Raw genomic sequence first — 56,865 nt, forward strand, 5'->3', positions numbered from 1 at the left:
GGGCCGGCCGCGGCCGGTCGGCGGTCCGGACGTCCGGCGAGGTCGGCCGGGCGGGCGGAACAGCCGGTCGGCGGGTTCAGCGGGTCAGCAGGTCTGGCGCACGTATCCGCTGGTGCCCAGCGGTACGACGTCCACGTCGCGGCGGACGACACTGAGCTTCGTGCCGTAACCCGAGCACGCCTTCTGGAGGCCCTTGGCGGTGTACTCGATGACGATCACGTTGTTGCCGAAGCCGGAGGTGTAGTCGCCGCACTCGTTGTACGTGGCGCATTCCTCGGCGACGGCGAAGTCCAGGCCGTTGGCGACCCGGTCACCGGACAGTTGCGGGGTGTTCTTCTGCGCGATCGCCATGTTCTTGGAGTGCGCGTGGGCGGAGAGCAGCTTGATGTACGACTCGGCCTCGGCCTTGGTCAGGTAGCCGGAGAAGCGGTCGTAGGTGTCGAAGTTGTCGGGTTCGACACCCTGGAAGCCCTTGGCCGCGCACTGGTCGACCCAGCCGTTGACCTTGTTCGCGATCCGCTGCCGCTTGTCGGCGGTGCGGATGTCGAGGATCGCCTCGTTCCAGTCCTTGTCCTTGACGACGGCGCCCTTGGAGTCCCGCAGCAGCAGGTCGGCGTCCCACTGGCCCTCGGCGCCCTCCTGCGCCTGGAAGGCGTTGACGTAACAGATGTTGTAGACCCCGGCGGCGGCCGGAGCGGTGTAGTCGCGGCTGACCACGGAGACACCGGCGGGCGGGGTGTAGGGGCCCCCGATCTGGTAGTCGAATCCGGCGTGTGCCGGAGGCGGGGAGACGGACTGGGGCGCGGCCCCTGCGGAATCGGGAGCGAGTGAGGGGACAGCCACGACTGCGGCGACGGCCGCGAGGACGGCCAGACTCCGACGGGACCGGACACGATTCATGCGCATCATCGAGCTCCTGATGATGGGGGGTACGTCCCCGCCTCGGACGCTGACAGCGATCCTGGCGACTTTGTCCGGGCTTGCGGCGCACGGCCGCCCACCGGCTAGGCGTACCTCTGACGTCGGTGCTCAACTCCGACGTTCGCCAGGAGTTAACCGCGCAGAATTCGTCATGTCAACCGCCCTCTTCTGCGCAAATCATGCTCACTTACACATCGGAGTGCGCATTATGCTGCACGCATGCTGAGAACTGAGCGTCATGCGCGCATACTTGAGCATGTCTCCGCCAGGGGCGGCATCGACGTCCACGAGCTGTCCCGGCTGCTCGACGTCTCCACGGCCACCGTCCGGCGCGACCTCCAGCACCTGAGCGAACTCCACCTGCTGCGCCGCACCCACGGCGGGGCGGCGGTCGGCCCGGTCGACCTGGAGGTCCCGCTCCAGCACCGCGCGGGGCGCAGCAGGCCGGAGAAGCAGGCCATCGCGAGGGCGGCGGCGGCCCTGGTGCCGGACGGCGCGGTGGTCGGCATGAACGGCGGCAGTACGGTGACGGAGGTGGCCCGGCTGCTGGCCGCCCGCGGACCGCTCACCGTCGTCACCAACGCCGTGAACATCGCGGCCGAGTTGGTCCTGCACAAGCACGTGACGCTCGTCGTGATCGGCGGCAACGCCAGGAACGCCAGCTATGAACTGGTGGGCCCGATCGCCGAGAAGACACTGGCCAGCTACCACACCGACATCGCCTTCCTCGGCGTCGACGGCATCAGCGCGGCCCACGGCTGCACCACGCACGACCAGTTGGAGGGCGGCACCGACCGCGCCTTCGCCGACAACAGCGACCGTACGGTCGTGGTCGCCGACCACACGAAGATCGGCCGGGCCACGCTCGCCAAGATCTGCCCGCTCGCCGAGATCCACGACCTGGTGACCGACGGCGCGGCGCCGGACGCCGAGCTGGCCCGTATCGCGGGCGCGGGCGTACGGGTGACGGTCGGCTGAGCGGCGGCTTGCCTTCACGGCGCCGGGGCACGCCTGACGCGCAGGGTCAGCACCTGCGACTCCTCACGCCAGTAGGCGATGTTGTGCCGGGTGATGACCGTGTCGCCGTGCTCAGGACCGAGCACCCGCTCCATGTCGGCCAGCAGCTCCTCGAAGGCGCGCGCCGCGCCTGCCGCGTCCCCCGCCCGCCCCCGCAGCCGCGCGACATTGTGCCGGGTGGTGAGCGTGTGCGGATGGTCGGGGCCCAGCACCCGCAGCCGGTCCGCCAGCAGTTCCTCGAAGGCGCGCGCCGCGCCGCTGACGTCCCCGGCCCGGCCGTGCAGCCGCGCGATGTTGTGCCGCGTGGTCAGGGTGTCCGGATGGTCGGGGCCCAGCACCCGAGCCGCGTCGGCCAGCAGTTCCTCGAAGGCTCGCGCCGCGCCCTCGGCGTCCCCCGCCCGTCCCTGCCAGTAGGCCAGGTCGTGCCGGGTGGTCAGAGTGTCGGGGTGGTCGGGCCCCAGCACGCGCACCATGTCGACCAGCAGCTCCCGTAGACCCTCGGCCGCTTCGGCCGTCTCCCCCGCGCGACCGCGCAGCCGGGCCATGTTGTGCCGCGTGCTGAGTGTGTCCGGATGGTCGGGGCCCAGCACCCGCAGCCGGTCCGCGAGCAGCTCCTCCAGCGCGGTGGCGGCACCCTCCGCACCGTCCGCGTACTCCGCCTCGCCGCTCCAGTAGGCGATGTTGCCGCGGGTGGTGAGCGTGTGCGGGTGGTCGGGGCCGAGCACCCGCAGCCGGTCCGCGAACAGTTCACGGAAGGCGCTGATCGCGCCCTGCGCGTCGCCCGCCGCGCCCCGCCAGTACGCCAGGTCGTGGCGGGCGGCGAGGGTGTCGGGGTGGTCGGCGCCCAGGTGCTGGTGGGTGCTCCTGGCCAGCAGCCTGAAGTGTCCGGCCGCGGCGGCCACTTGGCCCGCGACGCCCAGACTCTCGCCGACCCGGTAGAGCAGCGCGTGCGCGTGCGGGCGGTGCAGGGCGCTCTCCGCCTTGCCGGTCAGCGCGGTGGTGTTGGCGCGCAGCGCCTGCGCGAGGTCGGTGTCGCGCTCGACCTCGGGCCAGACCGCGGTCAGGGCGTCGGCCGCGGTACGGGCCAGCGCGTCGTGGTCCGCCTCGCCGAGCGTGTCCCGGACGGCCCGCTGGACGAGCTGGTGGACACGGACCGCCCGGTGCCCGGTCTTCGGGGTGTGGTCGATCAGATTGAGCCCGTGCAGATCGCGCAGGGCCCGTACGGTCTGCTGCTCGGTGATCCCGTGCGCCGGGCACTGCTCGGGGGCGGCCCCGCGCACGACGCGGGTGAGGTGGTCGCGGACCGGCCCGCTGGTGAGCACCGGTTGCGGGATGCCGTTCGGGTCGAGCAGCGCGGCCAGTTCCAGCAGGGACCTGGCCAGGCCCCGGGGACCGCGGGCGTCGGCGCGGTCCACCGACAGCGACCAGACGGCGGCCACGCCCGCGGTCTGGTCGTCGGGCAGGGTCGGCGGCCTGAGGTCGGCGAGCCGGGCCCGGTTCGCCAGCAGCGCGCGGTAGTCGTGGCAGCCGATGTCGGCGTCGATGAGATACGCGGCGGCCTGGGACAGGGCCAGCGGCAGTCTGCCCAGGTCCTCGGCGAGCAGCGCGACCTCCTCGGGCGCCTCCACCCGGCCGCGCGCGGCCAGCGCCGCCGTCAGGTAGCCGGTCGCCTCCGGCGGGGTGAACAGGCCGACGGTCACCATGCGGCGGCCCGCGCCGGTCAGGGCGGCGTCCCGGCTGCGGGTGGTGACGACCGTACGGCCGAGGGGGTGGTCGGGCGGCCACAGGCCGGTGAGATCGGCCGGGTCCGTCACATTGTCGAGGACCAGCAGCCAGCGGCAGTGTCCGGCCGCCGCGCCGGGACCGGGCTCCAGCCAGGCCAGGAACTCCTGCGCGGCGCGCGCCGGTTCGTCCCGCTCGATGTGCAGCACCTTCGCGGCGGCGTCCGCGTACGCGTCGATGACGGCCTGCCGGGTCGAGGCCGTGACCCACATCAGCAGGTCGACCTCGCCCGCCTGCCAGGCGTGGTGGGCGCGCCGGGCGGCGAGCTGCGTCTTGCCGACGCCGCCCATGCCGGTGAGCACCTGGCAGACCACGGCGGTGCCGGGGCCGGTCAGCGCGGTGTCCAGGGCGTGGATCACGTCCCGGTACTGGAACCAGTCGGCCGACCGGGGTACCACGCCGACCCTGACCGGCCAGTCGACCGGCGAGCGCGGCGCGACATGCCAGTGGTGGTGCTGGTGGATGTCGCCCGCGACGCCCGCCGCGACACCGCTGCCCGCGGCGGTGACGGTCGACGTAGCGGGAGGGGCCGGAGGCCGGGCCTGGGCCCGCGCGTGGGTTTGGGACTGGGACTGGGCTCGGGCCGGGCCGTACGTCTCGGAGCGGGCCTGGGCCGGGGTCGGTGCGGGCAGCGCCGGAAGCGTCGGTGCGGGCAGCGTAGGAAGTGTCGGCGCGGTCTCCCATGGCTCGGGAGCGCGCGGCGGCACCACCGGCGCGGCGGGGTACGGCGAGGGTTCCGGTGCGTACGGCGAAGGCGCGCCGGGCGCGGGCGCCGCGGACAAAGGGGCGGCCGGTGGAGGGGTCGCGGCTGTTGGACCCCCTGGTGAGGGGGCCTCGGGTGGTGCGGCCACGGGTAATGGGGTCGCGGGTGGAGGGGCGGGGACGGCTCCGGGTGCGCTCAGCCCTGGGGCGGACCCGGCGGAGGAGGGTTTTCCATCCGTACGTCCCCCATCCGCAACGACGCCACGGACCTGTCCTCGGCTCGTACGGTGACGTCGCCGCCGACCGCGATGCCGTCACCGGTGGCCGCCGTCCCGGCGGGCGGGCCGCCCGGGGGTCCGCTGCCGTAGGGGCGGTCCCGCAGCCGGTCCACCGCCCGCCGGAGCGCCGTGGCCAGCTCCGCGTCCCGCTCGACGGCCTCGTCCAGCGCGTCGGTCAGGCGGCGCCTGGTCCGCTCGGTGACCGCGCCGTCAGGCGCGGCGCACTCCTCGGTGGCCCGCAGGAGCGCGGGGTCCTCGCCGAGGAGCACGCGGACCAGCGAGTACAGCCGGTCGAGTTCGCCGAGTTGGACCTCGTCCAGGTCGCGCCGCCGCTGCCCGGCACCGTTCGCTCGCCACGTGAGCCACACGCAGACATGGCCGACCGCGGCCTCGACACCCGTCACCCCGTACCCCCATGCGCTCATTCGTCTCCACCGACGCGCGACCGCGCGGCCCGGCACCCGATTCTGGCAAGCCGACGCGATTTACGCACCGCGGGCACACGATTCCACAGATGACCCACGGTGCACACGCGTTAACTCCGGCCCCCGGCTGGGGTATCTCGGCTCCTCAGGCGCCCCCGTGGTGCAGCGCGTCCAGGGCTGCCAGTTCGTCGGCGGTGAACCGCAGCGCGCCCGCGGCCACGTTCTCCACCAGGTGGTCGGGGTTGCCGGTGCCGGGGATGGCCAGGACGTGCGGGCCGCGCTGGAGGGTCCAGGCGGTCCGGATCTGGGCGGCGGTCACGCCGTGGGCGCGGGCCGCGGCCAGCACCTGCCCGCTCTCCGCCGCGCCCGCCCCCGACTCGCGGCCCGCGCCCGCGATGGCGAAGAACGGCACGAAGGCGACGCCCTGTTCACCGCAGAGGTCCAGGAAGTCGTCGTCCTCGCCGGGCAGCCCGAGCGCGTACTTGTTCTGTACGCACACCACCGGTGCGATGGCACGGGCCTCCGCGAGGTGGCGAGGCCCGACGTTGGAGATCCCGAGGTGACGGATCAGCCCCCGCTCGCGCAGTTCGGCGAGCGCGCCGAAGTGCTCGGCGATCGAGTCCGCGCCTTGATTGCGGTAGTTGACCACGTCGAGGTGGTCGCGGCCGAGCTGCCGCAGATTCTCCTCGACCTGTCCGCGCAACCGCGCGGGCGTCGCGGCGGGCAGCCAGCCGCCCGAAGGGTCGCGCCCCGGGCCGACCTTGGTGGTGATGACGAGGTCGTCGGGGTACGGCGCCAGCGCCCGGTTGATCAGTTCGTTGGCCGAGCGCAGGGCGGAGAAGTAGAACGCGGCGGTGTCGATGTGGTTCACACCGAGTTCGACCGCGCGCCGCAGCACGCCGATCGCCCGCTCGCGGTCGCTTGAGCCGCTGTCGGCCGCGAACGCCCTGCCGTCCTGCGGCAGCCGCATCGCCCCGAAACCCATCCGGTTGACGGTCAGATCGCCGAGCGTCCAGGTGCCCGCGGCGTCCGCGGTGATCGTCGTCTCAGAAGTCATCGGAGGATTCTCCCACGGCGGCCCACAGCCGTCCCCGAGCGGCATCGGGGTGGCATTCAGGCCACATGCGGAGTCCGGCGGGAGTGTCGCGCATCACCGTCGCGACCGGGACCGCACGGGCCGTCCGGCCTTGTGCCCGCAGGTCATGCCGGGTCATAGTCGTCCTTGGCACCGTACCGAAACATTTCGGGACCGCCCGGTGGGGACCGGATCCGGCCGAAGCGGAATCGGCGCGGCGCCGCTGCGTGCCCGCCGTGTCCCCCTCCCCGGCCGCCGGGCTACAGGAGTGCAACAGTCGTTACGGGGAGGCTGACCCCAAAGCGGGCCAAACGTTAACCTTGCCGCATCTTGCGGCCGTTGGGCGCCGCTGGGGGAACAGCACAGAGCTCAGGGGGGCTCATGCGAAGAGCTGGGGCAATAACCGCTGCCTTCTCACTGGCGGCGGCTTCGATGATCGGATTCACCGCCGCGCAGTCCGCGTCCGCGCTCACCGCGCCGGTCGCGATGACCGCGGACGACCTGCCGACCTGGCAGACCAACGGCGTCGTGTGGGCGCTGGCCCAGGCGCACGGTGTGGTCTTCGCGGGCGGCACCTTCTCCACCGTCCGGCCGCCGGGCGCCGCCGCGGGCACCGGCGAGCAGCAGGCGCTCAACTTCCAGGCGTTCGACGCCGCCACGGGCGCGCCGACGTCCTGCAAGCTGTCCTTCACGGTCGGCTCGGGCACCGCGACGATCCGGGCGCTGGCCGTCTCACCGGACGAGTCGACGCTGTACGCGGGCGGCACCTTCGGTTCGGTGAACGGCGTTCCGTCGAGCAGCCTGGCGGCGATCGACATCGCCACCTGCACCGTGAAGACCACGTTCAAGGTGTCGGTCTCGGCGCAGGTCCGCAGCATCGTGGCGACGAACGACACGGTGTACGTCGGGGGCAATTTCCTCACCGTCGCCGGGCAGCCCCGGCAGCGCTTCGCCGCGCTGACGACCACGGGCGCGCTCAAGCCGTTCACGGCCAACGCCGACAAGGCGGGCAAGGCCATGGTGCTCAGCCCGGACGGCACCAGGCTCGTCATCGGCGGCGACTTCAACACCGTCAACGGGGTCAGCTCGCACGCGCTGGCCGTGGTGAACGCCACGACCGGCGCCAATGTGAAGACCTATCCGGGCTTCATCTCCGCGACCTCCACCGTGCAGGACCTCACGAGGGACGCCACCGGCTTCTTCACCGCCAACGAGGGCACGGGCGGCGGTGTCTTCGACGGCCGCATCGCGCTCAACTTCAGCGACCTCAACCAGCGCTGGCGCGACACCTGCCTGGGCGCGACCCAGGCCGTCACCGTCTACAAGGGCGTGCTGTACAGCGGCTCGCACGCCCACGACTGCTCCAGCATGCAGCAGTTCCCGCAGCTCAACAACGACCGGCAGCACCTGCTCGCGGAGTCCGTCGACAACCCGAGGCCGCTGCTGAGCTGGTTCCCCGACACCGACGACGGCCCGAAGGGTACCGAGCAGATCGGCCCGCGCGCCATGACCACCGCCTCCGGCGGCGGCACCGACTACCTGTGGGTGGGCGGCGAATTCACCCGGATCGCCAGCAACGGCAACCGGCTCCAGCAGGGCCTGGTCCGCTTCCCGAGCGGCCCCGACACGCGCGCGCCGTCCGTACCGCTCCAGGTGACCGCGGCGAACGTGTCCGGCGGGGTGCGGGTGAGCTGGCAGGCCAGCCTCGACCTGGACGACTCGACACTGACGTACAGGATCTACCGCGACGGCACGCAGGTCGGCACCGTCACCGGTGACTCCAAGTTCTGGATCCGCCCGACGCTGACCTTCACCGACACCGCCGCCTCACCCGGCACCACGTACGCGTACCAGGTCACGGCGGGTGACGCGCCCGGCAACACCAGTGCCAGGTCGGCCGCGGCGGCCGTCACGACGCCGGGCACGCCGACGTCCTCGACGGTGACGCTCAACGCGACGGCGGACACGTACGTCAACGCGGGCGCGCCCTCGGCGAACTACGGCCCGGACCAGCAGCTCGCGGTGCGCGGCACGTCCGCGTACCACACGTATCTGCGGTTCAACCTGCCCGCCGCGCCCAGCGGCATGGTGCTCAAGAGCGCGCAGTTGACCCTGCGCACCAGCTCCGACGCCATCGCCAGCTCGGTCGACACGCTCAATGTGCAGCATGTCACGGGGAGTTGGACGGAGACCGGGGTGACCTGGAACACCCGTCCCACGCTCGACCCGACGGTGCTCGGCACGGTGCCCGCGCCGGCCGCGCTCCAGACCGACTACACCGCGACGCTCACCGCGGCGGCGCTGACGCCGGGGCTCGGCGGTTCGTACGACCTCGCGGTGACGTCCACCGGCACGGACTCGGCCTGGTTCTGGTCGAAGGACGCGCCCGGCACGTCGGGACACCCGCAGCTCGTCCTGACCTTCGCGAAGCCGTGACCGCGACCAGGGCCCGGTTCGCCGCGGCCGTCGTCATCGTGACGACGGCCGCGGCCGTCCTGGCCGGATGCGGCGGCGGCGGACACCCGGACGCGGCGCGGGACCGCGCCACCCCCGCCGGCGAGCGGCCGGCCTCCTCCGCGCCCGCGATCGGCCCCGACGGCACGGCGGAGCCGTCCGCCTCGGCCTCGGCCGGTTCGGGCGGCAGCGGCGGTGCGAACGGCGCCACCGCCAAGGAGTCGACCCTGCCCAGATCCCAGCTCACCCCGGCCACCGGCACGTTCACCGACCAGCAGAAGAGCTATCTGGTCGGCAAGGTGCCCAAGGGCATGGACCCGGCCGCGGTTCTCCAGACAGGACAGGAGTCCTGCGACCGGATCGCCAACACCGCGGACGCGAGTCCGAAGCTGGCGAAGGAGGCCATCGCGGACGGCGAGATCGCGGACGCGAAGGACGCGATCACGTATCTCTGCCCGAAGTACAAGAGCCTGCTCCCGTAGCGGATCGACCGGCCCGCCGCGCGGCGGGCCGGTCGGCGCCGGGGACGGTCCGGGTATCGTCATCCGCGCGCTCCTTCGGGGCCGCGGATGACGATACCCGGACCGTCCCTTTCGCCGTTGTCACCTGCTACGGCGCGCGGGCCCGGTGGTCAGGCAAACGCCGAGCCTGGGGAAGCGCGACGTGATGGTTCGTCGAGCACACCGCCGACGCGGCGGAACTGCCGATCGGCCGGCCGCCCACGCGCGCCGACCGGCCCCGGAGGAGACCTGATGCCCGTCCGTACCACCGCCCCGGGGCCCGTTCGGGAGATACCCGGCGGTGACACCGCGCGCTCCGACCTCCTCCGGGCCTCGGCGGCGGGCCTGATCGCCGCCTTCGTCGGCTTCTCCAGCTCCTTCGCGGTGGTGCTCGACGGGCTCACCAAGGTCGGCGCGTCGCACGCCGAGGCCGCGTCGGGACTGATGGCGCTGTGCGTGGCGATGGGCCTGTGCGCGATCTGGCTGAGCCTGCGCTCCCGGCTGCCGATCAGCATCGCCTGGTCGACACCGGGCGCGGCGCTGCTGGCGGGCTCCGCCGGTACGCACGGCGGATTCGCGGCGGCCGTGGGCGCGTTCCTGCTCACGGCGGTGCTCATCGTGATCTCCGGGCTGTGGAAACCGCTCGGCCGGTGGGTCTCGGCGATCCCGAAGCCGCTGGCGAACGCGATGCTCGCGGGCATCCTGCTGCCGCTGTGCCTGGCTCCGGCGCACGCGGTCAGGTCCGACCCGGTGGTCGGCCTCGGTGTGATCCTCGCCTGGGCGGTCGTCGGCAGCATACGGAAGCTGTACGCGATGCCCGCCGCGGTGGTCATGGCCGTCGTCCTGATCGCCACCACCACGCACATCGACACGGCCGCGCTCGGCCCGCTGTGGCCGCACCCGGTGCTGGTCACCCCGCACTTCACCGCCTCCGCGGTGATCGGCGTCGCGCTGCCGCTGTACGTGGTGACGATGGCGTCGCAGAACATCCCCGGCATCGCGGTGCTCAACGTCAACGGCTACCACCCGCAGCCGGGCCCGCTGTTCGGCTGGACCGGCGTCTTCAGCCTGCTGTCGGCGCCCTTCGGCGGGCACGCGGTCAACCTGGCGGCGATCACCGCCGCGCTGTGCGCGGGCGAGGAGGCGGGGCCCGACCCGCGCAAGCGGTACCGGGCCGCGGTCGTCGCCGGCGGCGCGTACATCCTGCTGGGCCTGGGCGCGGCGGCGGCGGTCGCCTTCGTCAACGCCTCACCGCCCAACGTCATCGAGGCCGTCGCGGGACTCGCGCTGCTCGGCGCCCTCGGCAATTCCCTGACCGGCGCGATGGCCGACGCCGACAACCGCGAGTCGGCGGTCGTCACGCTGGTCGTCACCGTCTCGGGCGTCACCTTCTTCGGCGTCAGCGGCGCTTTCTGGGGCCTGGGCGCGGGCGGCGCGCTGTACGCGCTGCGGCGGTGGCAGGCGCGCCGGACGGAGCGGGCGGCAGCGGCGGACGCCGGGCCGGAAGCGGTGGCGGGTCCCGTACCGGAGGCGGACGCGTGATCGGAAGGGGCAGCCGGACCTCCAGGAGGTCCGGCTGCCCCCGGGGCGACGCGTCGGGTCTGAGCGCCTCGGCTCAGCGGTAGAGCCGGAGGTCGGCCAGGCTCCACCAGTTGGCCGCCGTGCCCGTCGATGTGACGCGCACGTAGCGTGCCGTGGTCGTACGGGGCAGGTCGGCGACGGTGAGCTGCCCGGTTCCCTTACCGGCGGCGGCCGTACGCCAGTTGACGCCGTCGTCGCTGGTCGAGATCTGCCAGCCGCGGGCGTAGTCGCCGAGGTTGTCGCCGCTGTCGACGGCGACGCGGGAGAACGCGGTGCGCTTCTTGAGGTCGATCTGCACGTACTGGCCGGGGGTCTGGGCCGCGCCGCTGGACCAGCGGGTCGAGCCGTCGGCGTCGATCGCGAGGTCGGCGGCGCCCTGCCCGGCGGGCTGGGAGGTGGCGCTCGCGCCGTTCAGCGGCACCGCGTGGTAGCGGCTGGTCAGGTCAGCCGACGCGGGCCAGGTGAACGTCGCCAGCGCACCGCCGGGCAGGGAGTATGCGAAGGTCCGGTCGCCGACGGCGACGGCGAAGGAGCGCGGGTCGTCGTTCTCGTTGTGCACGACGAGCGCGGTGGAGCCGTCGGGGTTGCGGAAGGCGACATCGGTGAGCTGGCCGTTCCAGCCGGTCGTGCCGTAGTTGGTGCTGCCGATCCGTACCGCGCCCGGCCGGACGAACTTCGACAGGTGGCCGATGGTGAAGAACTCGGCGCTGGTGGTGACCGTGCCGTCCGGCTGGACGGTCAGCAGGGCGGTGCAGGTGTCGCAGCCGCCGTTGTGCGGGCCGCCGTCGGCGTCCAGCGCGATGTTCCAGTCGGCGACGGACTTCGCCCAGTTGCGGGTGGTGCCGACGGTGATCGTGCGCGCGTGCCAGGTAAGGGTGGAGCGGAAGATCTGCGCGGGCGTGTCGGTCGCGCCGTGCGAGCCGGAGCACTCCGTGAACCAGATGCCCTTGTCGGGGTGCGCGTCGTGCAGCGCGCTCTGCGCGCTGGGGTCGCCCGAGTAGCAGTGGTAGGCGGTGCCCGCGATCCACCGGGCGGCGGGGCTGTCCAGCACCTCGTACGGGTAGTCGGTCTGCGGGTCCTCGCCCAACTGCTCGGCGGTCTTGACGTCGTCGGGGTGCGTGGTCCAGTTGTGGTCGTACGCGAGGATCTTGGTGCGCGGGCTGGCCCGGTGCAGCAGCGGTCCCAGCGCCTGGATGACCTTGACCTGCGCCTGCACGGGCAGATCGGTGCCGGGGTACGCGGAGGGCTTACGGTTCTGCGGCTCGTTCTGCACCGTCAGGTAGTCGACGGGCACGCCCGCCGCCGCGTACGCCTGGACGAACTTCACCAGGTAGCGGGCGTAGGCGTCGTAGACCTTCGGGTCGTCCTTGAGGTGGCCGCCGATCAGCGAGTCGCCGTCCTTCATCCACGCGGGCGGGCTCCAGGGCGTGGCCATGACGGTGAGCCGGGGGTTGAGCCGCTTCGCCTGGCGCAGCAGCGGCAGGATCTGCCGCTGGTCGTGCGCGATGCTGAAGTGGCGCAGCGCGAAGTCGGTCCGCCCCGCGGGCATGTCGTCGTAGGTGTAGTGGGCGGCGGAGGCCGTGAAGTCGGAGGAGCCGATGGGCTGGCGCAGGAAGCTGACGCCGATGCCGCGGGCCGGGTCGAAGAGCTGCCGCATCGCGGAGTCCCGCGTCGTGCGGGGCAGTTGGCTCAGGACGGCGGCCGAGGAGTCGGTGAGCGCACCGCCGAAGCCGTCCATGCGCTGGTAGCTCTGGTTCGGATCGACGGTGATGGTGGTGAGGTCGGACGGTCCCCGGCCGAAGTCGACCGGCGCCTGCTGCCGTAGTTCCTGGGCTCCGTCGGCCGTGGTCAGCCACACCTGGGCGCGGGGTGGCGGCGCCGGGCGGGAGTGGGAGGCCGCGGTGGCGGCCGTCGGGGTGACGGCGGCCGTCTGGGCGGCCGGTACGCAGGCCAGGCAGAGTGCGGCGGCTGTGGCAGCGGCGGCACCTACGGCGCGTCTCCTCATCGTTCTCCTCGGGCAGCACTCACTCTGAAACGGAATGAAACGTTTTCTGGAACCGTGGCGAAAATCAGGTAAGCGGTCGGTGGCGTGCGCTGTCAATGCCTTGTACCGATCCTGCCGTGACCCTGATGGGTCGGGGCGCTAAGCTGCGCATATGAAACGACCGGGTGTAACAGTTGGCTAGGTCACCGGGCACCCGCGTGACGGTCCGCGCCATCGCCGCGGAGGCGGGCGTCTCCATCGCCACCGTGTCGCGCGTCATGACAGGACAGGCCAACGTGGCCCCCGACACCCAGGCGCTGGTCCGCCGGGCGGTCGAACGGCTGGGGGCGCCGGCCCCGGTCCGGCGCGGCGCGGCGGACGGCGCCATCTATGTGCGCTGCCCGTATGTCCTCACCGACTACTTCGGTGTGATCGTCTCCTCGATCGCCGAGACGCTGGACCTGCACGGCCGGCGGGTGGTGCTCAGCGCGGGCGACGCGGCGCGCGAGGTCCAGGTGCTGCCGGGGCTGCCGGGCGATCCGGGCATCGCGGGCGCGATCCTCATCGTCCCGCCCGAGCCGGAAAGGGAGCTGGAGATCCTGCGGGCCCAGGACTTCCCCTTCGTGGTCGTCGACCCGCGCACTCCGCTCCCCCGCGACATCGCCTCGGTCTCGGCCGCCAACCTCGCCGCGGCCCGCAGTGTCACCGCCCACCTGGTGGAGTTCGGCCACCGGCGGATCGGCGTCATCGGCGGACCCGGTGACTGGCTCGCCAGCAAGTCCCGTCTCGCGGGCCACACGTCGGCCCTCGCCGACGCCGGGGTGCTGCCCTCCCCCGAGCTCCTGCGCAGCATCGAGCCGACCGCCGACTGGGGCTACGGGGCCGCCTGCGAACTCCTCGATCTCCCCCAACCCCCCACCGCGCTCGTCGCGTTCAACGACAAGGCCGCCGTGGGCGCGCTGCGCGCCGCCTACGAACGCGGCCTGCGCGTCCCCGAGGACCTCTCCATCACCGGTTTCGACGACATCGACCTCAGCCGCAGCACCGTGCCCCGCCTCACCACCGTCCGCCAACCGCTCGAAGAGATGGGCCGGATGGCGGTCTCCCTGCTGATGCGGCTCCTGGACCGCCACATGGTCGACACCCTCCACGTCGAACTGGCCACCCACTTGGTGGTCCGCGGCTCGACGGGCCCGGCCCCGGCGCTTCCCCGCTGACGCGGGGAGCGGGCGTCCGGGGCCGTCGGTCGCGCCCGGATCGGTGACCGGTGCGTCAGCGCTTGGGGCCGGCCGCGAAGACGCCCTCGGGGAAGGCGCCCGCGGCCAGCGCGCGCATGGTGAGGCCCTGGGCGATCTCGGTGAGACGGGCGGTGGCGGCCTCGCCGAGGTGCTCGTAGGGGGCGCGGCCGAGACGGTCGGTCTCGGCCTCGACGTGGCGGCGCAGTTCGACGCCCTGGTCGGTGAGGGAGCCGTCCGCGTCCAGGAGGCCGCGGTCGCGCAGCCGGGCGACGGCCGCGTCCCACTCCTGCTCGCTCCAGCCTCGGTGGGTCCTGGCGAAGCCCGGGAGGAAGCCCTTGCCGGTCGCGGTGTGGGTGACGAGGGCTTCCAGGCCGTCGAGTTCGGCGGAGAGCAGGGCGGCGAGGTGTCCGTCGCCGCGGTACTCGCGCAGCAGCGTGGTGGCGTGCCAGAAGGCCAGGTGCGGCTCCTTCGGCGACGGAAGGGCCGCGTGGGCGGCGTACAGGACACGGTCGCCGCCGGTGCACGCCTCGGCGGCGCGCTGGGCGAGTTCGGCGGCCTCGGCCGTCTCCGGGGAGTCGACGGCGTCGCCGAGCAGGCGGCGCTGCACGGCGTCGACCGCGCGCAGCCGCGCCGCGGTGATGTCCTCGGGGGCGGCCAGGGTCCAGGCGAGCGGGATGTGCCGGGCCACCAGGGACGGGCTGAAGTTGTAGAAGGTGCTCGTCACCACGGCGGGGCCGACCGGGCCGAGGGCGGCGGCGCGGCCCGCGAAGTAGCACATGCGGTTGTTCTCCAGCCCGGCCGCGACCAGCGCCGCCTGCGTCTCGGGCGCGAAGTACACCATCGAGTGCAGCGGTTCGAGCACCCGGAAACATTTCCTACCGGCCAGTAGCGTCATATCCGCCACTTTACTGAGATCACGGCGCACGTCCACCCCCGGCGCACCACCGGCCCGCGCGCGGTCCCGGTGGCCCCCGGCCCGGCGCGCGCTCGTCGTCCCCGCCCGTGGTCCGTCCCCGTCCGTGGTCCGTCCCCGTCCGTCCGCGTCCGTCCTCTTTGGCACGGTCCCTCACCGGCCGCTGACCGGCCGACTTCAGGTTTTGACACTACCTTCACTACGATCCGGCGATGATCATAAGAAGGTTACTGACGGCCGGAGTTGGCTGCGGCCTGCTGGTCGTCCTGGCTTGCGGTCTGCTGCCCGCGAGCGCGGTCGCCGACGAACCCACGACACCGGCGACGCCGACGGCGCAAGCCGCCCCGAAGGTGGAACTGCTGCTCGACGTCAGCGGTTCCATGCGGGCGAAGGACATCGACGGGCAGTCGCGGATGGCCGCCGCGAAACAGGCGTTCGACGACGTGCTGGACTCGGTGCCGGAGAACGTGGAGCTGGGCATCAGGACGCTCGGCGCCGACTATCCGGGCAACGACCGCAAGACCGGGTGCAAGGACACCCGGCAGCTCTACCCGGTCGGCCCGCTGAACCGCACCGAGGCCAAGGCCGCGGTGGCGACGCTGGCGCCCACCGGCTGGACGCCGATCGGCCCCGCGCTGCTCAAGGCGGCCGACGATCTCCAGGGCGGCGACGGCACCCGCCGCCTGGTGCTGATCACCGACGGCCAGGACACCTGCGCGCCGCTCAACCCGTGCGATGTCGCGCGGGACATCGCCGCCAAGGGCATCCATCTGGTCATCGACACGCTCGGGCTGATCCCGGACTCCTCGACCCGCAACCAGTTGACGTGCATCGCGGAGGCGACCGGCGGTACGTACACCGCCGTCCAGCACCGGCAGCAGCTCACCACCAAGGTGAAGCAGTTGGTGGGCCGCAGCACCGACGCCGTGGTGGCCCCGGTGGCCGCCCAGGGCGCCGCGCGGTGCGCGGACGCGCCGCAGCTCAAGGCGGGGATCTACACCGACCGCGAGCTGTTCTCGGAGAACCGCTGGTACCGGGTGGACGTGCCGCCGGGGCAGGAGCTGCGCGCCTCGGTGAGCGTCTCCGCCGACCGCGCGGTGAACGCGGACTACGGCGTCCTGCTGCGTGGCGTGACCACGCACGGCCGGGAGATCGTCAGGGACGACGAGGGCGGCACCGGCCGTACCGACGTCGTGTCCGCCGGTATCCGCTACCCCAAGCCGCACGCGGACTCCGACACCCCGCCGGAGACGGTCTGCCTCCAGGTCGGCAACTCCTTCTCGGCGGCGCCGTCGGTGAAGACCACCCCCGGTCTGCCGGTGGAGCTCTCCATCGACCTGGTGGACTCCCCCGACCAGCCGTCCGACGTGGCCTTCTTCGGCCTCGGGCGCGGCTGGTGGCTGCTGGGCACGCTGGCCGTGGCCGGCGCGGTCCTCGGCCTGCTGTCGGGCTGGGTGTCCTGCTGGCGTCTGAACACGGGGAGGACCGTCTGATGCGTACGTCACCACGTAAGGCCGTACGGCTGCTGACGGTCACCGCGGCGGGGCTGCTGGCCGCCGCCGCGCTGGTCCTGAGCGCGGGCGGCGCGGTCGCCGACGACCCGTCGGCCGACCCGAGCGCGAGCACGGGTACGGGTACGGCCACTCCCGGCGACGGCGACGCCGCGCCGACGGAGGCGGGGACGAGTTTCCGTACCGCCACCGTCGTCCGGCAGGGGCAGGAGGCGACCGCGGACGCGTCGGCGGGCGACTACCTGTACTGGACGTTCCCCGCCGACAGCGGGCAGAACGTGACGGTGAAGGCCACCGTCACCTTCCCCGAGACGGCGACCCGGCACGGCGCCGCCACCTGGCAGCTCGATGTGTACGACGGGCTGCGGCGCCGCCAGCCGTGCAGATTCGGCGCGCAGAGCAGGTCCGTGGCGGCCGACGCGGGCTCGGTCGAGCTGGTCTGCCACCTGCGGGCGATCCGCTCGTGGGCCGACACCTGGTCCAACGATCCGCTGCGCGGCGGCTACTTCCTGCGGCTGACCGTGCTCGACCTGCCCGCGGCCGACCTCGGCCAGCCGGTCAGGGCGGCGGTGAAGGCCACCTCGGAGGGCACGGCCGGGCAGCAGGCGGTCGACGGCTCGGTGACGCCCGTGGTGTCGGCGTACGCGCCGCATGTGGCGCCGTCCGACGGCTGGGCGGGCACCTGGTGGTCGCCGCGCTGGCTGTGGACCGGCGGCGGCGGTCTGCTGGCCGCTCTGGCCGGTCTGGGCGCGCACCGACTCGCCCGGGGTCCGATCCGGTCCCGGCGGGACCCGCGCGTCCCTGAGCGGCCCCGCGAGCCCGTGGGATACCGGGACTGAGGCAGCGGCACGCGAGAGAGGGCCCGTCCGACCGGACGGGCCCTCTATCTTTTCGCGCGCGAGCGCTACCGCGCGGCGACCTCGACGTGTTGCGGGTAGAAGGCGACGTGCCCGGCGATCGTGCCGACCGCGTCGTACGGCTTCTCGTACGTCCACACCGCGTCGGTGACCTCGCCGTCCGCGGTCACGAGGGAGTAGTAGGAGGCGTCGCCCTTGTAGGGGCAGTACGTCTGGGACTCGGTCGGGCGCAGGGCGCCGGCCTCGACGTCGGCGAGCGGGATGTACTGCACCGGCGGGTAGTCGGCCTCGCGCAGGGTCAGGGCGTGGGTGGTGTCGGCGACGACCTTGCCCGCGGCCCGGACCACGATGCGCTCCGGGTTCGGCTCGACCGTGATGGGGTGGTCGGGACCGGGTGTCTTGACCGTGCGTGCCATGGGGACTCCATGAGTAGAACCTGGATGGACCCGAGGTGACCTGGGGGGATCTGCCGCGGTCCGCCTGTCCTGGGCGATACCCACCGAGGGTAGACAGACAGGTCTATACAGGTCAAGGACGGCTGGCGGGTAGTCGCAGATGCGACGCCCGGCGGGACAATCGGACCGCCGACGGGCGCATACTGGTGACAATGACAAAGCCTGATGCAGCGAAGCGCTTTTTGCCCACCAGTCCCTTCAAAGCCCCGGTGGCGCCGCCACCGAAGGAGTTCGCCGTGGGCAATCGGGTCACCCACGATGTGTACGGCCTCGGCCGGGTCACCGGAGTCGAGGAAGGCGTCGCGGTGATCGTCGACTTCGGCTCGCTCCAGAAGCGCATCATGAGCCCGTACACCAAGCTCACCAACCTCTGAGGTTCCAACGGCGTGGGGACCCCGGAGGTTCCTAACGGCGTGGGACCTTGCGGGCCGCCCGCAGCCACTCCTTGTTCATCGCGGTGATCGAGGTCAGCGGGATGCCCTTGGGGCAGGCGGTGGCGCACTCCCCCGTGAGCGTGCAGCCGCCGAATCCCTCGTCGTCCATCCGCGTGACCATGTCGAGGACACGGGTCTCGCGCTCCGGCGCGCCCTGCGGCAGTACGTTGAGGTGGTTGATCTTCGCGGAGGTGAAGAGCATCGCGGAGCCGTTGGGGCAGGCGGCGACGCAGGCGCCGCAGCCGATGCACTCGGCGTGTTCGAACGCGGAGTCGGCGGCGGCTTTGGGTACGGGCGTGGCGTGTGCTTCGGGCGCCGCGCCGGTGGGCACGCTGACGTAACCGCCGGACTGGATGATCCGGTCGAACGACGAGCGGTCCACGACCAGGTCGCGGACGACGGGGAAGGCTGCGGCCCGCCACGGCTCGACGTCGATGGTGTCGCCGTCCCGGAACGACCGCATGTGGAGCTGGCAGCTCGTGGTGCGCTCCGGGCCGTGCGCGTCACCGTTGATCACCAGGCTGCACGCGCCGCAGATGCCCTCACGACAGTCGTGGTCGAAGGCGACCGGGTCCTCGCCCTCGACGGTGAGCCGTTCGTTGAGCGTGTCGAGCATCTCCAGGAACGACATGTCGGGCGAGACGTCGTCGACCTGGTAGGTGGCCATGGCGCCGGGCGCTTCGGTGTTCTTCTGGCGCCAGACGCGCAGGGTGAGCTTCATGCATAGCTCCGCTGGGTGGGGTGTACGTAGTCGAAGACGAGGTCTTCCTTGTGCAGGACGGGCGCGCCGCCGGTCCGGGTGAACTCCCACGCGGCGGCGTAGGAGAACTCCTCGTCCCGGCGGGCGGCCTCGCCCTCCGGTGTCTGGGACTCCTCGCGGAAGTGGCCGCCGCAGGACTCGGCGCGGTGCAGCGCGTCGAGGCACATCAGCTCGGCCAGTTCCAGGTAGTCCACGACGCGGTTGGCGCGCTCCAGCGACTGGTTGAACTCCGCGCCGCTGCCCGGCACCTTGATCCGGCGCCAGAATTCGTCCCGGATCTGCGGGATACGGTCCAGCGCCTTGCGCAGCCCCTCCTCCGTCCTGGCCATCCCGCAGAACTCCCACATCAGCTCGCCGATCTCGCGGTGGAAGGAGTCGGCGGTGCGGTCGCCGTCGACGGCGAGGAGCAGATGGAGCCGGTCCTCGGTCTCGGCGAGGACTTCCTGGACGACGGGGTGCTCGGCGCCGATCTCCTCGCGCCCCGGGTGGCGGGCCAGGTAGTCGTTGATGGTGGCCGGCAGCACGAAGTAGCCGTCGGCCAGGCCCTGCATCAGCGCGGAGGCACCGAGCCGGTTGGCGCCGTGGTCGGAGAAGTTGGCCTCGCCGATCGCGAAGAGGCCGGGCACGGTGGTCTGGAGGTCGTAGTCCACCCACAGGCCGCCCATCGTGTAGTGCACGGCCGGGTAGATCCGCATCGGGACCTCGTACGGGTCCTCGGCGGTGATCCGCGCGTACATGTCGAAGAGGTTGCCGTACTTCTCCTCGACCGCCCTGCGGCCCATCCGCGCGACGGCGTCGGCGAAGTCCAGATAGACGCCCTGGCCGCCGGGGCCGACGCCGCGGCCCTCGTCGCAGACGTTCTTCGCGGCGCGGGAGGCGATGTCGCGCGGTACGAGGTTGCCGAAGGAGGGGTAGATCCGCTCCAGGTAGTAGTCGCGCTCGTCCTCGGGGATCTCGCCGGGCGGGCGGGCGTCGCCCCTGGTCCTCGGCACCCAGATCCGGCCGTCGTTGCGCAGCGACTCGCTCATCAGCGTGAGCTTGGACTGGTGGTCGCCGGTGCGCGGGATGCAGGTGGGGTGGATCTGGGTGAAGCAGGGGTTGGCGAAGTACGCGCCGCGCCGGTGCGCCCGCCAGACGGCGGTCGCGTTGGAGTTCATGGCGTTGGTCGACAGGTAGAAGACGTTGCCGTAGCCGCCGGAGGCCAGCACCACGGCGTCCGCGAAGTGGCCGCGGATCTCGCCGGTGATCAGGTCGCGGGCGACGATGCCGCGGGCCCTGCCGTCGATGACGATCAGATCGAGCATTTCGGTCCGCGGGTGCATCTCGACATTGCCCGCGGCGATCTGCCGGGACAGCGCCTGGTAGGCGCCGAGCAGCAGTTGCTGGCCGGTCTGGCCGCGGGCGTAGAAGGTGCGGGAGACCTGGACGCCGCCGAAGGAGCGGGTGTCGAGCAGGCCGCCGTACTCACGGGCGAAGGGCACGCCCTGCGCGACGCACTGGTCGATGATCTCCACCGAGATCTGGGCGAGGCGGCGGACGTTGGACTCGCGGGCCCTGAAGTCACCGCCCTTGACGGTGTCGTAGAAGAGCCGGTGGACGGAGTCGCCGTCGTTGCGGTAGTTCTTCGCGGCGTTGATACCGCCCTGCGCGGCGATCGAGTGGGCGCGGCGCGGGGAGTCCTGGTAGCAGAACTGCACGACGTGGTAGCCCTGTTCGGCGAGCGTGGCGCCCGCGGAGCCGCCCGCGAGCCCGGTGCCGACGACGATCACGGTGTGCTTGCGGCGGTTGGCGGGGTTGACCAGCTTCGCGGTGAAGCGGCGGGTGTCCCAGCGGTCCTCGATCGGACCTTCGGGCGCCTTGGTGTCGGCGAGGGGCTCGCCGGTCGCGTACCGCGCGTAGTCGGTCGCGCCGGTGTCGTCGGAAGGGACGGGCGTCTCGGGCATGTCAGTCAGCTCACGATTCCGGTCATGACGCCGACGGGTACGGCGATGAAGCCGACCGTCAGCACAGTTGCGAGTGCGTTCGCGGTGGCCTTGAGCACCCGGTCACGGGTGGCGCTGCCCGCGCCGAGGGTCTGGGCGGCGCTCCAGAAGCCGTGCCTGATGTGCAGGCCGAGGGCGAGCATCGCCACGATGTAGATGACGTTGTTCCACCAGTCGTGGAAGGCGGCCACGACGTTCTGGTAGGGGTGGCCCGGCACGAAGCCGCGCTGCACGGTGCCTGTGGTCAGATCGAGGATGTGCCAGACGATGAACAGCAGCAGGATCACGCCGCCCCAGCGCATGGTGCGGGTGGCGTAACTGGCGCGCGGTCGCGGATGGGCGTATGCGACCGGCCGGGCGCGCCGGTCGAGGCGGCTGAGCTGGTACGCGCACACGCCGTGCAGCACGACGGCGGCGACCAGCACGACGCGGATGATCCACAGCGCCCACTCGTAGTGCAGGAACGGCTCGCCGAGGGTGCGCAGCCAGTGCGCGTACTCGTTGAAGCTGCCGGACCCGAAGAAGATCTTGAGGTTGCCGAACATGTGGACGACCAGGTACAGCAGCATGATCAGGCCGCTCACCGCCATGATCGTCTTCTTGCCGACGGTCGAGCCCCAGACCGTGCGCGCCATCGACGGACGTCGGTCCGTCCGCGTTGCCAGTGCCATGTCCACAGACGTTACGGTCACCGGAGTCGAGTGGTCCAAGACATGATCCAGCTCGTGTCCATAGCCTGGGCCTATCGCAGGGTTATCGTGGAACCCATGCAGTTCCAGCAGCTCGCGTACTTCGTGGCCGTCGCCGACGCCCGGCACTTCACCCGCGCCGCCGAGCGGGTGCACGTCTCGCAGCCGTCGCTGTCCCAGCAGATCCGCGCCCTGGAGACGGAGCTGGGCGCGCCCCTGTTCAGCCGGGCGCGCGGCAACATCACGCTCACCGACGCCGGGGAGGCGCTGCTGCCGCTGGCCCGGCGGATTCTCGCCGACGCCGACACCGCCCGCCACGAGGTGCTGGAGCTGGCCCAGCTGCGGCGCGGCCGGGTCCGGCTCGGCGCCACCCCGAGCCTGTGCACCGGCCTGCTCCCCGACGTGCTGCGCGTCTTCCACGACCGGCACCCCGGGGTGCGGCTGCTGATCGAGGAGAGCGGGTCGCACGATCTCGTACGGGAGCTGGCGCGCGGCGGGCTCGACCTGGCGCTGGTGGTGCTGCCGCTGCCGAACCCGTCGCCCGCGCTGACCACGGTCGAGCTCTTCCAGGAGGACCTGGTCGTCATCTCCTCGGCCGCGGCCGAGCCGCCGCGCTCACCGGTCAGGATCGCCGACCTCGAAGGCCGCCCGATGGTGATGTTCCGGCACGGCTACGACCTGCGCGACCTGACCCTCGCCGCCTGCCGCTCCGCGGGCTTCGAGCCCTACCTCACCGTCGAGGGCGGCGAGATGGACGCCGTCCTCGGCTTCGTGCGGGCCGGGCTCGGTCTGGGCGTCGTCCCCAGCATGGTCGCCGCCCGCGCGGGTCACGACCTGCGGGTCACGCCGCTGGCCCGGCCGGGGCTGCGCCGCACCATCGCCCTGGCCCACCGCAGTGACGTGGCCCCGCCACGGGCCGCCCGGGTCCTCCAGGACCTCCTCCTGGACGGCGCCCTCCTCACCGGCGGGTAACGCCGCTATGCGGCGGGACCAGGCGACGGGGCGCACCCCCGCACGGGCCGGCGAAGGACGAGCCCCCGAAGGGACGCGGGGAACTGCGCGACCAGCCCCCACCGGCGGGTGGTCCGGAGAACCGAACTGCCCCACCGGGACCGGTGGTGACCCGCGGGGAAGCGGGTACCACCGGCACGGTGGGCGGGCGGCGGGACCCGAGGTCAGTGGGTGTGGGTCGCGGGGTCGCTCACACCGGGGCGCCCGGTCTCGACGTGTCCGGCGAGGCGCCGCAGGAACGCGGTGTCGTGGTCGGAGGCGACGGTGAGGTCGTACCAGCGATGACCCCCGCGAACCTCCACGGAGTGGACTTCGCGGCGCCCGGCGCGGACCACGTAGGTGTGGTGGCGGCCGTCGTAGGAGTTGGTGACCGTGAGCCGGACGTCGCGGCGGCCGGAGTTGGTCATGGTCAGCTCCACCCGCTCGCTACCGGCGTCGTGACGGGCCGTCACCTCGGGTCCGGAACCGGCGCGGGTGGTGCCGCGGAAGGCGCGCAGGAAGCCGTTGGGGCCGTGCACGGTGAGGTCGTAGCCGCCGCCGGTCGCGGCCGTCTCCCAGGTGCCGGAGAGCTTCTTGCCCGCCTCGGTGGTGTACGTCCACGGGCCGTCGGCGCGGTCCGCGGCGGTGACGTGGAAGCAGACGCCCGCGGCGACACCGCCGCCGAAGGTGAGGGTGACCCGGCCGGTGGACGGCGTGACGGCCGCGTCGACCAGCGGCGCGTACGGCAGCGGGCGGGCCGGTCGGGCGCCGCGCTCCTGCTTGGGCACGGCCTGACGGGCGGGCGGCACGGGCACGTAGCTGTCGTGCCGGTCGCCGTCCGGCGGCCGGTAGCCGTCGGTGCCGGGCAGGTGGGCGGGCCGGTCCCGCGTGAGCTTGAAGTCGAAGGCGGAGGTCAGATCGCCGCAGACGGTACGCCGCCAGGGCGAGATGTTGGGCTCGCGCACGCCGAAGCGGCGCTCCATGAAGCGGATGATCGAGGTGTGGTCGAAGACCTCGGAGCAGACATAGCCGCCGGTGCTCCAGGGCGAGACCACCAGCATCGGTACGCGCTGGCCGAGCCCGTACGCGCCGGCCGCGTAGGTGCCGTTGCCCGGGAAGATCTCGCCCCGCGTGCTGACGGTGGAGGCGCCGCCCTCGGCGGTGAGCGGGGCGAAGGGCGGGACGACGTGGTCGAAGTACCCGTCGTTCTCGTCGTAGGTGATGAACAGCGCGGTCCTGCTCCACACCTCGGGGTTGGAGGTGAGCGCGTCCAGGACCTGCGAGATGTACCAGGCGCCGTAGTTCGCGGGCCAGTTGGGGTGTTCGGAGAACGCCTCGGGCGCGGCGATCCAGGAGACCTGCGGCAGCGTGCCCGCGGTGACGTCGGCCTTGAGCACGTCGAAGAAGCCGTCGCCCGCCTTGGCGTCGGTTCCGGTGCGGGCCCTCTCGTAGAGCGCGTCGCCGGGCTTGGCGTTGCGGTAATTGTCGAAGTAGAGAAGGGAGTTGTCCCCGTAGTTGCCGCGGTAGGCGTCCGGGATCCAGCCCCAGGAGTGGTCCCCGTCCAGGCCGTCGCCGATGTCCTGGTAGATCTTCCAGGAGATCTTCGCCTTCTCCAGCCGCTCCGGATACGTCGTCCAGTCGTACCCGGCCTCGGAGTTGTCGAGCACCGGGCCGTTGCCCTTGCCGTCGTTGCCCGTGTAACCCGACCACATGTAATAGCGGTTGGGGTCGGTGCCGCCGGTGAACGAGCAGTGGTACGCGTCGCAGACGGTGAAGGCGTCGGCGAGCGCGTAGTGGAACGGGATGTCGCCGCGCGTCAGGTGCGCCATCGTGCCGGTGCCCTTGGCGGGGATCCACTGGTCGTACGTGCCGTCGTTGACGGCCGCGTGGCTGCCGATCCACTCGTGGTTGAGGCCCTCGATGAACTGGAGTCCGAGGTCGTCCGCGTCCGGGTGGAAGGGCAGCACCTCTTTGTCGCCGTCCGGCTGGTGGAACACCGACTTGCCGCTGGGCAGGGACACCGGGCGCGGGTCGCCGAAGCCGCGGACCCCCTTCATCGCGCCGAAGTAGTGGTCGAAGGACCGGTTCTCCTGCATCAGGACGACGATGTGGTCGATGTCCTTGAGGGTGCCGGTCCTGCGGCTGGCCGGGATCGCGGCGGCGCGGGTGATGCTGCTGGACAGGGCGGTGAAGCCCGCGGTGGCACCGGCTATCTGGAGGAAACGCCGCCGGTTGAGTTCAGACATGGATCCGAGGACCTCTTCGCGGTAGGGGGATGCGCGCAGTGCAGGGTCCTCCCACAGCAGCGACCGCAGGCGACCTGCCGGTGTCCGACGCGTGACAGCGGGCGGTACGCGTCACGAACAGGCCCGGGGCACGCGGCCGTTCACCCGACCGGGGGCGGGCTCTCCGCGGGGGCGGCGGGACGCGACGGGGCAAAGCTTGCCGGGAGGGGCACTAGCTGCCGCGGAAGGCCGGAGTGCGGCGTTCGAGGCTCGCGGCGATGCCTTCGGCGCTGTCTTGCGTGGCCCAGAGCCGGGTCTGTTCCGCGAGTTCGCGGTCGAGTACGCGCTCCACCTCGTCCGCGAGACCGGCGCGGAGGGTGGCCCGGATGGAGGCGACCGCCAGCGGAGCGGACGCGGCGATCTCGTGCGCCCAGGCGATCGCCTCCCCGCGTGCCCCGCCCGGTGCGGCGATCCGGTCCGCGAGGCCGATCGCCCGCGCTTCCTCTCCCGTGACCCGGCGCCCGGTGAACAGCATGTCCGCGGCGGCCTGGTGGCCGATGATCCGCGGAAGCGTCACGCTCAGGCCGAATCCCTGGTGGAAGCCGAGCCTGGCGAAGTTCGCGACGAACCTGCTGCCGGGTTCGGCCACCCGGAAATCGGCTGCGCACGCCAGGCCCAGCCCTCCGCCGACCGCGGATCCCTGAACGGCCGCGACGATCGGCGTAGCGGCACGGAAGAGCCGGACCGCCTGCCGGTAGAGGCGTTCGGAGGCGGCGGCGCGGTCCTCGTCGAAACCGCCCCGGTCGCCGAAGTCGGCGCCGGCGCAGAAGTGCTTCCCCTCCGCACAGAGCACCACGGCACGGCAGGTGGGGTCGTCGTCCAGTGCGGCGGCCGTCCGGGCCAGGGTGTGGATGAGTCCTTCGTCGAAGTAGTTCGCGGGAGGCCGGTGGATCTCCAGAACAGCGATGTGGCCCTCACGCCGGAGCGACAGGTCGTCGCCGGACGGGCGGTCAGCGGGATCGGTGATGGGCACAGTCGGGTCTCCCGAGGTCGGCGGCACCGCGTGGGTGGCCGTGGGCAGGTGGCACCCGCGCACTGCCGCGGGCGGGCGGGAGTCGCGTCACAGTCCCATGGATTTCGCGATGATCGATTTCATGACTTCGCTGGTGCCGCCGTAGATGCGGCTGACCCGTGCGTCGGCGTACAGCCGGCAGATGTCGTACTCGCGGATGTAGCCGTAACCGCCGTGCAGTTGGAGGCAGGCGTCGACCACTGCGCCCTGCGTCTCCGTGCAGTAGAGCTTGACGCGGGCGGCGTCCGCGGGCGAGAGGTCGTCCCGTTCGTGGGCCTCGATCGCCCGGTCCAGCAGGACCTGGCCCGCCGTCACCTTGACCTCCAGGTCCGCCAGGGTGAACTTGGTGTTCTGGAACCCGGCCAGGGGCCGGCCGAACACCGAGCGTTCCTTGACGTAGTCGACGGTCACCTCCAGGGCGGCGACCGACTGCGCCTGGGAGTTGGTGGCGATCGACAGCCGTTCCTGGGCGAGGTTGCCGGTGAGATACGTGAAGGCCCGGCCCTCTTCGCCGAGGAGGTTACCGTGCGGGACCAGCACGTTGTCGAAGAAGAGTTCCGAGGTGTCCTGGGTGAGCAGACCGAGCTTCTTCAGGAGTTTTCCGCGCTGGTACCCGGTCATGCCGTCCTCCACCACGAGGAGGGAGAGCCCGCCGCGCCGGTCCTCGGACCGTGAGGTGCGGGCCACCACCACGACGAGGTCGGCCTGGCTGCCCCCGCTGATGAAGGTCTTGGCGCCGTTGACCACCCAGCCGTCGTCGGTGCGCCGAGCCGTGGTGGCGATCCCCGCGAGATCCGAGCCCGTGCCCGGTTCGGTCATGGCGATCGCCGACATCAGCGTGCCGTCGGCCATACCGGGCAGCCACCGCGCCCGCTGCTCGGCAGTGGCGTGCTCGAGTACGTAGGGAACGACGACGTCGGTGTGCACCCGCAGGGAGCCGAGCGTGGTGCGGGTGAGGGCGACCTGTTCGGTCAGCACACAGTTGAAGAGGAACGACGACTGTCCTCCGCCGCCGTACTCGGCGGGGATCTGGATGCCGAGCGCGCCGAGCGCGGCCACGTCGCGATACAGCGAGCGCGGTACGACGCCGGCCTCCTCCCAGGCGGGCAGGTGCGGCCGGACCTCCTTGGTGAGGAACGCGCGAAGGCTGTCGGCGTAGGCGAGGTGCTCGGGGCGGTAGAGAGTGCGGCGCATGGGTGTCAGTTCCTTTCCTGAGCGCGCCCGGCGCGCCCGGCGCGTTCGGCCCGTTCGGCCCGTTCGGCCCGTACCGACGCCGTGTCCTGGCCGGGCGCCGGCGCGGGCTTCGGTGTGGCCGGGACCGTCCTGCTGAAGCGGGGGGCAGGGGCGGGCTGCCGCACGCCGTCGATCTCGATGAAGGTGCCCCTGGCCGTGAGGTGGGGATCGCGCGCCGCGTCGTCGAGCCCGAGTACCGGGCTGACACAGGCGTCGGTACCGGCGAATGCCCTGACCCAGGCCGCGCGGGGCCGGGTGGCGAACATCTCCTCGAACCGACGTCTCATGGCGGGCCAGTTGGCCGGGTCCGTGCGTGCCGTGGTGAGGACGGGATCGTCCGGGACGCCGAGGATGTCGAGCAGTAGGTCGTAGAACCGGTCTTCCAGCGCGCCGACGGCCAGGTGGTTCCCGTCCGCGCAGGCGTAGAGGCTGTAGTAGGGGGCGCTGCCGTCCAGGAAGTTGCCGCCGCGGCGCGCGCTCCAGCGGTCCTGGGCGAGGAGCCCGTACAGCAGGCTGCTCAAGGTGGCGGTGCCGTCCACGATCGCGGCGTCCACGACCTGGCCTTGGCCGGTGTCGCGTGCGTGAAGCAGGGCGGAGAGCACGCCCACGGCGAGCAGCATGCCGCCGCCGCCGAAGTCGCCGAGCAGGTTGAGCGGGAGCGGGGGCGGCCCGTCCGCCGGTCCCATCGCGCCGAGCGCGCCCGAGACGGCGATGTAGTTCACGTCGTGGCCGGCCGTGGCGGCGTACGGGCCGTCCTGTCCCCAGCCGGTCATGCGCCCGTAGACCAGCCCGGGGTTGCGGGCCAGGCAGGGCTCGGGCCCGATGCCGAGACGTTCGGTGACGCCGGGCCTGAAGCCCTCGATGAGGACGTCGGCGTCCGCGACGAGGTCCATGACCTCGGCCGCCGCGTCCGGCCGCTTCAGGTCGAGCGCGACCGACCGCCGCCCCCGGCCGAGGACGTCGGCCGCGCCCCGGGGCGCGGGCCCGCCCTCCTCGGCGGGGCGCTCGACCCGGATCACCTCCGCCCCGAGGTCGGCGAGGAGCATGCCGCAGAAGGGCCCGGGACCCAGCCCCAGCAGTTCGATCACCCGCACACCGGCCAGCGGCCCGGTCATCGGGTCAGCTCCTTCAGCCGCTCGACCGCGCGGGGCCCGTCCGAACCGGCGTTCACGTTGACCCGAAAGTTGGTCACCCCCGCCGACCTGAAGGCGGCGAACCGGTCCTTCACGTAGGACGGCGGGCCGCAGACGGTCAGGGCCTGGACGAGTTCGTCCGACAACGCGGCGGCGGCTGCCTCCGGCCTGCGGTCGAGGTACAGCCTCTGGACCTGTTCGGCCTCCTGCCCGAAGCCGTAGCGGCGGATCAGGTCGTTGTAGAAGTTGGCACCGACCGCGCCCATGCCACCGATGTAGCGCGCGAGTGAGGGCCGCGCGCGGTCCCGCGCGGTGCGGATCGCTCCGTGGTCCTCCGAGGTGACTTCGACGTGGGCACCGACGGCGATCTCCAGCGGGGGAAGCAGCGGATCGCGCCGCTGGGCTCCCTGGCGCAGATCCTCGCCCCACACGCGATCGGCGAGTTCGGGGATGAAGAGCGAGGGCAGCCAGCCCTCGGCTATCTCGGCGGTCAGCCGGACGTTGCGCGGGCCCAGTCCGGCCAGCCACACCGGGATGCGCGACCGTACCGGGTACGTCATCAGCTTGAGCGGTTTGCCCTGGCCGGTGCCCTTCCCGGCGTCGTACGGGACCGAGAAGGCCGTGCCCTGATGGACGTTCACCTCCCGGCGCCAGATCCGCCGGCAGATGTCCACGACCTCTCGGGTCCTGGTGAGCGGGCGGTCGAAGGGCAGGCCGTGCCACCCCTCCACGACCTGTGGCCCGGAAGTGCCGAGTCCGAGGTCGAAGCGGCCTCGGGAGAGTTCGTCGCAGGCGGCGGCCGTCTGGGCCAGTAGCGCGGGTGTGCGGCTGTAGACGTTCAGCACCGCGCTGCCCAGCCGCATCCGGGTGGTGGCGGCGGCGCAGAAGCCGAGCACGGAGGCCGCGTCCCGGCCGTACGCCTCGGGGACCCAGACCATGTCGGCGCCGGCCGCCTCCACGTCCTTGAGGTAGTCGCGGAGCGTGCCGGCGTCCGCGGTGAGATCTACGTTGACGGCGAGGGTGAGCGGGACGCTCATGAGGGTCCTCCTTGCGCGGACGGGCACGAAGCGAGTACGGGCTGACGCGGGCGCGCCCCGGCGCTCACAGGTCGCCGCCCGGCGCGACCAGACGCTTGGCCAGCACGTCGCGATGGTGTGCCGGGTCGCCGAAGAGGTGGTTCGTGGCCCGTGCCCGCTTGAGGTAGAGGTGGGCGTCGTGCTCCCAGGTGAAGCCGATACCGCCGTGGATCTGGAGCATGCCGGACGCGCAGTCGGTGAGCGCGTCCGAGCAGAACGCCTTGGCCAGGCTCGCGGCCGTGCCCGTCGCGGGCGAACCGGACTCGACGGCGGCGATGAGGTGGTGCGCGACCGAGCGCGCGGACTCCACCTGGCCGAGCATGTCGGCGCACGTGTGCTTCACCGCCTGGTACGACCCGATGGGACGTCCGAACTGCACCCGTTGCTTGGCGTATTCGACGGCCATGTCGAGGCAGCGCTCGGCCGCCCCCACCTGACCGGCGCAGAGACACGCGAGACCGGTGAGGGCCGTCCGGTCCAGCGCGGCGGTCACGTCGGCGTGCGTGAGGTGCGCGGCCAGTCGGGGGGCGACGGCGTCGCGCAGGCGCAGGGAACCGACCGGCTGTGTGCGGTCCAGACAGTCCAGGGCCCGCGTCTCGACGCCGGAGGTGCCGGAGGTGCCGGAGGTGCCGGAGGTGCCGGAGGTGCCGGAGGTGCCGGAGGTGCCGGAGGTGCCGGAGGTGCCGGAGGTGCCGGAGGTGCCGGAGGTGCCGGAGGTGCCGGAGGTGCCGGGGTGGACGGGAAAGACGCCCAGCCCGTCCGGAGCCAGTGCGACCACCAGGACCAGGGAGGCCGACGGCAGGTCGGTGACGTACCTGACCTCGCCGTCGAGGACCCAGGAACCGTCGGCCTGGTGGGCCCCGACCGCGACGTCCCCGGCCTCCCACCGCCCGTGCTCCCCCAGGTGCGCGACGGTGGCGACGGTCGAGCCGTCGGCGATGCCCGGGAGGTACCGCCGTGCCGCCTCGTCGTCCAGGGCGGTCAGCAGGGTCGCCGCCAGGACGGCCGAGGACAGGTACGGCGCCGCCACCACCCCCCGTCCCAACTCCTCGCAGACGAAGGCCGCCTCCGTGACGCCGGCGTCGGCGCCGCCGAGGGAACCGGGCACGAGCAGCCCGGCCGCTCCCATCCGGCACAGCCCGCGCCACGCCTCGGCGTCGAAGGGCGGTCCGCCCTCGACAGCGATGCGGCTGAGCGTGGTCGGCCAGGAGCGCTCCAGGTAGCGGCGTACCTCGGCACGGTAGGCCAGTTGCTCCGCCGTGGGTTCGAGCATCATGCGGCACCTGCCAGATCGAGGGCGACCGGCCTGAGGAGGTCCAGTTGCTCCAGGGCGTTCTCGAAGAGGATGGAGAGGAACAGCCCGTCGACGGCCGGGGCCAGGGCGCCGATCTGCTGGTGGCACTGCTCGGCGGTGCCCACGACGGCGAAGCGGTCGAGCAGGTACTCCTCGATGTCGGGCCGGTCCTCGAACAGCCCCGCCACCGGGCTGCGTCCGGAGGAGCCGTGCCACGCGAAGTCGTACGCCGCGTAGCGCTCGCGCAGAACCGCTTGGAACTCCTCCGGGACGTTCTTGCCCGCGAACGTGCCCGCGAAGTTGAACCGGGAGGCGCTGATGGCGCGGGGGAGCATGCTCCGTCGCAGCGCGGGGACCTCGCTCCTGTCGCGGGCCACCGCGAGCCGTACCGAGCCCCACACCTCGACGGGGCCCGGACGACCGGCCCCGGTGCGCGCCGCGCCTGCCCTCCGGCGCAGCGTGTCCATGGCGAGGAGATCGCGGCCCGTTCCCGCGATCAGCCCGTCCGCGACCCGGCCCGCCGCCTCCGCCGCGCGGGGGCCGGCGGCGGCGAACAGCAGGTACGTCCCCGGCACCTCCGCCCGCAGGTGTCCCAGCAGGTGCTCGACGTCGGCGAGCGGGGCGGGCATGAGGCCGAAGGTGCGGACGGCCGAGTCGCCCCGTCCCACGCCGACGCCGAATCTGCCGCCGTGGGACCTCAGCGCGCGGGCCGCCGACATATGGACCGACTCGTGGCGGGTCACCGGATTGGTCACGCTGGTCAGGACGGTCAGCCGGTCGGTGACGGCCAGCGCGTCGGTGCAGGCCGAGTACAGCTCGCCGTAGCGAGGGGAGTCTCCGACGCCCAGCCCCCACAGTCCGCTCAGTTCGGCCCGGCGGGCGACCTCGCGGGTCAGCGCCGGGCTGATCGGCAGCCAGTTGGCGCACAGCTTCATCCGGTGACCTCCCGCCAGGGCCGGTCACGGCTGGGGTCTGCCTCCCGCGGCAGACCGAGCGCCCGCTCGGCGACCTGGTTCCGCAGGATCTCCGAGGTGCCGCCGGCGATCGTCTTGGCCTGGACCCGCAGATACGCCCACACGTTGTACGCCGTCCACGCGTCCTGCGGCGTGCGGGCGACCGCCTCCATGCCGGCGAGGTCCACGAACAGGCGCTGAAGACGCTGGGTGTGTTCCGCCTGGAGGATCTTGTTGTAGGGGACGCCGCCACGGATCGGGCCCCGCCCCGCCGAGCGCTCCACCGCGCCGCGCAGATTGTTGAGTTCGACCACCCGGCTCTCCACGTACACCCGGACGAGTTCGTCCAGTTGTCCGGGACCGAGCCGCCCGCGGAAGTGGGCCAGGGCCTCGTCCAGTCCTCGGCCGACGACCGAGCCCGGCGGAGCCGCGCCCGCGCCGGAGCCCGCGGAGCGTTCAAAGGCCAGCACGGCACGGACGACGTCCCAGCCCGCTCCTACGTCGCCCAGCCGCAGGGAGTCGTCGACCACCACGTTCTGAAGCGTCACCTCGAAGAACTCGCAGTCACCGGTGAGCTGCCGGATGGGGCTGATCGTGAGGCCGGGCGCGGACATGTCGACGCAGAAGGTGGTCAGGCCCGCGTGCTTCGTGACGGACGAATCGCTTCTGCACAGGGCCAGGCCCCACCGCGCGACATCGGCGCGGCTGGTCCAGATCTTCGTTCCGTCGAGGATCCAGTCGTTCCCCTCGCGCCTGGCGCGGGTGAGGACGGCCGCCAGGTCCGAGCCCGCCTCGGGTTCGCTGAAGAGCTGGCACCACAGATCGTCGTTGCGGGCGATCGGCGGCAGCAGCCTGTCGCGGGCCGCGTCCGTACCGAAGCGCAGGATCGCCGGGCCCACCCAGGCGGTGCCGATCGCGCTGGTGACGTTGCCGATCCGCAGGCGCCGCAGTTCCCCGCGCACCGCCACCGCGTCGTCGGGGCCGAGCCCGCGTCCGCCGTAGGCGGCGGGCCACTCCGGGGTCAGCCAGCCGTCGGCGGCGATCAGCCGGACCACGGCGTCGCCGTCCGGTCCCGCGGCGCACCGGTCGAGTTCCCCGGTGTCCTGCTCAGCGGCGGCCCGAATCCACTCCGGCGGCAGGGCCTCCGCCAGGATCGAGCGGAAGGCGTCCAGCGCGGTCACCTGGCAGCCGCGTGCGACTGGGCCGCGCGCGGCACGACGGCCTGCACCCGCTCGCGCTGGCTGGTACGGCGGTCGAGGACGAGGCCGGCCAGGATGTTGCGCATCACCTCGGCGGTGCCGCCGCCGATCGCCAGTCCCCGGCCGTCCCGGAAGAGCCGTTCCACCTGCCACCGGCGGGAGTAGCCGCGGGCGCCGTGGAGCTGAATGGCCTCGTTGGTGACCCGCTGCACCATCTCGCTGGAGAAGAGCTTGGCCATCACGGTCTCCCGCTGGGGCGGGAAACCGTCGCCTGCCGCCCGCGCGGCACGCCAGGTCAGCATCCGGGAGATCTCCACGTCGAGCCCCATGTCGGCGATCTTCCACTGGAGGCCCTGAAAGTCGGCGAGCGGCCGGCCGAACTGCTGGCGGGCCTTCAGGTGGGCGATGCTCGCGTCGAGCGCGCCCTGGGCCAGACCGGTGCACATCGCGGCGTTGCCGCAGCGCTCCGGGTTGAACTGGTTGATGAGTACCTGCGCGCCGTGCTTGGAGTCCGTCTCGGGCACGATCAGCACGTCCGCCGGTTCGACCCGCACCCCGTCGAAGCGGTAGGCGCACTCGGCCACGCCGCGGATGCCCATTTTCGGATCAACCAGCGGCTCGGACATGCCGGGCGGCCGGCCCTCGACGAGCACCGCGCCGATTCCGCAGGGCCCGGTGGTGCCGGGCAGCCGACAGAAGACGATCATGATATCCGCCTCCCGGCCGCCGGTGATCCAGCTCTTGAGGCCGTGCAGCCGCCAGCCGTCCCCGTCGGGCCTGAGTTCGGCTCGCAGGTCCGTACCCGCCGTCCCGGCCCCCGGTTCGCTCATCGCGATGGCGAAGTGCCGCTCCCCGGAGGCGACTCCGGGCAGGACGCGCCGCCGCTGCTCTTCGGTGCCCAGGACGTGCACGGCACGCCAGGGCCCGTTGAGGAAGGGCTGCACCGCCATGGCGCTGGAGAGGCACGCGGTGGCCAGTTCCTCGACCACCAGGCAGCCGGTGAGCAGGCTCTGTCCGCCGCCGCCGTACTCGACGGGGATCGTCAGACCCAGCAGCCCCGCTTCCCTGGCGGCGTCCAGGGACCGCTGTGGGAACTCCTCCTTCTCGTCCCAGTGCTGTGCCCACGGGCGCAGTTCGGTGTCGGCCAGGGCACGGGCCCGCGCCCGGATCTCGCGGTCCCGCTCGTCGAGGTCCGCCCAGGAGCCGTACGTGGGGTCGGCCGACCGCGCGTCGGGGGCCAGCGGCTCCCAGACGTCAGCGGAGTTGTCGAGGAACTGGTCGGGGTTCACGAAGGGACCACCCTTGCGTCGAGTGCGATGAGCCGTGCGTCCGTCTCCACGAGTGGGTTGCACTCCACGAGCGAGAGATCGTGCCGCACTGCCAGGTCGGTGAGGCGGGCCGCGGTGGCGGCCAGCAGATCGGGTAGGTGGGCGTAACCGGCTCCCGCCCGTCCGAAGACGTCGGCGCGCAGCCGCGCGGCCAGCCAGGCGGCGGGCGCCGACGCGGGCAGGGTGACCGTGCGGCCCAGCAACTCCATATGGCCGCCGCCCAGGCCGGCCGCGACCACGAGTCCCAGTCGCGGGTCGCGGCGGACCCCGACGAACAGTTCTGGCCCGGCGCGCACCTGCCGGGCCACGAGCAGTGACGGTGCCACCATGAGGAGTTCGCGGGCGGTGTCGTCGGCATCGGCCCGGTGCACGTCCAGGCGGACGGCGCCCCGCGCGGCCTTGTGCGCGAGCGTGGGCAGGTTGGCCTTGACCACGACCGGCCAGCCCAGCCGGGTACCGGCGGCGACCGCGCCGGCGACGTCCGTCACCTCCTCCCAGGGCGCGACGGGGATGCCCACCGCGTCGAGGAAGCGCATGCTGGCCGCGGTGTCCTCACCCCGGTACGCGTCCGCGCCGGCGGACGGCCCCGGTGCCGCCGCCGGGCCCGGCGGCGGGCCCGGCGGCGGTTCGGCACCCCCGGCGGTCAGCGCCCGAAGAACGCGGCACGCGGCCTCCAGGCTGGGCAGGACCGGATGGCCCGCACGTACGTACCGCGCCACCGTCGCGGCGTCGCCGTCGAGCAGGCCAAGCACCACCGGGACTCCCCGGTCGCCCGCGACCCACTCCGCCTGCTCGGCCCTGCCGATCACCAGGACCGCGTCGACCTCGCCGGACTCGACAAGGGCCGCGCGCACGTCGGCGACCCGCTCTGTGTCGCCGATCACCTGCGCCGTGACATCCACCGGGTTGGCCGCGGAGGCGTAGGCGGGGAGCAGGGCTCCGAGACGCTCGCGCACGGAGTGCCCCAGCGGTGCGAGGCTCCGGCCGTGCGCGGCCAGGATGTCGGCCGCCACGACCCCGGCGCCTCCGGAGCCGGTGATCACTCCGATCCGGTTCCCCCGCGCCGGGGGCAGCAGGCAGAGTCCGACCACGACTTCGACGAACTCACGGTCGCCGCTGACGACCACGGCGCCGTGCATCGCGCAGAGTTCGGTGAGGACGCTGTGGTCGGGGCTGACCGCCGCGGTGTGGGAGCGCGCGGCTTCGGCGCCGGACTCGGACGCTCCGCCGAGGAGCACCACGACCCGTACGTCCGCCGAGCGGGCGGTGGCGAGCATACGGTCGAAGGCCGGCCCGTCACGCACACCCTCCAGGTACATCGCCAACACGCGCGGGCGGTGGCTCTCGCTCGCGATGAGGTCACAGGCCATCTCGACGGCGGACAGGTCGTGCTCGTTGCCGGTCGCGATGAATCCGTCGCAGTCGACGCCGTGTTTCCTGGCCGCCCGCAGCAGCCGAGCGCCGAAGGCGCCGCTCTGGGAGAGCAGGACGACTCCGCTGCCGTGCCGGCAGTCGGTCATGTCGTCGAAGGCCTTGGCGAAGGTGAGCATCGTGCGGGTCGGCGCGTAGTGCAGCCCCACGGTGTTGGGCCCCAGGAGACGACCGCCGGGGTAGGCCAGGGGCCGGGTGCTGCCCGCTTCGTCGAAGCCCGAGGAGTAGACGACGACGTGGGCGGCGCGCCCGGACAGTTGGGCCAGGACGTCGGGCGTCGCGGCGGCGGGCACCGCGACCACGGCGACGTCGACCTCGCCGGGAATGGCATCGGGGCGCCCGGCAGCCACGATCTCGCCCGGATAGCCCGAGTCCCGGAGGTGACGGACGGTCCGGGAGCCCAGGCCGGTCGGCTTCGACAGCGAGCCGATCACCGCGATGCGTTCGGGGTTCAGCAGGCGGCCGATCATCGGAGATCCGCCGGGATCTTCTGGTGCTTGGTGGTGCCCCAGCGCGGATTCTCCCGCGCCTTGAACGCGGCGATCCCGCGCAGCGTCTCGCCCAGGGTGCGGATCCAGTTGAGGGTGCGCCGTTCGTAGTTGTACGCCCGGACCCGGTCGTTCTCCTCCAGGAATTCGTACATCAGTGCCTTGGTGGCGCTGACCGTGACGGGAGAGCACCGGGTGGCGAGTTCGTGGGCCGCCGCCACCGCCTCGGACAGCACCTGGTCCGAGGCGGTGCAGCGGGAGGCGAGGCCGAGCCGGTGCCCTTCGGTGCCGGAGACGGTGCGCCCGGTCAGCAGCAGGTCCATCGCGGCGGAGAAGCCGATGAGACGCGGCAGCAGCCAGGTGGAGTTGCGGTCGGGGATCACCCCGACGCGGTTGAAGGAGAAGGCGAGCCGGGCATTGTCGGCGACGAAGCGCAGGTCCCACTGCATCGCCCAGGTCAGGGCCACGCCGATGGCATCGCCGTTGATGGCGGCGATGATCGGGGTGCAGAGTTTCCAGGGCGCGTTCTCCGGCTCGGTGAGTGATTCGACGCCGTGGGCCGAGGTGTCGCGCCAGTCGACCTCGTCCAGGTCCGCGCCGACGCTGAAGTGTTCGCCGCGGCCGGTGACCACGATCGCCCGGATGTCGGCCACCCGGTCGAGCATGACGAGCGCGTCGCTCAGCTCCTTGCCCATCCGGGGGGTGTACGCGTTGCGGCGGGCGGGCCGGTCCAGGTGGATCACCGCGACGGGGCCGTCCACCGTGATCGTGATGTCGCGCGTGCCGTCTGTCGCGGCTGCGGTGTCGTCCTTCTCTGGTGAAGCCACTTTTTCCTGCCTCCTGAACGGGAACCGAGGTGCGGGTGTCGGAAAGCGGGTCGGCGTGCTCGGAGCACGGGACCCGGAACCGGGTGCGGGCGTGGGCGTCGCCACCGGACTACGACATACCGTCCCCGGCAGGCGCGTCCTGCGTGGTCGTCTGCACGGTGGTGTAGCTGTCGAGTGCCCACAGGCCGCCCGACCGGCCGATCCCGCTCGCGTCGTTGCCGCCGAACGGCGCGTTCGGGTTCCGCCGTGTGGTGTTGATCCCGACCTGGGCCGCCCTGAGGCGGGGCGCGAGCGCCCGCGCGGCGGCCGGGTCCTCGGTGAAGACGTAGTCGGTGAGGGCGTACCGGGTGCTGTTGGCGGCGGCCACCATTTCGTCGTCGCCGTGGGCGGGCACGACGCAGAGGACCGGGCCGAAGGCTTCCTCCCGCATCACCGTCGACGTGATGTCGCAGCCGGTCACCAGGGTCGGCGCGACGAAGTAGCCCTGTGCGGGCAGGTCGTCGCGCCGCTCCACCCGGCACCCCTCCCGCTCCGCGGTGGCCACCAGGGCGTCGACCCGCGCGCGCTGGGCGGCGGAGACGACCGGGCCGACGGTGGTGGCGGGGTCCCGCGGGTCGCCGATCCGCAGTGTGCTCAGCTCCGCGCGCAGCCCCGCCAGCACGTCGTCGTACACCGCGGGGTCGGCGATGATCCTGGACGGGGTGAGGCAGACCTGGCCGGAGTGGACGGTCCAGGTGCGCAGGACGGCCCGGACGACACGGCGCGGGTCCGCGTCCCGCCGGACGAGTGCCGCGCCCTTGCCGCCGAGTTCCAGCAGGAGCCGTTTCATGGTGGGAGCCGCGTTGCGGTAGATCTCGATTCCCACGGCGGTGCTGCCGGTGAAGCTGACCCCGCCGACGTCCGGGTGCCCGGTCAACGCCGCGCCCAGCTCGCCCCGCGCGCCGGTGACGAGGTTGGCGGCGCCGGGCGGAGCGCCGACACCGCCCAGGCCGTCGCGCAGGGCCTCCGCGAGGGCGACGGTCAGGAGCGGGTCCTGGGGGGCCGGCTTCATCACGACGGTGTTCCCCGCGAGCAGCGCGGGCGCCACTTTGCCGACCATCGCCAGCAGCGGGAAGTTGTAGGGGCTGATGCACGCGACCACGCCCAGGGGTGCCCGCCGTACGCTGCTGTGCAACCCGGCGCCGTTCTCCGGCTGGGGCAGGTCGAGGACGGTGTCCGGGGTGGCCGCCCAGCGGCGCAGCCGTTCGATCGCCGCGCCGACCTGGGTGTCCGCGGCGATCGCGGCGATCGCGCCGGTGTCGCGTACGGCGAGATCCACCAACTCCGCGCGGCGTCGGTCCAGGGATTCGGCGGTCGAGGCGAGGACGGCGCGGCGTCGGTCGAGCGGCAGCGCGGACCACCGGGGCAGTGCGCCGAGGGCGTGTTCCACCGCGAGTGAGGCGTCCTCGGCCGTGCAGTCGGTGACGCGGGCGACGACGTCCTCACGGTAGGGGTCCACCGTCTCGAACCACGCGTCCGTGCGGTAGGGCTCGCCGGCGATCATGGCGGTGGCGGTACGGCTCACGACAGGCTCCTCGTCCGCAGGTCAGGCGTGGCCCCGGTCAGGTCGAACACGCCTCGTTCGAGGCGCCCCGCCCGGAGGGCGGCAACGAGCGCGTGGACCTCCCGCAGCGGCGCCACGGCGGTGACGAGCGCGTCGATGTCCAGCTCCCGCCGGAGGTATCTGTCGGCCAGGCCGGGGATGAAGCGGTGCGGATCCACCGACCCCATCCGGCAGCCGAGCAGGGCTTTGTCCTGGGCGAGCGCCCGCATCTGAAAGGTCAGCGGGGTGCCTGCGGGCGGCAGGCCCACCATCACCGCTCGGCCACCCGCGGCGAGCGCGTCGACGGCCGAGGCCAGGAGTTCGGGGCGGCCGACGCACTCGAAGGCCGCGTCGAAGCCTTCGGGCGCGCTGTCCCGGACCGCCTCGTCGAGCGAGCCGGTCGCCCGGAAGTCCGTGGCGCCCAGTCGCCGCGCGACGTTCTCCTTGCGCGGGTTGCGGTCGTAGACGAGGATCTGCCGCGCTCCGGCGATCCGGGCCGCCTGTACGACGTTGAGCCCGATCCCTCCGGCCCCGACGACCAGCACCGACTCGCCGGGGCACACCGCGGCGCGCTCCCAGGCCGCTCCGAAACCCGTGACGACCGCGCACCCCAGCAGCGCCGCCGCCGCGTCGGGGACGGCGTCCGGGATCGGCACCACCTGGCGCTCGTGGACGACCGTACGGCGGGCGAAGGCCCCCACGCGTGCGAACTGCTCCACGGGGGCCCCTCTCCGTCGGAAGGCGGGGGTGGGCGCCTTGGTCTCGCTCCGGCAGCGGGTCGGGTTCCCGGCCCGACAGGCACGGCAGGAACCACAACTGCGCAGCGGGGAGAGAATGACTTTCCGGCCAACCCCGATCGACACTCCGGGGCCGCGGTCGACGACGACGCCGCACGCCTCGTGACCCAGGACGACCGGTGCGGCCTGGTCGATGTGGCCGTCCACCGCTTTGAGGTCGCTGTGACAGAGGCCGGCGGCGTCCACGCGCACGGTGACCTCTCCCGTACCGGGCGGTCGTACCTCGATGTCCTCGACGAACTCCAGGCGCGCCCCGGTCCACAGTACGGCTTCCACGTGGCCTCCCTCGTGAAGTTCAACTCTCCGTCGAGTCGTCCAGACCGTATCCCAGAATTCCACACAACGAAAGTAGTTTTTACTGAGCTGAAGACTTCGACTCTCTCGAACAGTATTCCACTCATGTGAAATGTGTGATATCACTCAGGGCACGGCGAGCGACCATGGCGAGAAAACGCCCATAGCGGCGCCGCTCGCCGGCGTCGCGGAAGACGTGCGCCAGAGCCGCGGAACGCCGGTCAGGGACGGCCGGACAAGGGAGTGGACATGACCATCGAGACGGCTCCGGCATGATCGGGGCCCCGCTGTCACTGCCCGACGCACCCGCCGGGCACGACACCGCCCGGCTGCGGGACGAAGTACGGGACTTCCTGCGGGCCGAGGCCGAGCGCGGCACCTTCGAGCCGCGGGTGGACTCGTGGCTGAGCGGCGTGGATCCCGCGTTCTCCAGGAGGCTCGGTGCCCGTGGCTGGCTCGGCATGACCTGGCCGACCCGGTACGGCGGCCACGGACGCACCGCCGTGGAACGCTATGCCGTCACCGAGGAACTTCTCGCCGCGGGAGCGCCGGTGGCGGCGCACTGGATCGCCGACCGGCAGTCCGGACCCAGCCTGCTGAGCCACGGTCACGAGGAACTGAAGAAGACGCTGCTCCCGCGCATCGCGGCGGGCGAGTGCTACTTCGTCATCGGCATGTCCGAGGCGGACGCGGGATCGGATCTCGCCGCGATCCGTACGCGGGCGGATCTGCGGACCGACGGCACCTGGCTGCTGAACGGCACCAAGATGTGGACCTCGCACGCCCATCTCGCCCACTACGCCATCGTGCTGGCGCGCACCGCGCCGCCCGGCGACGGTCCGCGGGGACGCCACCAGGGGCTGACGCAGTTCGTCGTGGACCTCTCGTCCGCCGGCGTCACCGTCAACCCGATCCGGATACTCGACGGCGGGCACCACTTCAACGAGGTCGTGTTCGACGACGTCGCCGTCCCCGGGGAGATGCTGCTCGGATCGGCGGGCGACGGCTGGCGCCAGGCCACCGCGGAACTCGTCTTCGAACGGTCCGGCCCTGAACGCTGGCTCTCCACCTTCCGGGTGCTCGCGCTCTTCGCGGAGAGCGTCGCGAAGCGGCCGGAGCCGGCGGCCCTGGAGACCCTGGGGCGCCTGTCCGCGCGGCTGCTCGCCGTCCGCCAGCTCTCGCTGCGCATCGCAGCCGCCCTGGACCGGGAGGATCTGCCCGATGTGCCGGCCGCCCTGGTGAAGGACCTCGGGACAACGTTCGAAGGCGATGTCATCGACGAGATCCGGCGGGTCACCGATGTCCACCCCTCGGCCGATTCCACCGACCCGTTCGCACGGGCGCTCGCCGAGGCACAGCTCCACGCACCGGGCTTCACCCTGCGCGGCGGCACCAACGAGATCCTGCGCGCAATCGTCGCGAAGGGCCTCGGACTGTGAACCGGGACGCGGGCCGGGAGACCGGTGAGCGGCGAGCCCGCCCGCCCGCCACGGACGTGACGGGTGAGACCGTGGCCGACCGCGCCCTTGTGGTGAGCACCGTGCGGGAGATCCTCGCCTCCCACGAGCGCACCGCACCCGATACGCATGACAGCGATCCGTGGGACGGCCCGCTCTGGGCCGCCCTGGCGGACGCCGGGATGACCGGCGTGGGAGTCCCCGAGGACCTGGGCGGCTCGGGCGGGAGATACGCCGACGCGGCGGCCGTCGTGGAGTGCCTGGGCGCGGGAGCCGCGGCCGTCCCGGCTGCCGAACACCTTCTGGTCGCCGCGCCCGCCCTGTCCGCGTACGGCCTCGAACTGCCCGACCTCTCGGCCCCGCTCAGCTTCGCCCACGGCGGGCGGGCCGTCCCGGCCGGCGGCGACCGCTACCGGTTCACCGGGCCCCGGCTCGCCGTCCCCTTCGCGGCGGCGGTCTCCTCGGTCGTGCTGCTGTGCCGGGCGCAGGAGGGGGACGGAGCGGTCCTGACCCGGATGGACCTCGCCGACCTGCCCACCGAGAGCCGGCACAACCTCGCCGGTGAACCAAGGGATCTCGTCGCCTTCAGCGGCGCGCAGGCCCCCGGTGTCCGGCTGAGCCCGGCGCAGGCCGACGCCGTACGCGCGCACCTGGCACTGGCCCGCGCCGTCCAGCTCAGCGGTGCGCTGCGCCAGGTGCTGGACTGGACGTGCGAGTACGCCACCGAGCGGACGCAGTTCGGCCGGACACTCAGCCGGCTTCCCACCGTGCGGGCGGAGATCGCCCGCATGGCCGGCGAGGTCGCCGCCGCGACCGCCACGACGCAGGCCGCGGTCGCGGCAGCGGACAGGGGCGCCGATCTCGTCCTGCCCGCCGCCGCGGCGAAGATCAGGGCCGGGGCCGCCGTGCAGGCGGTCGCCCGTCCCGCGCACCAGATCCACGGAGCCATCGGCTTCACCAGGGAGCACCGCCTCCACCGCCTGACCCGCCGGCTGTGGGCTTGGCGGGAGGAGGGCGGTACGGAGCGCCACTGGAGCCGGATACTCGGCGCCCGGCTGACCGACGACGGTCCGGCGGACCTGTGGCCGCGGCTGGTGGACGCCCTGTGAGAGCCGCCCCGCACCCCAGCAGACTCCGGGCGCCCGCTCGGGAGAAGGAGAGCCATGCCGTCTGAGGCGCGTACCGCCGTCATCGTTGACGCCGTCCGCTCACCCATGGGCAAGGGGCGTGCGCCCCGGCAGGACCGGCCCGGTGGTTCCCTCTGCGCCCTCCACCCGGTCGAACTGCTGGGCCAGGTGCTGCGGCAGCTCGTCGACCGTACCGGCGTCGACCCCGCGACCGTCGACGACGTACTGGCCGGCTGCGTCAGTCAGGTGGGCGAGCAGTCGGGCCCCGTCGGGCGGTACGCCTGGCTCGCCGCGGGGCTGCCCGAGACCGTCCCGTCCGTGACGGTGCACCGCGCCTGCGGGTCCAGCCAACAGACGGCCGACTTCGCCGCGCAGGGTGTGATCGCCGGGGCGTACGACGTGGTGATCGCCTGCGGTGTCGAGTCGATGAGCCGCATCCCCATGTTCAGCGCCCGCGCCGGCCAGGACCCGTTCGGGCCCTCGGTCCACGAGCGCTACGCACCGGGGCTCGTTCCCCAGGGGGTCTCCGCGGAGCTGATCGCCGCCCGCTGGAAGCTCGACCGCGACACCCTGGACGCGTACGCGGCCCGTTCCCACGCGCGGGCGGCGGGCGCCGGTCTCGGGGCGGAGATCGTGCCCGTCACACTGCCGGACGGGGCGACCGTCGTCCACGACGAGACGATCCGTCACGGCACCACCACCGATCAGCTCGCCGCTCTCACGCCCTCGTTCCGCAGTGACGAGCTGGCCGGCCGCTTTCCGGGCATCGGCTGGAGCGTCACCGCCGGAAACTCCTCCCAGCTCGCCGACGGCGCCGCCGCACTGCTGATCATGGAGGAACGGCGCGCGCTCGAACTGGGTCTGACCCCACGCGCGCGGTTCCACGCGTTCGGACTCGCGGGCGACGATCCCATCACGATGCTGACGGGTCCCCTGCCCGCCACGGAGAAGGTCCTCGCGCGCTCCGGCCTGACGCTGGACCGCATCGACCACTACGAGGTCAACGAGGCGTTCGCCTCCGTCCCGCTCGCCTGGGCGCGGCACTTCAACGCGGACGAGGAACGCCTCAACCCGCGCGGCGGCGCCATCGCCCTCGGCCACCCGCTCGGCGCCTCCGGGGCGCGGCTGATGACGTCCATGCTGCACGGCCTGGAGGCGAGCCGGGGGCGGTACGGCCTCCAGACCATGTGCGAGGCCGGCGGAATGGCCAACGCCACGATCATCGAACGGCTTTGACGCACCCGTCCCGGTCCCGAACACGAAAGGCTCTGTCATGGAAGTGAACGGTGTCTGCGCCGTTGTGACCGGCGGCGCGTCCGGCCTCGGCCTGGCGACCGCGCGCCGCCTCCTCGACCAGGGGGCCGCCTCGGTCACCCTGGTCGACCTGCCCGGCTCCGACGGGGAGGCGGTCGCCGCCTCGCTCGGTGACCGCGCCCGGTTCGCGGCGGCGGACGTATGCGACACGGGCCAGGTCGAGGCCGCACTGGACACCGCCACGCGGGCGGGTGCGCTGCGGGTGCTCGTGCACTGCGCCGGCCGCGGCGGGCCGGTGCGGCTGGTCGACCGCGAGGGGCGGCCGGGGTCCCTCGACACCTACCGGACCGTCGTGGAGATCAATCTCGTCGGTACGTTCAACGTCCTGCGGCTCACCGCCGCGAGGATGGCCACCAACGAACCGTTGGACGGCGACCGCGGCGTGTGTGTGCTGACGGCCTCGGTCGCCGCGTACGAAGGGCAGATCGGCCAGATCCCCTACGCGTCCGCGAAGGCCGGCATCGCGGGCATGACCCTGGTCGCCGCTCGGGACCTGGCCTCACGGGCGATCCGGGTGTGCACCATCGCGCCCGGCACCTTCGACACCCCACTGCTGGCCCGGCTCTCCGAGGACGTACGGGGCTCGCTGGCGAAGACGGTCCCGCATCCCAGTCGGCTCGGGCAGCCCGCGGAGTTCGCCCGGCTGGCCACCGCCGTCATCGACAACGGCATGCTCAATGGCGAAACGATTCGCCTGGACGGTGCGATCCGGATGGCGCCGCGATGAGGCCCGCGGTGCGTCTGGAGACCAGGGGCGGCGTCGCCCTGCTGGTTCTCGACCGGCCGGAGGTCCGCAACGCGGTGGACCGCCCCACCGCGGAGGCGCTGGCCGCCGCTCTCGACGAGTTCGAGCGGCGCGACGACCTCCGGGCGGCGGTCCTGACCGGCACCGGCGACGTGTTCAGCGCCGGCATGGACCTCAAGGCGTTCAGCAGGACAGGGGAACGGCCGCTCACCGGCCGAGGAGCGTTCGGAATCATCGAGCGCCCTCCGGCGAAGCCGATCATCGCCGCGGTCGAGGGCCGGGCCCTGGGCGGTGGCTTCGAGATCGCCCTGGCCTGCGACCTGATCGTCGCCGCCGAGAACGCGCTTTTCGGTCTGCCCGAGGTGACGCGCGGCCTCGTGGCGGCGGCCGGCGGAGTGCTGCGCCTGCCGAAGCGACTGCCGCGCAACGTGGCGATGGAGATGGCGCTGCGCGGTGCGCCGGTGCCCGCCGCGCGGCTCGCCCTGCTCGGTCTGGTCAACCAACTGGCGCCGGCCGGCGGCGCCTGCGAGGCGGCCATCGGCCTCGCGGCCGAGATCGCGGCCAACGCGCCCCTTGCCGTACGGACGTCCAAGCTCCTGGTCGACCGGGCCGCCGACTGGCCGGACGACCGGGCGTTCGGTCTCCAGGCTCCCCACACAGACGCTGTACGCGACTCGCAGGACAGCAAGGAAGGCGCGCGCGCCTTCGTGGAGAAGCGCCGTCCCCAGTGGACAGGCGCGTGAGGAGGTACCCATGAGAATCCACCGGACATCTGTCGCGGCGATCGCGGCGGTGGCGCTCGCCCTGGGGAGCGTCGCAGCCTGCGGCAACCCCGCGGAGCAGCGAGCCACCGGCAGCGGGAAGTCGGCCGAGGACATCTGCCCCACCGCGGACACAGGAGGTTCCATCCGCATCGGAATGAGCGCGCCGCTCATGGTCTACGCTCCGCTGCTGCTCGCCGACAGCACCGGTGCGTTCCGCGACGCCGGACTCAATGTCGAGTTGCAACGGGTCCCCACGGCCGACTCGCTTCCCCTGGTGGCCCAGGGCCGTCTGGACGGCCAGGTGACCTCGTACTCGACAGCCCACTACAACGTGGTCGACGCGGGTGTGGCGCTGAAGTACGTGCATCCCTTCGACAACCAGAAGGCGCACGCGAAGGGCCTGCCCGTCCCCGGCTACTGGGCGCACAAGGATCTCGTCGGCAGCGCCGAGAATCCCGACCTCAGCGGTATGCGCGGGAAGAAGGTCAGCACCCCGACCGGTGGCACCGGTGCCTCGGCGAAGATCCTCGGCGACGCGCTCGCCAGCGAGGGCCTCAACCTGGCGGACGTGAAACTCTCCGTGCAGGTCGGTCCCGACGCGCTGGTCGCGCTGGAGAACCGAGCGGTCGACATGGCCTGGATCTCGGCGCCGCTGGAGATCGAAGCCGCCAAGAACAAGGACCTGGTCCCCGTGCTGGGCTACGCGCCGGGAGTGACCGGTACGTCGCTCCTTGCCGGCCGGGGAATGCTGGACCGCCCCGACGTGCTCGTGCGGTACCTCCAGGTCATGAAGGAGGTGACCGCGAAGTACCTCGAGGGTGACTACCGCCGGACCCCCGCGACCGTCGCCCTGCTGGCCAAGGCGGCGGGCACAACCGAGGACGTCATCCGCCAGTCCGCACTGCTCAGCTTCGACCCGGACTTCAAACTGACGAAGGTCGACACCTATCTGGACCAGCTCCAGGAGTTCCTCGCCACCCGCAAGGAACTCAAGTACCAGGAGCCCATTCCGGCGTCCGAACTGATCGACGACAGATTCGTGAAGGCGCTCGCCGACTGTCCGGCGCCCAAGTCCTAGGGCGTGCCCAAAGGACAGACCCGGCGTGCCGGACCGCCGGACTCCGGCGGTCCGGCGCCCAACCGCCTGCCGACCCGACTCCGAACCGACGCCGACCCGAAGCCGACCCCGATCAAGGAGGATGGAGCGCATGCTGGCAGACCCGGCCGGCCCCGGCCGCCTCTCCGAGGCATCCCCGACTGACAAGATCATCGCGACAGACCTCGGTTACGCCTACCGAAGCCGGCGAAGGGCCGACGTCGTCGCGCTGGAGGACGTCGACTTCACCGTGAAAGAAGGTGAGTTCGTCTCCGTGGTGGGGCCGTCAGGATGCGGTAAGTCGACCCTGCTGCGCCTGCTCGGCGGACTCCAGGAACCGACCCGCGGATCGGTCTCCATCCGCCGGGACGACCCCGCACGCCCCCTGACGAGCCCGGTCTTCCAGGAATACTCGGTCTTCCCCTGGCGGACGGTGGAAGCCAACGTACGCCTGGGACTCGACGCCGCCGGAGTGCCTCGCGAGGTATCGGCGCCGCGCGTGCGGGAATGGATCCGCCGGGTCGGCCTCGAGGGGTTCGAGGAGAGTTATCCGAGCGGTCTCTCCGGCGGAATGAAGCAACGTGTCGCACTCGCGCGCGCCTTCATCATGGAGCCCGAGATCCTGCTGATGGACGAACCCTTTGCCGCGCTCGACGCACAGCGGCGGAAGATCATGCAGGAGGAACTGCTCGGCATCGTCCGCGAGAAACAGAACACGGTCTTCTTCGTGACGCACAATCTCGACGAGGCGATCCTCCTCTCGGACCGCATCATCTTGATGACAGCCCGACCGGGACGCGTCAAGCAGGTCTTCGACGTTCCCTTCGAGCACCCCCGCTCGCCCGAACTCCGGGGTGATCCGCGGTTCGCCGAGCTGGAATCCACCATCTGGTCCGAGCTGCGCAAGGAAGTGATCGTCACGGATGGTGAGTCCGGCCAGGAGGCCGCCGGCTCACCGAAGGGCGTACAACCGCGACAGGGGGCACGACATGACTGAGACAACCCGGCCGACATCCGCCGGCACCGGTGACTGGATCGTGCGGGCCGCCGATCCGCGGCGTCCGGAAGTGGTGGGCGGCAGGACCGAACTGGTACGGCGCGTGCTCGCGGGAGCGCTGATCCCCGTACTCATGCTGATCAGTTGGGAAGTCTCGGCGCACTTCGGATGGACCGACCCGCGCTTCTTCGGGCGCCCCGTGACCGTCGCCCAGCAGGCGGTGGCCGACATCCGGGACGGGCTGGTGTGGAAGGAGGCACGGATCACGCTCTTCCGGCTGATCGTAGGCTTCCTCCTGGGTTCCGTGTCCGGAATCCTGGCCGGCCTCGTCCTCAGCCAGTCGAGGATCGCCCGGTGGATCTTCGAGCCGATCATCCGGGCGCTGTACGTCATACCGAAACTGGCCCTGCTCCCGATCTTCCTGCTGGTCTTCGGCATCGGGGAGACACCGAAGGTCCTCTTCGTCGCGCTGGGCACGTTCTACATCGTCGCCTTCACCACACTGGCCGCGGCGCTGATGATTCCGGTGTCGTACCACGAGGTGGCCCGCTCCTACGGGCTCAGCCGGGCCCAGCGTTTCCGGTGGATGGTGTTCCCCGCCTGCCTGCCGCAGGTCGTCTCCAGCCTCCGTATCGCCGCGGGCATCTCCACGCTGCTGGTGATCGCGGTGGAGTTCGTCAGCGCGCAGCAGGGGCTGGGCTACTACACCTGGCATGCCTGGCAGTTGTTCCTGCCGGAACGAATGTACGTAGGCGTGATCACGATCTCCCTCATGGGGCTCGCCTTCAGCACGCTCGTGGGGGTGGTCGGGGCCCGGCTCGTCCGCTGGTCGGACCAGGAGTTCAGTGCGCAGCGGTGACACCCGCCCGTCGTGCGGGCACCGCCCGTCGGCGCGGGGGACGACGGGACAGCCCTCAGGCCGGGGGCGTCCGGCCCGGCGGGCGACCGCCCATCTCGTCGGTCATCGACGCGGCCTCGCGGACGATGGCCTCGATGGCGTCCTGCCCGCGTTCTTCCACGCGACTCATCGGAATCGAGACCCCCAGGGCGCCGATCGGCGCTCCCGCGGTGTCGAACACCGCGGCGGCCACGCCCCACAGTTCCGGCCAGTGACGCCCCGCGCCGCTGTAGTAGCCCTGCTGGCGGACGGACGCCAGCAGGGTCTCCAACTCCGCGAGGTCGACGGCGGGTGCACTGTCGCCCTCCTGCCGCGCCCGCTCCACAGCGGACTCGACCTCCTGGTGACCGAGCCAGGCGAGCACCGCGTGGCCGGTCGCGACATTCAGGAGTCCGTGTCTGCTTCCCATCCGGGCGTGGGCCCGAACCGGCGTGGCGGGTTCGCTGTGTGCCGTGTAGGTGACATCGCCCTGGTCGAACAGGGCGTAGACGGCCGTCTCGTCCAGGTCGTGCCGGAGGCGGTCGGTGTACTTGCTCGCGAGACTCGCTATCCCGACGGACGCGTTGACGAAGCATCCGAGCCGCCACATCACCATGGTCGCCCGCCACATGCGGTCCGGCTGCTGGATGACGAAGCCTTCGTCGGCCATCAGCCGCAGCGTGCGCAGGGCCGTGGGCGGTACCAGCCCGGTCTCCTCGCTCAGGTCCTTCAGCGTCAGAGGACCCTTCTCACAGAGCGTGGTGAGCACTCGTAGTGTCCTGACGATAGCCCCCTCGGCCACGAGTACATCCCTCCGTCGTCCCACCCGTCCTGCCTGTACCGAACCGCCACTCTACGCCTGTTTCCACTGATTCAAATACGATTCAGCTCAGTCGAGGAGGCCGGGAGCGGAGCCCGCCGGGCGGGGAAGGTCAGAGGCACCGGCCTTCCCCAATTCCGCGGCGCAGCGTGAACCAGAAGGTCGGCACCGAGTTGGTGCCCGGTGTGACGTCGAGTAGTTCCCAGCCGGAGAACCTGGCGCGGAGCTCGTCGGCTGTGACGCCCGCCGCCCACGACGTGATCTCGGTGGTCGAGCTGCCGAGCCGCTCGGGGCCGTACCCGAACATCAGCAACCGTGATCCGGGAGCGGCGCGGTGGGTGAGCCCGGCGGCGTAGGCGTCGCGGCGGTGCAGCGGGACCCCGCAGTAGCAGCTCAGGTCGAAGAACAGGTCGAAGGGGCCCGGCACGTCCAGCTCATCGAGGCGGGTGGCGTCTCCGTGCAGCAGCCGCACTCCCACTCCTGCCTCCGCGGCCTTCTCCCTGGCCTGGTCGACTGCGCGATCGATCAGGTCGACGGCCGCCACCTCCCAGCCGTGCCGTGCGAGGTAGATGGCGTTGGTCCCCGTGCCGCAGCCGAGTTCGAGAGCGCGGCCGGGCGGCAGCGCGCCGTGCCCCTCTGTCAGGGCGACCAGCTCGGGCGGCGTCACGCCGGTGTCCCATGGCGCCTTGCCGGCGCGGTAGTAGCCCTCCAGCGCTCGGTGGACGGACTCTTCCTCCGGGTCTCGCCGCGTCGAGGCCAGGTCCGGTTCCGGCTTCTGCGTGGCGTTGGGCTGGTCCATCGTCTCCCCCAAGAAATTAGAGTCAAACTCTAGTGACATACTCTAGAGATATGCTCGCACCATGGACAATGTCAAGCGGCCGGACAAGCGGGCCGAGCGCTCACGCCGCACGCGCGAAAAGATCGTCGAGGCGGCTCGCGAGCTGTTCGTCGCGCAGGGTTACGGGGCGACGAGCCTGCAAGAGGTCGCGGACCGGGCGGGCGTGGCCGTCCAGACGGTCTACTTCGTCTTCCGCAACAAGCGCACGCTGTTCAAGGACGTCGTCGACACGTCCATCGCCGGGGACACCGAGCCGGTCGCGACCATGGATCGTGAGTGGTTTCGCGCCGCGTGCGCCGAGCCCACCGCAGCCGGCCAACTGCGCGCGCACGTCCACGGCACCCGCGAGATCCTCGGCCGGGTCGCCCCGATCATGCCGCTGATCGCGACCGCCGCGGCCACCGACCCTGAGATCGCCGCACAGTGGCCGGACGGCCCTGACCCGCGCTACACCGTGCAGTACGCAGCGGCCGAAGCCCTGGTCCGCAAGCCCGACACCCGTCCCGGCCTCGGCGTCGAGACGGCGGCGGACCTGCTGTTCGGCCTGCTCAGCCCGCAGCTCTACCTGATCTTCGTCCGCGACCGCGACTGGTCACCGGACACGTGGGAAGAGTGGGCCCGTACCGCCTTGACCTCCCAACTCTGCGCCGACCCCGACAGGCGCTAGGGCCGTCACCCTGTCCGGCGAAGGTCGGGGCGACCTGGTGCCGACCGTACGAACTGCCAACCTGCGGCGGGACGACAGCGCCGGCGAGTCAACCGGACACGGCTCCCCCTCCCGCACACCGTCCACGGCGACCCCGGCCGTGCGGGCGGCGGCGACAGCGATCCGCTCGCTCAGCGGGTCGGGGCGGGGGCCGGGGCCTGGCAGGAGGAGCGGACGATGAGCTGAGCGCCGACGCGGTAGGTACGGGCGGACCGGGGGGCGGGGGCCGGGGGGCGGGGCGACTGGCCGCCTCGGTCCAACTGCTGGCTCAGCAGATCCATGGCGAGCTCACCGAGTTCGCGGGGACCGCTGTCGACCACGGTGACCGGCGGGTGCCACCAACTGAGCCAGGGGATGTCCTCGTAGCAGATGAGGGACAGATCCTCGGGCACGCGGACGCCGTGGGCCACCAGGGTGGGCAGGATACCGAAGGCGGCCTCGTGGTTGGCCGCGATGAGGGCTGTCATGGCGGGAGCGGCCTTCAACAGTTCCGTCAACGCCTCAGCCCCGAAGGCCGGTTCGAGCGCGCCGCGGCGGACGAGCGCCGGATTGACGTCGAGTCCGGCGTCCCGCAAGGCGGCGGAGTAGCCCGAGTAACGGTCGCGTCCCGAGGTGATCTGCTGCGGGCCGCCGATGAAACCTATCCGCCGATGTCCCAGCCCCAGCAGGTACGTTGTGGCCTCGTAGGCGCCGTCCCGGTCGGCGGCGAGCACAGCGGGGGCGGCGCTGTCGTTGGGCTCGCGGATCACGTTCACCACCGCGGTGCCGCCCGCAAGCATCCCGTTGGTGATCGCCGCGTGCTCGGAACTGCCGACGATGATGACGCCGTCGATGTTGTGTTCCGCGAGGGTGTTGAGCACCGCGCGCTCGCGCTGCGAGTCGCCGTCGGTGATGCAGAGCAGGACCTGATAACCCTGGGCCACCGCACGGCGCTGCACGACCTCGGCGATGGTGTGGAACGAGGCGTTGATCAGGTTGGTGAGGACCAGGCCGATCAGCCTCGACTGCCGTGAACGCAGGGCGCTGGCCATCCTGTTGACCCGGTAGCCGAGCTGCTGCGCCGCGCGTTCGACCTGAGCCCTGGTCGTCGCGGAGATGAGCGGCGAGCCGCTGAGCGCTCGGGAGGCGGTGCTCCGGGAGACGCCGGCGGCCTGGGCGACGTCATTGAGCGTGATCGTCATCGGTGTTCCGTCCACGGGGGCTCTCGGTGGGACCTCTGTTGAGTGAGGGTGCCCATGATGACAGCACTGTGACACAGCCGCGCACATCAGTGCAATCGATCCCACAAGAGTGAGCAATCGTGCCTTCACTCCGGTCGACTCGACGGTCCAACGGCGGTCCAACAGCGGTCCGCCGATGGCTCGATGTGCCACCTAGACGGTCAATTGTGGCGGAAAGAATCCTCATTGTGTCCGAAATATTTCCCAAAGGAGGCCGACGTAAGACTTGTGTTACGCGTCTTGACACTCGCAGGGTATGGCTACAACGTTATGCAATCGATCCTACGAAGTGAGGGAAGCGATGAATCGCGACGACGTCGGCTGGCAGGGCTACTGGGTGGCGGCTCCCACGCCGTTCACTCGGGACGGTTCCGTCGATCGCGGCGCCTGGCGCTCCCTGCTGGCGCTGTACGTCCGCCAGGGCGTGCACGGCGTCCTCGTCAACGGAAGTACGGGCGAGTGGTTCAGCCAGAGCGCGGCCGAACGCCGGGAAGTGGCCGAGATCGCCGTGCGCGAGGTCGACGGCCGGATGCCGGTCGTCGTCGGGGTCACCGCGTACACCGCCCGCGAGGCGAGCGCGCTGGCCGAACACGCAGCGTCCATCGGCGCCCAGGGCGTACTGGCCACCCCGCCGCCGTACGCCCACCTGTCACCGGACGAGATCGTCGCCTTCTACCGCGAGGTCAGCCGGGCCACCGCGCTGCCGTTCATGGTCTACAACTGGCCGCGCGGCGTCGGCGTCGACATCGGCGCGTACCCCGGCCTCGCCCGTCGGCTCGCCGACCTCGATCAGGTGGTGGCCATCAAGGACAGCACCGGCGACTGGCTGCGGATGCTGGACACCGTCGAGGCCGTGAGCGCGGACGTCCGGGTGTTCGGCAGCTTCCTGCACCGGCGCGGCCTCGCCGTTCTGCTGGGGATGGGCGGAGACGGAAACATCGACGGCGGCGGGCTCGCCGCCCCCTTCGCCGTGCCGTACTACGAGGCGGTCGAGGCCGGTGACCGCGAAGCGGCCGCACGCTGGGCTGACCGGTACGCCGGGGTGTCGTCCCGGCTGATCCGCCCGGACTACAGCGGCGTGTTCGCCTCGCCCATCGCCCAACTCAAGGCGGCCATGCGGCTGCTCGGCCAGCCCGGCGGCCACGTACGCCCGCCCCTGCTCGAACTCACCGACCCCGCGGCCCTGTCGGCCATCGCCGACGTACTCGACGGCACCGGCCTCGCCGCGGCCCTCGACGTCAACTCCCTTCAGGAGGCGACGCGATGACCGTACGGATCACGCTCGACGGCCGGGACCTGGACGCGCCGGAGGGCGCTGTCCTCACCACCGCCCTGCTCGGCGCCGGGCAAGCGCGCCTGGGCGACCACGCCGTGACCGGCGAACCGCGCGGTGCCTGGTGCGGGATGGGTGTGTGCTTCGAGTGCGAGGTGACGGTGGACGGCGATCGGTCTGTACGCGCCTGCCTCACGCTGGTCCTGCCCGGCATGGCCGTGACCACCGGCACCGGCACCGTGACCGCTGACGCCTGCGGCACCGAGGCGTCCGCCACGCGGGGCGCGCCATGAGCGCGGCGCGTGGCGAGTACGACGTCGTGGTCGTCGGCGGTGGCCCGGCCGGGCTCACCGCGTCACTGCGGCTGGCGCGGGCCGGTCTCCTGGTCGCCGTCGTGGACGAACAACCCGAACTGGGCGGCCAGTTCTACCACCAAGCGGCGTCGGCCGGTCGCGGCGGCGCGCCGGGCCACCGGCCCGAGGGCGCCGAGCTGATCCGCGCCGTGCGAGCCGCAGGTGTGGACTGCCGGACCGGCACGAGCGTGTGGGGTGTGGCGGACGACGGAAGCACGCTGCTGACCTGCGACACCGGCGGCGACGGTGCCGCCGCACTCACCGGCAAGTACCTGGTGCTCGCCACCGGCGGTCACGAGCGGGCCGTGCCCTTTCCCGGCTGGGAACTCCCCGGTGTCACGACGGTCGGACTCGCCCAGCACCTGGCCGCGGACGGCGTCCCGGTCGGGCAGCGGGTCCTGCTGGCGGGCTCAGGACCCTTCCTGCTGCCGGTGGCCTGCTCGCTCCTCGCCCTCGGTGTGAGCGTGGTGGGCGTCGCGGAGGCCGGGCGGCCCTACCGCCTGGCACCGCGCGGTCTCGGAGCGCTGGCCCACCCCGCACGGCTGGCCGAACTGGCGGGCTACGCGGCGCGGTTGGCCCGCCACCGGGTACCGGTCTGGCAGGGGCGCGTGGTCATGGGCGCGGGGCCGGACAGCACCGGCCGACGTATCGGCTCGGTCACCCTGGCCACCACCGATGCGCCCGATGTATCCGTCAGGACCGCCGAGGTGGACGCCCTCTGTGTCGGCGTGGGCTTCCGCCCGCAGACCGAACTCGCCCGGCTGCTGGGCTGTGCGACCCGCACCGAACCGCGCGGCGGTGACGTCCTGCCGGTGACCGACGACGACGGCCGTACGTCGCGCGAGGACGTCTACGTGGTGGGGGAAGCGTCCGGCATCGGCGGCGCCCGGCTTGCGGTCGCCGAGGGAGCCATGGCGGCGGCGGCCATCCTGGTACGTGAGGGGCTGCCGATCCGGCGCCCTGTCCGCCTCGCGGCGCACCGCCGCCGGGCTCGGGGCTTCGCCGACCTCACCGACCGGCTCTACCCGGCGCCGAGCCGACTGATCCGCGGCCTGACGGAGGCGCTGCCCGACGAGGCTCGGGTCTGCCGCTGCGAGGCGGTAACGGCGGGAGCGATCAGGGAAGCCGTCGCGGCCTGCGGCCCCGCACAACCGGGGAACGGCCTGCGCCCGGCCTCCCCGCACGACCCATCTCTCGGCCAGGAGCCGCTTACTGCCACCGACCATCCCGGTCAACCCGCCGCAGCCAGCCACCCCGCACAGCCGGGGGACGGCCCGTCCTCTGATCGGGAGTCGGCCGCCTCCCGGGCTCCCGGTGGGGCCGTCGCGCCGGAACGCGTTACCGAGTCGGACCACTCCGCCGCGACCGTTCGGTCGGTCGTCGGCCATGGCCGCGACGGCGCCGACATCGACGCTGTCAAGAGCATGACCCGAGCGGGGATGGGCCCCTGCCAGGGCCGGATCTGCGGGCCCGCGGTGGCGGCGCTGTGCGGAGCCGAGGGCAGTCCTGCGGCGTTCACCGCGCGTGGCCCCGTACGCCCGGTGTCCCTGGACACGCTCGCCTCGTCGGTGGACGGGCCCGCCGTGGGGGCGCTGTCATGAGCGGCCGACAGGCCACGGCGGACGTGGTGGTCATCGGCGCGGGTGTGCTCGGCGCGGCGACGGCGTACGAACTGGCCCGGCGTGGCCTGCGGACCGCGGTGGTCGAGCGGGGGGCGCCGGGCCGCGAGGGCTCCGGCACCACCGCGGGCAATCTGCACGTACAGGCCGTGCACACCCGGCGTCCTGGCCAGGCCGTACCTCTGGACAGCCGGCGTTTCCTGCCGTTGCAGAAGGCGGCGAGCGAGCGGTGGTCGGATCTTGAGGCAGACCTTGAGGCCGATCTTGAGGTCCGCCGCGCAGGTGGCTTCACCGTCGCCGAGACCGAGGGCCAGGTCGCCGAGCTGAAGGCCAAATCCGCCTGGGAGGCGGCCGAGGGCATCCCCAGCGAGTTGCTGTACGGTCCCGCAGCTCACACGGCGCTCCCGGCACTCGGCCCGACCGTACGAGCCGTGAACTGGTGTCCGCTCGACGGGTACGCCAACCCGCTCCTGGCGACCAGGGCGTATCTCGCCGCGGCGGGTCGGCTCGGGGCGCGGCTGCTGCCGTTCAGCCCGGTCACGGCACTGGCCCGGCACGGCTCGGGGTGGCGCACCACGATACCCGGCGGAACGCTCGACAGCGCCGCGGTGATCGATGTCGCGGGCCCGTGGCTCGACGCGGTCGCCGCGCTGGCCGGGGTGCGGCTGCGGATGACGCCGGTCGCGATCCAGATGCACGCCACCGTGCGCGCGCCGGTCGTACTGCGGCATTTGGTGCAGCACATCGGCGAGGGCCTTTCGGTCAAGCAGGTCACGGCGGGCAATGTGCTGATCGGCGGCGGCTGGCCGGCCGGCGGTCTGGACCTGGCAGGACGCAGTCGGACCTCGACGCACAGCCTCGCGGGGAACGTGGCCCAGGCGGTTCGGGTGCTGCCCTCGCTGGCAAGGCTGCGGCTGCTGCGGATGTGGGCGGGGCCGCTGGCCGCCACGCCCGACGAGATGCCGCTGATCGGTGAAGTGCCGGGGGAACGCGGGCTGTACGTCGCGGGAGGCACGTACGCCTTCACCTTCGCTCCGCTGTGGGGGGAGACCCTTGCCGCGCTCGTGGCGGGCGAGCGACCACCGGTCGCCGTCGCGGATCTGGGACCGCACCGGCTGATGCGACCCGAGCCGCCCCGCCCTGATCCGCCCCGACCTGATCCGGCCCGACCCGAGCAGCCCCGATCGGACCGACCCGACCGACCCGACACGCCAGGACCCGCCCCGCGGGAACCGGTTGATGACACCAGCGGCCGATGAGACAAGAGGAGAAGCGGTTGCCTACCCCGCCCGAACCCCGAAAGAGCACCACCTCGCTGTGGCTGACCGGCGGTCATGTCGTGGATGTCCGCGACGGCCGGGTCCGCCGTGACCTCAACGTGGAGATCAGCGCGGGACGGATCGTCCGGATCACCCCGGACGCACCGCCCGCGGACGCCGCGCGCATACCGCTCGGCGGACGCTACGTACTGCCGGGGCTGATCTCCGTGCACACCCATCTGTCGGTGGTGTACCCGTTCACGGACACCGACGAGGCGGAGAGTCCCGGCATCACCGCCCTGCGCGCCCTCGGGAGGGCGCAGGACGCGCTGCGGGCCGGGGTCACCACCATCCGGAGCGTGCACGAACAGAATCGCGCGGACCTGCTGATCCGTACCGCCGCCGACGAGGGCTGGGTGTCCGTGCCGCGCATCCTCGGTGCGGGCCGGGCCCTCTCCACCACCGGGGGCCACGGGCACGGCATGGCATGCGTGCCCGCCGACGGCTACGACGGCTTCCTGCACGCGGCCCGCACCGAACTGGCGGCGGGCGCCGACCACATCAAGGTCTTCATCACCGGCGGAATAGCCCGCAAGGGCGAGTCCTTCTCCGGTGCGGAGATGACGCTCGACGAGATGCGCGCGGTGGTGCGGGCCACCGAGGAGAAGGGTTCGTACGTCGTGGCCCACGCGGGCGCCGCGGGCGCCATTCGGCAGGCGCTCGAAGCGGGGGTGCGGTCCTTCGAGCACGCCTACGCCCTGGACGGGCAAACGGTCGCGGAGATGGCGCGTCGGCAGGTCTTCCTCACTCCCACGCTGTGCGTGACCCGGTGTCCCGAGTGGATGGCCGAGCACCGCTTCACCCCGTGGCAGGTGGAGCGGGCGATGGAGATCGGTCCGGCACACCTGGACAGCATCCGG

General features: G+C 72.2%; 49 protein-coding genes (1 of these 49 only partly in view). 23 read left to right on the forward strand and 26 right to left on the reverse strand.

All coding sequences use genetic code 11. The features are described from left to right. Positions 1–84: 84 nt before the first annotated feature. Positions 85–906, reverse strand: coding sequence for an endo alpha-1,4 polygalactosaminidase (locus BGM09_RS14845; RefSeq protein ID WP_188282041.1), 822 nt, complete (start codon positions 904–906; stop codon positions 85–87). A 234-nt stretch (positions 907–1,140) separates the two neighbouring features. On the opposite strand from BGM09_RS14845, the gene BGM09_RS14850 reads away from it, so the two are divergent. Beyond that, entirely contained in the window at positions 1,141–1,899 is a 759-nt protein-coding gene (locus BGM09_RS14850; protein ID WP_188282042.1) for a DeoR/GlpR family DNA-binding transcription regulator, read from the forward strand. Between the two features lie 14 nt (positions 1,900–1,913). On the opposite strand, the gene BGM09_RS14855 is transcribed toward BGM09_RS14850, so the two are convergent. The 3 genes from BGM09_RS14855 to BGM09_RS14865 form a co-directional block, all read right to left on the reverse strand. Beyond that, positions 1,914–4,502: a tetratricopeptide repeat protein gene (locus BGM09_RS14855; protein WP_223186974.1), complete on the reverse strand. Its 2,589-nt coding sequence runs from the start codon at positions 4,500–4,502 to the stop codon at positions 1,914–1,916. A 116-nt stretch (positions 4,503–4,618) separates the two neighbouring features. Further along, positions 4,619–5,125: a hypothetical protein gene (locus BGM09_RS14860; RefSeq protein WP_188282043.1), complete on the reverse strand. Its 507-nt coding sequence runs from the start codon at positions 5,123–5,125 to the stop codon at positions 4,619–4,621. Positions 5,126–5,270: 145 nt separating this feature from the next. Beyond that, positions 5,271–6,182: an aldo/keto reductase gene (locus tag BGM09_RS14865; protein ID WP_188282044.1), complete on the reverse strand. Its 912-nt coding sequence runs from the start codon at positions 6,180–6,182 to the stop codon at positions 5,271–5,273. Positions 6,183–6,581: 399 nt separating this feature from the next. Between BGM09_RS14865 and BGM09_RS14870 the strand changes: the two genes are divergently transcribed. From BGM09_RS14870 to BGM09_RS14880, 3 genes are all read left to right on the forward strand, one after another. Next, positions 6,582–8,636: a DNRLRE domain-containing protein gene (locus BGM09_RS14870; RefSeq protein ID WP_188282045.1), complete on the forward strand. Its 2,055-nt coding sequence runs from the start codon at positions 6,582–6,584 to the stop codon at positions 8,634–8,636. Beyond that, positions 8,633–9,136, forward strand: a complete 504-nt coding sequence (locus tag BGM09_RS14875; protein ID WP_188282046.1) for a hypothetical protein — start codon at positions 8,633–8,635, stop codon at positions 9,134–9,136. The genes BGM09_RS14870 and BGM09_RS14875 overlap by 4 nt, the downstream gene beginning before the upstream one ends. Positions 9,137–9,406: 270 nt before the next feature. Then, entirely contained in the window at positions 9,407–10,696 is a 1,290-nt protein-coding gene (locus BGM09_RS14880; protein WP_188282047.1) for a benzoate/H(+) symporter BenE family transporter, read from the forward strand. Between the two features lie 73 nt (positions 10,697–10,769). On the opposite strand, the gene BGM09_RS14885 is transcribed toward BGM09_RS14880, so the two are convergent. Continuing rightward, a complete protein-coding gene (locus tag BGM09_RS14885) occupies positions 10,770–12,740 on the reverse strand; it encodes a discoidin domain-containing protein (protein WP_188282048.1) in 1,971 nt (656 codons plus the stop codon). A gap of 173 nt (positions 12,741–12,913) precedes the next feature. On the opposite strand from BGM09_RS14885, the gene BGM09_RS14890 reads away from it, so the two are divergent. Beyond that, a complete protein-coding gene (locus BGM09_RS14890) occupies positions 12,914–13,936 on the forward strand; it encodes a LacI family DNA-binding transcriptional regulator (RefSeq protein ID WP_188282049.1) in 1,023 nt (340 codons plus the stop codon). Between the two features lie 55 nt (positions 13,937–13,991). Here the strand turns inward: BGM09_RS14890 and BGM09_RS14895 are convergent, their stop codons facing one another. Further along, complete coding sequence (locus tag BGM09_RS14895; RefSeq protein ID WP_188282050.1) at positions 13,992–14,852, reverse strand: SCO6745 family protein; 861 nt, start codon at positions 14,850–14,852, stop codon at positions 13,992–13,994. A 230-nt stretch (positions 14,853–15,082) separates the two neighbouring features. On the opposite strand from BGM09_RS14895, the gene BGM09_RS14900 reads away from it, so the two are divergent. Both BGM09_RS14900 and BGM09_RS14905 read left to right on the forward strand, forming a co-directional pair. Next, positions 15,083–16,363 carry a VWA domain-containing protein gene (locus BGM09_RS14900; protein WP_188282051.1) on the forward strand — a complete coding sequence of 427 codons (1,281 nt, stop codon included), beginning with the start codon at positions 15,083–15,085 and terminating at the stop codon, positions 16,361–16,363. Then, positions 16,363–17,220 (forward strand): hypothetical protein, encoded by an 858-nt coding sequence (locus BGM09_RS14905; protein ID WP_223186984.1) that lies wholly within the window; start codon positions 16,363–16,365, stop codon positions 17,218–17,220. Before BGM09_RS14900 ends, BGM09_RS14905 begins: the two co-directional genes overlap by 1 nt. A gap of 65 nt (positions 17,221–17,285) precedes the next feature. On the opposite strand, the gene BGM09_RS14910 is transcribed toward BGM09_RS14905, so the two are convergent. Continuing rightward, positions 17,286–17,654: a DUF427 domain-containing protein gene (locus BGM09_RS14910; RefSeq protein WP_188282052.1), complete on the reverse strand. Its 369-nt coding sequence runs from the start codon at positions 17,652–17,654 to the stop codon at positions 17,286–17,288. Between the two features lie 191 nt (positions 17,655–17,845). On the opposite strand from BGM09_RS14910, the gene BGM09_RS14915 reads away from it, so the two are divergent. Further along, positions 17,846–18,067, forward strand: coding sequence for a hypothetical protein (locus BGM09_RS14915; protein ID WP_188282053.1), 222 nt, complete (start codon positions 17,846–17,848; stop codon positions 18,065–18,067). 31 nt (positions 18,068–18,098) lie between these two features. On the opposite strand, the gene BGM09_RS14920 is transcribed toward BGM09_RS14915, so the two are convergent. Genes BGM09_RS14920 through BGM09_RS14930 form a run of 3 tightly spaced genes read right to left on the reverse strand, consistent with a single transcriptional unit; the run spans position 18,099 to position 21,540 of the window. Then, entirely contained in the window at positions 18,099–18,848 is a 750-nt protein-coding gene (locus BGM09_RS14920; protein WP_188282054.1) for a succinate dehydrogenase/fumarate reductase iron-sulfur subunit, read from the reverse strand. Beyond that, entirely contained in the window at positions 18,845–20,830 is a 1,986-nt protein-coding gene (locus BGM09_RS14925) for a fumarate reductase/succinate dehydrogenase flavoprotein subunit (RefSeq protein ID WP_188282055.1), read from the reverse strand. Before BGM09_RS14925 ends, BGM09_RS14920 begins: the two co-directional genes overlap by 4 nt. A gap of 5 nt (positions 20,831–20,835) precedes the next feature. Further along, positions 20,836–21,540 (reverse strand): succinate dehydrogenase cytochrome b subunit, encoded by a 705-nt coding sequence (locus tag BGM09_RS14930; RefSeq protein ID WP_188282056.1) that lies wholly within the window; start codon positions 21,538–21,540, stop codon positions 20,836–20,838. Positions 21,541–21,636: 96 nt separating this feature from the next. On the opposite strand from BGM09_RS14930, the gene BGM09_RS14935 reads away from it, so the two are divergent. After that, positions 21,637–22,530: a LysR family transcriptional regulator gene (locus BGM09_RS14935; protein ID WP_188282057.1), complete on the forward strand. Its 894-nt coding sequence runs from the start codon at positions 21,637–21,639 to the stop codon at positions 22,528–22,530. A gap of 203 nt (positions 22,531–22,733) precedes the next feature. Here the strand turns inward: BGM09_RS14935 and BGM09_RS14940 are convergent, their stop codons facing one another. From BGM09_RS14940 to BGM09_RS15000, 13 genes are all read right to left on the reverse strand, one after another. Then, on the reverse strand, positions 22,734–24,794 hold the full coding sequence (locus tag BGM09_RS14940; protein ID WP_188282058.1) for a phosphocholine-specific phospholipase C: 2,061 nt from the start codon (positions 24,792–24,794) through the stop codon (positions 22,734–22,736). A 211-nt stretch (positions 24,795–25,005) separates the two neighbouring features. Further along, on the reverse strand, positions 25,006–25,806 hold the full coding sequence (locus tag BGM09_RS14945; RefSeq protein ID WP_317452704.1) for an enoyl-CoA hydratase/isomerase family protein: 801 nt from the start codon (positions 25,804–25,806) through the stop codon (positions 25,006–25,008). A gap of 87 nt (positions 25,807–25,893) precedes the next feature. Then, complete coding sequence (locus BGM09_RS14950) at positions 25,894–27,039, reverse strand: acyl-CoA dehydrogenase family protein (RefSeq protein ID WP_188282059.1); 1,146 nt, start codon at positions 27,037–27,039, stop codon at positions 25,894–25,896. Between the two features lie 5 nt (positions 27,040–27,044). Beyond that, positions 27,045–28,193 (reverse strand): CaiB/BaiF CoA transferase family protein, encoded by a 1,149-nt coding sequence (locus BGM09_RS14955; protein WP_188282060.1) that lies wholly within the window; start codon positions 28,191–28,193, stop codon positions 27,045–27,047. Further along, complete coding sequence (locus BGM09_RS14960; RefSeq protein ID WP_188282061.1) at positions 28,190–29,248, reverse strand: LLM class F420-dependent oxidoreductase; 1,059 nt, start codon at positions 29,246–29,248, stop codon at positions 28,190–28,192. Before BGM09_RS14960 ends, BGM09_RS14955 begins: the two co-directional genes overlap by 4 nt. Positions 29,249–29,312: 64 nt before the next feature. Beyond that, complete coding sequence (locus BGM09_RS14965; RefSeq protein WP_188282062.1) at positions 29,313–30,563, reverse strand: acyl-CoA dehydrogenase family protein; 1,251 nt, start codon at positions 30,561–30,563, stop codon at positions 29,313–29,315. Then, positions 30,560–31,516, reverse strand: coding sequence for an LLM class flavin-dependent oxidoreductase (locus BGM09_RS14970; protein WP_188282063.1), 957 nt, complete (start codon positions 31,514–31,516; stop codon positions 30,560–30,562). Before BGM09_RS14970 ends, BGM09_RS14965 begins: the two co-directional genes overlap by 4 nt. Continuing rightward, entirely contained in the window at positions 31,513–32,715 is a 1,203-nt protein-coding gene (locus BGM09_RS14975; protein ID WP_188282064.1) for an acyl-CoA dehydrogenase family protein, read from the reverse strand. Before BGM09_RS14975 ends, BGM09_RS14970 begins: the two co-directional genes overlap by 4 nt. Beyond that, positions 32,712–34,022 carry an acyl-CoA dehydrogenase family protein gene (locus tag BGM09_RS14980; RefSeq protein ID WP_188282065.1) on the reverse strand — a complete coding sequence of 437 codons (1,311 nt, stop codon included), beginning with the start codon at positions 34,020–34,022 and terminating at the stop codon, positions 32,712–32,714. Before BGM09_RS14980 ends, BGM09_RS14975 begins: the two co-directional genes overlap by 4 nt. After that, on the reverse strand, positions 34,019–35,962 hold the full coding sequence (locus tag BGM09_RS14985) for an acetate--CoA ligase family protein (RefSeq protein ID WP_188282066.1): 1,944 nt from the start codon (positions 35,960–35,962) through the stop codon (positions 34,019–34,021). Before BGM09_RS14985 ends, BGM09_RS14980 begins: the two co-directional genes overlap by 4 nt. Further along, positions 35,959–36,807: an enoyl-CoA hydratase/isomerase family protein gene (locus BGM09_RS14990; protein ID WP_188282067.1), complete on the reverse strand. Its 849-nt coding sequence runs from the start codon at positions 36,805–36,807 to the stop codon at positions 35,959–35,961. Before BGM09_RS14990 ends, BGM09_RS14985 begins: the two co-directional genes overlap by 4 nt. A 109-nt stretch (positions 36,808–36,916) precedes the next feature. After that, a complete protein-coding gene (locus tag BGM09_RS14995; protein WP_188282068.1) occupies positions 36,917–38,371 on the reverse strand; it encodes an aldehyde dehydrogenase family protein in 1,455 nt (484 codons plus the stop codon). Next, positions 38,368–39,462 carry an alcohol dehydrogenase catalytic domain-containing protein gene (locus BGM09_RS15000; RefSeq protein WP_188282069.1) on the reverse strand — a complete coding sequence of 365 codons (1,095 nt, stop codon included), beginning with the start codon at positions 39,460–39,462 and terminating at the stop codon, positions 38,368–38,370. Before BGM09_RS15000 ends, BGM09_RS14995 begins: the two co-directional genes overlap by 4 nt. 290 nt (positions 39,463–39,752) lie before the next feature. Here BGM09_RS15000 and BGM09_RS15005 point away from each other — a divergent pair, with 290 nt between their 5' ends. The 8 genes from BGM09_RS15005 to BGM09_RS15040 all read left to right on the forward strand — a co-directional run bounded on the left by BGM09_RS15005 (position 39,753) and on the right by BGM09_RS15040 (position 47,839). Then, complete coding sequence (locus tag BGM09_RS15005) at positions 39,753–40,919, forward strand: acyl-CoA dehydrogenase family protein (protein ID WP_188282070.1); 1,167 nt, start codon at positions 39,753–39,755, stop codon at positions 40,917–40,919. Then, positions 40,916–42,046: an acyl-CoA dehydrogenase family protein gene (locus BGM09_RS38850; protein WP_317452705.1), complete on the forward strand. Its 1,131-nt coding sequence runs from the start codon at positions 40,916–40,918 to the stop codon at positions 42,044–42,046. Before BGM09_RS15005 ends, BGM09_RS38850 begins: the two co-directional genes overlap by 4 nt. 54 nt (positions 42,047–42,100) lie before the next feature. Next, positions 42,101–43,300: a thiolase family protein gene (locus tag BGM09_RS15015; RefSeq protein ID WP_188282071.1), complete on the forward strand. Its 1,200-nt coding sequence runs from the start codon at positions 42,101–42,103 to the stop codon at positions 43,298–43,300. Positions 43,301–43,337: 37 nt separating this feature from the next. Then, on the forward strand, positions 43,338–44,105 hold the full coding sequence (locus BGM09_RS15020) for an SDR family NAD(P)-dependent oxidoreductase (protein ID WP_188282072.1): 768 nt from the start codon (positions 43,338–43,340) through the stop codon (positions 44,103–44,105). 8 nt (positions 44,106–44,113) lie between these two features. Next, positions 44,114–44,866 carry a crotonase/enoyl-CoA hydratase family protein gene (locus BGM09_RS15025; RefSeq protein ID WP_411158306.1) on the forward strand — a complete coding sequence of 251 codons (753 nt, stop codon included), beginning with the start codon at positions 44,114–44,116 and terminating at the stop codon, positions 44,864–44,866. Positions 44,867–44,876: 10 nt separating this feature from the next. Then, positions 44,877–45,965, forward strand: coding sequence for an ABC transporter substrate-binding protein (locus BGM09_RS15030; RefSeq protein WP_188282074.1), 1,089 nt, complete (start codon positions 44,877–44,879; stop codon positions 45,963–45,965). A 130-nt stretch (positions 45,966–46,095) separates the two neighbouring features. Then, entirely contained in the window at positions 46,096–46,980 is an 885-nt protein-coding gene (locus BGM09_RS15035; protein ID WP_188282075.1) for an ABC transporter ATP-binding protein, read from the forward strand. Further along, complete coding sequence (locus BGM09_RS15040) at positions 46,973–47,839, forward strand: ABC transporter permease (RefSeq protein ID WP_188282076.1); 867 nt, start codon at positions 46,973–46,975, stop codon at positions 47,837–47,839. Before BGM09_RS15035 ends, BGM09_RS15040 begins: the two co-directional genes overlap by 8 nt. Before the next feature lie 55 nt (positions 47,840–47,894). Here BGM09_RS15040 and BGM09_RS15045 read toward each other — a convergent pair whose 3' ends face one another. Together BGM09_RS15045 and BGM09_RS15050 are read right to left on the reverse strand one after the other, a co-directional pair. Then, on the reverse strand, positions 47,895–48,659 hold the full coding sequence (locus BGM09_RS15045) for an IclR family transcriptional regulator (protein ID WP_188282077.1): 765 nt from the start codon (positions 48,657–48,659) through the stop codon (positions 47,895–47,897). Positions 48,660–48,789: 130 nt separating this feature from the next. Further along, positions 48,790–49,488: a class I SAM-dependent methyltransferase gene (locus BGM09_RS15050; protein ID WP_223186985.1), complete on the reverse strand. Its 699-nt coding sequence runs from the start codon at positions 49,486–49,488 to the stop codon at positions 48,790–48,792. 49 nt (positions 49,489–49,537) lie between these two features. On the opposite strand from BGM09_RS15050, the gene BGM09_RS15055 reads away from it, so the two are divergent. Then, positions 49,538–50,182, forward strand: a complete 645-nt coding sequence (locus BGM09_RS15055) for a TetR/AcrR family transcriptional regulator (RefSeq protein WP_188282078.1) — start codon at positions 49,538–49,540, stop codon at positions 50,180–50,182. 170 nt (positions 50,183–50,352) lie between these two features. Here BGM09_RS15055 and BGM09_RS15060 read toward each other — a convergent pair whose 3' ends face one another. Beyond that, positions 50,353–51,402: a LacI family DNA-binding transcriptional regulator gene (locus BGM09_RS15060; RefSeq protein ID WP_188282079.1), complete on the reverse strand. Its 1,050-nt coding sequence runs from the start codon at positions 51,400–51,402 to the stop codon at positions 50,353–50,355. Between the two features lie 340 nt (positions 51,403–51,742). On the opposite strand from BGM09_RS15060, the gene BGM09_RS15065 reads away from it, so the two are divergent. The 5 genes in view from BGM09_RS15065 to BGM09_RS15085 are tightly spaced (at most 17 nt apart) and all read left to right on the forward strand, a layout consistent with a single transcriptional unit that may run on beyond the window. Continuing rightward, the gene (locus BGM09_RS15065; RefSeq protein ID WP_188282080.1) at positions 51,743–52,708 is read left to right on the forward strand and encodes a dihydrodipicolinate synthase family protein; all 966 of its coding nucleotides are present in this window, start codon (positions 51,743–51,745) and stop codon (positions 52,706–52,708) included. Beyond that, a complete protein-coding gene (locus BGM09_RS15070) occupies positions 52,705–53,007 on the forward strand; it encodes a (2Fe-2S)-binding protein (RefSeq protein WP_188282081.1) in 303 nt (100 codons plus the stop codon). The genes BGM09_RS15065 and BGM09_RS15070 overlap by 4 nt, the downstream gene beginning before the upstream one ends. Then, on the forward strand, positions 53,004–54,668 hold the full coding sequence (locus BGM09_RS15075; RefSeq protein ID WP_188282082.1) for an FAD-dependent oxidoreductase: 1,665 nt from the start codon (positions 53,004–53,006) through the stop codon (positions 54,666–54,668). Before BGM09_RS15070 ends, BGM09_RS15075 begins: the two co-directional genes overlap by 4 nt. Further along, entirely contained in the window at positions 54,665–55,945 is a 1,281-nt protein-coding gene (locus BGM09_RS15080; protein WP_223186986.1) for an NAD(P)/FAD-dependent oxidoreductase, read from the forward strand. The genes BGM09_RS15075 and BGM09_RS15080 overlap by 4 nt, the downstream gene beginning before the upstream one ends. 17 nt (positions 55,946–55,962) lie before the next feature. After that, a protein-coding gene (locus tag BGM09_RS15085; protein WP_188282083.1) for a metal-dependent hydrolase family protein crosses the window boundary here: on the forward strand, positions 55,963–56,865 show its 5' portion. The gene runs 390 nt beyond the window's last position; only the first 903 of its 1,293 coding nucleotides appear in the window; its start codon is at positions 55,963–55,965; its stop codon lies off the right edge, out of view.

The sequence above is a fragment of the Streptomyces sp. CBMA29 genome (genome assembly GCF_014596445.1).
Taxonomy (GTDB): domain Bacteria; phylum Actinomycetota; class Actinomycetes; order Streptomycetales; family Streptomycetaceae; genus Actinacidiphila.

Excerpts from the sequence above, each read along its gene's own strand:
- BGM09_RS14845 (WP_188282041.1), bottom strand. The coding sequence starts at position 906 with ATGCGCATGAATCGTGTCCGGTCCCGTCGGAGTCTGGCCGTCCTCGCG.
- BGM09_RS14850 (WP_188282042.1), top strand. The coding sequence starts at position 1,141 with ATGCTGAGAACTGAGCGTCATGCGCGCATACTTGAGCATGTCTCCGCC.
- BGM09_RS14860 (WP_188282043.1), bottom strand. The coding sequence starts at position 5,125 with ATGAGCGCATGGGGGTACGGGGTGACGGGTGTCGAGGCCGCGGTCGGC.
- BGM09_RS14865 (WP_188282044.1), bottom strand. The coding sequence starts at position 6,182 with ATGACTTCTGAGACGACGATCACCGCGGACGCCGCGGGCACCTGGACG.
- BGM09_RS14870 (WP_188282045.1), top strand. The coding sequence starts at position 6,582 with ATGCGAAGAGCTGGGGCAATAACCGCTGCCTTCTCACTGGCGGCGGCT.
- BGM09_RS14880 (WP_188282047.1), top strand. The coding sequence starts at position 9,407 with ATGCCCGTCCGTACCACCGCCCCGGGGCCCGTTCGGGAGATACCCGGC.
- BGM09_RS14885 (WP_188282048.1), bottom strand. The coding sequence starts at position 12,740 with ATGAGGAGACGCGCCGTAGGTGCCGCCGCTGCCACAGCCGCCGCACTC.
- BGM09_RS14895 (WP_188282050.1), bottom strand. The coding sequence starts at position 14,852 with ATGACGCTACTGGCCGGTAGGAAATGTTTCCGGGTGCTCGAACCGCTG.
- BGM09_RS14900 (WP_188282051.1), top strand. The coding sequence starts at position 15,083 with ATGATCATAAGAAGGTTACTGACGGCCGGAGTTGGCTGCGGCCTGCTG.
- BGM09_RS14905 (WP_223186984.1), top strand. The coding sequence starts at position 16,363 with ATGCGTACGTCACCACGTAAGGCCGTACGGCTGCTGACGGTCACCGCG.
- BGM09_RS14910 (WP_188282052.1), bottom strand. The coding sequence starts at position 17,654 with ATGGCACGCACGGTCAAGACACCCGGTCCCGACCACCCCATCACGGTC.
- BGM09_RS14915 (WP_188282053.1), top strand. The coding sequence starts at position 17,846 with ATGACAAAGCCTGATGCAGCGAAGCGCTTTTTGCCCACCAGTCCCTTC.
- BGM09_RS14920 (WP_188282054.1), bottom strand. The coding sequence starts at position 18,848 with ATGAAGCTCACCCTGCGCGTCTGGCGCCAGAAGAACACCGAAGCGCCC.
- BGM09_RS14925 (WP_188282055.1), bottom strand. The coding sequence starts at position 20,830 with ATGCCCGAGACGCCCGTCCCTTCCGACGACACCGGCGCGACCGACTAC.
- BGM09_RS14930 (WP_188282056.1), bottom strand. The coding sequence starts at position 21,540 with ATGGCACTGGCAACGCGGACGGACCGACGTCCGTCGATGGCGCGCACG.
- BGM09_RS14935 (WP_188282057.1), top strand. The coding sequence starts at position 21,637 with ATGCAGTTCCAGCAGCTCGCGTACTTCGTGGCCGTCGCCGACGCCCGG.
- BGM09_RS14940 (WP_188282058.1), bottom strand. The coding sequence starts at position 24,794 with ATGTCTGAACTCAACCGGCGGCGTTTCCTCCAGATAGCCGGTGCCACC.
- BGM09_RS14950 (WP_188282059.1), bottom strand. The coding sequence starts at position 27,039 with ATGCGCCGCACTCTCTACCGCCCCGAGCACCTCGCCTACGCCGACAGC.
- BGM09_RS14955 (WP_188282060.1), bottom strand. The coding sequence starts at position 28,193 with ATGACCGGGCCGCTGGCCGGTGTGCGGGTGATCGAACTGCTGGGGCTG.
- BGM09_RS14960 (WP_188282061.1), bottom strand. The coding sequence starts at position 29,248 with ATGAGCGTCCCGCTCACCCTCGCCGTCAACGTAGATCTCACCGCGGAC.
- BGM09_RS14965 (WP_188282062.1), bottom strand. The coding sequence starts at position 30,563 with ATGATGCTCGAACCCACGGCGGAGCAACTGGCCTACCGTGCCGAGGTA.
- BGM09_RS14970 (WP_188282063.1), bottom strand. The coding sequence starts at position 31,516 with ATGAAGCTGTGCGCCAACTGGCTGCCGATCAGCCCGGCGCTGACCCGC.
- BGM09_RS14985 (WP_188282066.1), bottom strand. The coding sequence starts at position 35,962 with ATGATCGGCCGCCTGCTGAACCCCGAACGCATCGCGGTGATCGGCTCG.
- BGM09_RS15005 (WP_188282070.1), top strand. The coding sequence starts at position 39,753 with ATGATCGGGGCCCCGCTGTCACTGCCCGACGCACCCGCCGGGCACGAC.
- BGM09_RS15015 (WP_188282071.1), top strand. The coding sequence starts at position 42,101 with ATGCCGTCTGAGGCGCGTACCGCCGTCATCGTTGACGCCGTCCGCTCA.
- BGM09_RS15020 (WP_188282072.1), top strand. The coding sequence starts at position 43,338 with ATGGAAGTGAACGGTGTCTGCGCCGTTGTGACCGGCGGCGCGTCCGGC.
- BGM09_RS15030 (WP_188282074.1), top strand. The coding sequence starts at position 44,877 with ATGAGAATCCACCGGACATCTGTCGCGGCGATCGCGGCGGTGGCGCTC.
- BGM09_RS15035 (WP_188282075.1), top strand. The coding sequence starts at position 46,096 with ATGCTGGCAGACCCGGCCGGCCCCGGCCGCCTCTCCGAGGCATCCCCG.
- BGM09_RS15040 (WP_188282076.1), top strand. The coding sequence starts at position 46,973 with ATGACTGAGACAACCCGGCCGACATCCGCCGGCACCGGTGACTGGATC.
- BGM09_RS15055 (WP_188282078.1), top strand. The coding sequence starts at position 49,538 with ATGGACAATGTCAAGCGGCCGGACAAGCGGGCCGAGCGCTCACGCCGC.
- BGM09_RS15060 (WP_188282079.1), bottom strand. The coding sequence starts at position 51,402 with ATGACGATCACGCTCAATGACGTCGCCCAGGCCGCCGGCGTCTCCCGG.
- BGM09_RS15065 (WP_188282080.1), top strand. The coding sequence starts at position 51,743 with ATGAATCGCGACGACGTCGGCTGGCAGGGCTACTGGGTGGCGGCTCCC.
- BGM09_RS15070 (WP_188282081.1), top strand. The coding sequence starts at position 52,705 with ATGACCGTACGGATCACGCTCGACGGCCGGGACCTGGACGCGCCGGAG.
- BGM09_RS15075 (WP_188282082.1), top strand. The coding sequence starts at position 53,004 with ATGAGCGCGGCGCGTGGCGAGTACGACGTCGTGGTCGTCGGCGGTGGC.
- BGM09_RS15080 (WP_223186986.1), top strand. The coding sequence starts at position 54,665 with ATGAGCGGCCGACAGGCCACGGCGGACGTGGTGGTCATCGGCGCGGGT.